Annotated in this window: 45 protein-coding genes, 2 tRNA genes and 1 pseudogene (1 of these 48 running past the window's edge); 29 read left to right on the top strand and 19 right to left on the bottom strand. The window is 53.0% G+C overall.

Annotation, left to right across the window (positions count from 1 at the left end; all coding sequences use genetic code 11):
- The 13 genes and pseudogenes from IOQ59_RS17445 to IOQ59_RS17390 all read left to right on the top strand — a co-directional run.
- Positions 1-2,328: the 3' portion of an efflux RND transporter permease subunit gene (locus IOQ59_RS17445; protein ID WP_193954741.1), read on the top strand. 9 nt of this gene lie to the left of the window's left edge; the window shows 2,328 of its 2,337 coding nt (coding positions 10-2,337); its start codon lies beyond the left edge, outside the window; its stop codon occupies positions 2,326-2,328.
- A gap of 22 nt (positions 2,329-2,350) precedes the next feature.
- Complete coding sequence (locus IOQ59_RS17440) at positions 2,351-3,904, top strand: DUF1302 family protein (RefSeq protein WP_193954740.1); 1,554 nt, start codon at positions 2,351-2,353, stop codon at positions 3,902-3,904.
- 25 nt (positions 3,905-3,929) lie between these two features.
- Complete coding sequence (locus tag IOQ59_RS17435; protein ID WP_193954739.1) at positions 3,930-5,201, top strand: DUF1329 domain-containing protein; 1,272 nt, start codon at positions 3,930-3,932, stop codon at positions 5,199-5,201.
- Positions 5,202-5,413: 212 nt separating this feature from the next.
- Entirely contained in the window at positions 5,414-6,244 is an 831-nt protein-coding gene (locus tag IOQ59_RS17430) for an alpha/beta fold hydrolase (protein WP_193954738.1), read from the top strand.
- 131 nt (positions 6,245-6,375) lie between these two features.
- Positions 6,376-6,927 (top strand): NifU family protein, encoded by a 552-nt coding sequence (locus IOQ59_RS17425; RefSeq protein WP_193954737.1) that lies wholly within the window; start codon positions 6,376-6,378, stop codon positions 6,925-6,927.
- A gap of 131 nt (positions 6,928-7,058) precedes the next feature.
- Positions 7,059-7,382: pseudogene (locus IOQ59_RS21665) on the top strand (Rieske 2Fe-2S domain-containing protein); the annotation flags it as partial.
- Between the two features lie 84 nt (positions 7,383-7,466).
- Positions 7,467-8,375 carry an SRPBCC family protein gene (locus tag IOQ59_RS17420; RefSeq protein WP_371871892.1) on the top strand — a complete coding sequence of 303 codons (909 nt, stop codon included), beginning with the start codon at positions 7,467-7,469 and terminating at the stop codon, positions 8,373-8,375.
- A 139-nt stretch (positions 8,376-8,514) separates the two neighbouring features.
- On the top strand, positions 8,515-9,570 hold the full coding sequence (locus IOQ59_RS17415; protein ID WP_193954735.1) for an FAD-binding oxidoreductase: 1,056 nt from the start codon (positions 8,515-8,517) through the stop codon (positions 9,568-9,570).
- A 109-nt stretch (positions 9,571-9,679) separates the two neighbouring features.
- A complete protein-coding gene (locus IOQ59_RS17410) occupies positions 9,680-10,558 on the top strand; it encodes a VOC family protein (RefSeq protein WP_193954734.1) in 879 nt (292 codons plus the stop codon).
- A gap of 149 nt (positions 10,559-10,707) precedes the next feature.
- Positions 10,708-11,493 carry a 2-oxopent-4-enoate hydratase gene (gene dmpE / locus IOQ59_RS17405; RefSeq protein WP_193954733.1) on the top strand — a complete coding sequence of 262 codons (786 nt, stop codon included), beginning with the start codon at positions 10,708-10,710 and terminating at the stop codon, positions 11,491-11,493.
- A gap of 10 nt (positions 11,494-11,503) precedes the next feature.
- Positions 11,504-12,415 (top strand): acetaldehyde dehydrogenase (acetylating), encoded by a 912-nt coding sequence (locus IOQ59_RS17400; RefSeq protein WP_193954732.1) that lies wholly within the window; start codon positions 11,504-11,506, stop codon positions 12,413-12,415.
- A 15-nt stretch (positions 12,416-12,430) separates the two neighbouring features.
- Complete coding sequence (gene dmpG, locus IOQ59_RS17395; RefSeq protein WP_193954731.1) at positions 12,431-13,459, top strand: 4-hydroxy-2-oxovalerate aldolase; 1,029 nt, start codon at positions 12,431-12,433, stop codon at positions 13,457-13,459.
- Positions 13,459-14,082: an FMN-dependent NADH-azoreductase gene (locus IOQ59_RS17390; protein WP_193954730.1), complete on the top strand. Its 624-nt coding sequence runs from the start codon at positions 13,459-13,461 to the stop codon at positions 14,080-14,082. The genes dmpG and IOQ59_RS17390 overlap by 1 nt, the downstream gene beginning before the upstream one ends.
- Here the strand turns inward: IOQ59_RS17390 and IOQ59_RS17385 are convergent.
- The 5 genes from IOQ59_RS17385 to IOQ59_RS17365 form a co-directional block, all read right to left on the bottom strand.
- On the bottom strand, positions 14,079-14,630 hold the full coding sequence (locus IOQ59_RS17385) for a winged helix DNA-binding protein (protein WP_371871889.1): 552 nt from the start codon (positions 14,628-14,630) through the stop codon (positions 14,079-14,081). The genes IOQ59_RS17390 and IOQ59_RS17385 overlap by 4 nt on opposite strands.
- A 256-nt stretch (positions 14,631-14,886) precedes the next feature.
- Positions 14,887-15,417: a winged helix DNA-binding protein gene (locus IOQ59_RS17380; RefSeq protein WP_193954729.1), complete on the bottom strand. Its 531-nt coding sequence runs from the start codon at positions 15,415-15,417 to the stop codon at positions 14,887-14,889.
- A gap of 196 nt (positions 15,418-15,613) precedes the next feature.
- Complete coding sequence (locus tag IOQ59_RS17375; RefSeq protein ID WP_193954728.1) at positions 15,614-16,774, bottom strand: Clp protease/crotonase-like domain-containing protein; 1,161 nt, start codon at positions 16,772-16,774, stop codon at positions 15,614-15,616.
- Between the two features lie 4 nt (positions 16,775-16,778).
- Positions 16,779-18,122, bottom strand: coding sequence for a malonyl-CoA decarboxylase domain-containing protein (locus tag IOQ59_RS17370; protein ID WP_193954727.1), 1,344 nt, complete (start codon positions 18,120-18,122; stop codon positions 16,779-16,781).
- Positions 18,109-18,780, bottom strand: coding sequence for a GntR family transcriptional regulator (locus tag IOQ59_RS17365; RefSeq protein ID WP_193954726.1), 672 nt, complete (start codon positions 18,778-18,780; stop codon positions 18,109-18,111). The genes IOQ59_RS17370 and IOQ59_RS17365 overlap by 14 nt, the downstream gene beginning before the upstream one ends.
- Positions 18,781-18,881: 101 nt before the next feature.
- Here IOQ59_RS17365 and IOQ59_RS17360 point away from each other — a divergent pair, with 101 nt between their 5' ends.
- Positions 18,882-20,399, top strand: a complete 1,518-nt coding sequence (locus tag IOQ59_RS17360; RefSeq protein WP_193954725.1) for a malonate--CoA ligase — start codon at positions 18,882-18,884, stop codon at positions 20,397-20,399.
- A gap of 91 nt (positions 20,400-20,490) precedes the next feature.
- On the opposite strand, the gene IOQ59_RS17355 is transcribed toward IOQ59_RS17360, so the two are convergent.
- Positions 20,491-23,760, bottom strand: coding sequence for an EAL domain-containing protein (locus IOQ59_RS17355; RefSeq protein WP_193954724.1), 3,270 nt, complete (start codon positions 23,758-23,760; stop codon positions 20,491-20,493).
- A gap of 414 nt (positions 23,761-24,174) precedes the next feature.
- On the opposite strand from IOQ59_RS17355, the gene IOQ59_RS17350 reads away from it, so the two are divergent.
- Positions 24,175-26,694 carry an EAL domain-containing protein gene (locus IOQ59_RS17350; RefSeq protein ID WP_193954723.1) on the top strand — a complete coding sequence of 840 codons (2,520 nt, stop codon included), beginning with the start codon at positions 24,175-24,177 and terminating at the stop codon, positions 26,692-26,694.
- Between the two features lie 69 nt (positions 26,695-26,763).
- Here IOQ59_RS17350 and nhaB read toward each other — a convergent pair whose 3' ends face one another.
- Positions 26,764-28,272, bottom strand: coding sequence for a sodium/proton antiporter NhaB (gene nhaB, locus IOQ59_RS17345; RefSeq protein ID WP_193954722.1), 1,509 nt, complete (start codon positions 28,270-28,272; stop codon positions 26,764-26,766).
- A gap of 306 nt (positions 28,273-28,578) precedes the next feature.
- Here nhaB and nadE point away from each other — a divergent pair, with 306 nt between their 5' ends.
- Both nadE and IOQ59_RS17335 read left to right on the top strand, forming a co-directional pair.
- Positions 28,579-29,364, top strand: a complete 786-nt coding sequence (gene nadE, locus IOQ59_RS17340; protein ID WP_193954721.1) for an NAD(+) synthase — start codon at positions 28,579-28,581, stop codon at positions 29,362-29,364.
- Between the two features lie 141 nt (positions 29,365-29,505).
- Entirely contained in the window at positions 29,506-30,330 is an 825-nt protein-coding gene (locus IOQ59_RS17335; RefSeq protein WP_193954720.1) for a methyl-accepting chemotaxis protein, read from the top strand.
- Between the two features lie 45 nt (positions 30,331-30,375).
- Here IOQ59_RS17335 and IOQ59_RS17330 read toward each other — a convergent pair whose 3' ends face one another.
- Complete coding sequence (locus tag IOQ59_RS17330) at positions 30,376-31,323, bottom strand: DMT family transporter (RefSeq protein ID WP_193954719.1); 948 nt, start codon at positions 31,321-31,323, stop codon at positions 30,376-30,378.
- Between the two features lie 89 nt (positions 31,324-31,412).
- On the bottom strand, positions 31,413-32,342 hold the full coding sequence (locus IOQ59_RS17325; RefSeq protein ID WP_193954718.1) for a LysR substrate-binding domain-containing protein: 930 nt from the start codon (positions 32,340-32,342) through the stop codon (positions 31,413-31,415).
- A 164-nt stretch (positions 32,343-32,506) separates the two neighbouring features.
- Here IOQ59_RS17325 and IOQ59_RS17320 point away from each other — a divergent pair, with 164 nt between their 5' ends.
- From IOQ59_RS17320 to IOQ59_RS17295, 6 genes are all read left to right on the top strand, one after another.
- On the top strand, positions 32,507-32,854 hold the full coding sequence (locus IOQ59_RS17320; protein WP_193954717.1) for a RidA family protein: 348 nt from the start codon (positions 32,507-32,509) through the stop codon (positions 32,852-32,854).
- Between the two features lie 75 nt (positions 32,855-32,929).
- Entirely contained in the window at positions 32,930-33,907 is a 978-nt protein-coding gene (locus tag IOQ59_RS17315) for a TRAP transporter substrate-binding protein (protein ID WP_193954716.1), read from the top strand.
- Between the two features lie 172 nt (positions 33,908-34,079).
- Positions 34,080-34,649: a TRAP transporter small permease gene (locus IOQ59_RS17310; protein WP_228050983.1), complete on the top strand. Its 570-nt coding sequence runs from the start codon at positions 34,080-34,082 to the stop codon at positions 34,647-34,649.
- Positions 34,649-35,959: a TRAP transporter large permease gene (locus IOQ59_RS17305; protein WP_193954715.1), complete on the top strand. Its 1,311-nt coding sequence runs from the start codon at positions 34,649-34,651 to the stop codon at positions 35,957-35,959. Before IOQ59_RS17310 ends, IOQ59_RS17305 begins: the two co-directional genes overlap by 1 nt.
- 144 nt (positions 35,960-36,103) lie before the next feature.
- Positions 36,104-37,396: an NAD(P)/FAD-dependent oxidoreductase gene (locus tag IOQ59_RS17300; RefSeq protein ID WP_193954714.1), complete on the top strand. Its 1,293-nt coding sequence runs from the start codon at positions 36,104-36,106 to the stop codon at positions 37,394-37,396.
- 332 nt (positions 37,397-37,728) lie between these two features.
- Positions 37,729-38,304, top strand: coding sequence for a hypothetical protein (locus tag IOQ59_RS17295; RefSeq protein WP_193954713.1), 576 nt, complete (start codon positions 37,729-37,731; stop codon positions 38,302-38,304).
- On the opposite strand, the gene IOQ59_RS17290 is transcribed toward IOQ59_RS17295, so the two are convergent.
- The 5 genes from IOQ59_RS17290 to IOQ59_RS17270 all read right to left on the bottom strand — a co-directional run bounded on the left by IOQ59_RS17290 (position 38,305) and on the right by IOQ59_RS17270 (position 43,399).
- Positions 38,305-38,922 carry a response regulator transcription factor gene (locus tag IOQ59_RS17290; RefSeq protein WP_193954712.1) on the bottom strand — a complete coding sequence of 206 codons (618 nt, stop codon included), beginning with the start codon at positions 38,920-38,922 and terminating at the stop codon, positions 38,305-38,307. It abuts the gene before it with no gap.
- A 71-nt stretch (positions 38,923-38,993) separates the two neighbouring features.
- Entirely contained in the window at positions 38,994-40,556 is a 1,563-nt protein-coding gene (locus IOQ59_RS17285) for a PAS domain-containing sensor histidine kinase (RefSeq protein WP_228050982.1), read from the bottom strand.
- Between the two features lie 73 nt (positions 40,557-40,629).
- Positions 40,630-42,267 (bottom strand): acyl-CoA synthetase, encoded by a 1,638-nt coding sequence (locus IOQ59_RS17280; protein ID WP_193954711.1) that lies wholly within the window; start codon positions 42,265-42,267, stop codon positions 40,630-40,632.
- Positions 42,268-42,398: 131 nt separating this feature from the next.
- Positions 42,399-42,944 carry a hydrolase gene (locus IOQ59_RS17275; RefSeq protein ID WP_193954710.1) on the bottom strand — a complete coding sequence of 182 codons (546 nt, stop codon included), beginning with the start codon at positions 42,942-42,944 and terminating at the stop codon, positions 42,399-42,401.
- Between the two features lie 20 nt (positions 42,945-42,964).
- Entirely contained in the window at positions 42,965-43,399 is a 435-nt protein-coding gene (locus tag IOQ59_RS17270; protein ID WP_193954709.1) for a MaoC family dehydratase, read from the bottom strand.
- A 256-nt stretch (positions 43,400-43,655) separates the two neighbouring features.
- Between IOQ59_RS17270 and IOQ59_RS17265 the strand changes: the two genes are divergently transcribed.
- From IOQ59_RS17265 to IOQ59_RS17250, 4 genes are all read left to right on the top strand, one after another.
- Positions 43,656-45,032: a malonyl-CoA decarboxylase gene (locus tag IOQ59_RS17265; protein WP_193954708.1), complete on the top strand. Its 1,377-nt coding sequence runs from the start codon at positions 43,656-43,658 to the stop codon at positions 45,030-45,032.
- A 28-nt stretch (positions 45,033-45,060) separates the two neighbouring features.
- The gene (gene phbB, locus IOQ59_RS17260; protein WP_193954707.1) at positions 45,061-45,804 is read left to right on the top strand and encodes an acetoacetyl-CoA reductase; all 744 of its coding nucleotides are present in this window, start codon (positions 45,061-45,063) and stop codon (positions 45,802-45,804) included.
- A 236-nt stretch (positions 45,805-46,040) separates the two neighbouring features.
- Positions 46,041-47,285: a sodium:proton antiporter NhaD gene (gene nhaD / locus IOQ59_RS17255; protein WP_193954706.1), complete on the top strand. Its 1,245-nt coding sequence runs from the start codon at positions 46,041-46,043 to the stop codon at positions 47,283-47,285.
- Between the two features lie 159 nt (positions 47,286-47,444).
- Positions 47,445-48,788 carry a DEAD/DEAH box helicase gene (locus IOQ59_RS17250; protein ID WP_193954705.1) on the top strand — a complete coding sequence of 448 codons (1,344 nt, stop codon included), beginning with the start codon at positions 47,445-47,447 and terminating at the stop codon, positions 48,786-48,788.
- 276 nt (positions 48,789-49,064) lie between these two features.
- Here the strand turns inward: IOQ59_RS17250 and IOQ59_RS17245 are convergent, their stop codons facing one another.
- Positions 49,065-51,845 carry a hypothetical protein gene (locus IOQ59_RS17245; RefSeq protein WP_193954704.1) on the bottom strand — a complete coding sequence of 927 codons (2,781 nt, stop codon included), beginning with the start codon at positions 51,843-51,845 and terminating at the stop codon, positions 49,065-49,067.
- 479 nt (positions 51,846-52,324) lie between these two features.
- Here IOQ59_RS17245 and IOQ59_RS17240 point away from each other — a divergent pair, with 479 nt between their 5' ends.
- Both IOQ59_RS17240 and IOQ59_RS17235 read left to right on the top strand, forming a co-directional pair.
- Entirely contained in the window at positions 52,325-54,616 is a 2,292-nt protein-coding gene (locus tag IOQ59_RS17240) for a diguanylate cyclase (RefSeq protein ID WP_193954703.1), read from the top strand.
- Positions 54,617-54,650: 34 nt separating this feature from the next.
- Positions 54,651-55,004, top strand: a complete 354-nt coding sequence (locus tag IOQ59_RS17235; protein WP_193954702.1) for a VanZ family protein — start codon at positions 54,651-54,653, stop codon at positions 55,002-55,004.
- Positions 55,005-55,560: 556 nt separating this feature from the next.
- On the opposite strand, the gene IOQ59_RS17230 is transcribed toward IOQ59_RS17235, so the two are convergent.
- The 4 genes from IOQ59_RS17230 to IOQ59_RS17215 form a co-directional block, all read right to left on the bottom strand.
- Positions 55,561-56,511 carry a DUF3179 domain-containing protein gene (locus IOQ59_RS17230; RefSeq protein ID WP_371871888.1) on the bottom strand — a complete coding sequence of 317 codons (951 nt, stop codon included), beginning with the start codon at positions 56,509-56,511 and terminating at the stop codon, positions 55,561-55,563.
- Positions 56,512-56,605: 94 nt separating this feature from the next.
- Positions 56,606-56,692: transfer RNA gene (locus IOQ59_RS17225), tRNA-Leu, on the bottom strand.
- 97 nt (positions 56,693-56,789) lie between these two features.
- A tRNA-Leu gene (locus tag IOQ59_RS17220) sits at positions 56,790-56,876 on the bottom strand.
- A gap of 166 nt (positions 56,877-57,042) precedes the next feature.
- The coding region (locus IOQ59_RS17215) for a metal ABC transporter solute-binding protein, Zn/Mn family (protein ID WP_193954701.1) at positions 57,043-57,671 on the bottom strand (629 nt) is incomplete at its 5' end.

The raw sequence follows: 57,671 nt of genomic DNA, 5'->3' as shown, positions 1-57,671 counted from the left end.
AATCTAGCCAGTTGGCTGATCCGTTTCCGTGTCTGGGTGGTAGGCGTTGTCTTCCTCGCCACCTTCGCGATGAGCTTTTCAGCCGTCAAGATTGACGTAAAAACTGTATTTCAGGATCTGCTGCCCAGCGATCACGAATATGTAAAAACCCATAATGAGTTTAAAGACACCTTTGGTGGCTCCAATCTGGTGACCATCATGGTGGAGGTGGAAGATGGCGACATCTTCCAGCCTGAAGTGCTGGGGGTGGTGAACAACCTGACCCGTGAGTTGCAGAAAGTCAGTGCGGTTAACCCGTTTCAGATCATCTCGCTGGCATCCAAAAAGCTGAAGGAAGTTAAAGCTTCCACCGAAGGCATCGAAACCAAGCCGTTGATGTGGCCGGAGATTCCGGAAACGGATGCCGAGCTACAGGAACTGCGCGAAAAAGTTCTGCGTAACTCATTGGTTTACGGGCCTTATGTCTCAGAAGACCTGACGTCTACGCTGATCACGGTCGACTTTATCGATCGCCTGCTGGATTACGAAACGGCCTTTGAAGAGATCAACGGGCTGGTTAATAACGTCAGCGTTCCGGGCGTAAAAGTCCGCGTTGTGGGTGACCCGATTCTCTACGGCTGGGTGAACCACTACCTGCCGGAAACGTTGAATCTGGTTTTGCTCGCAGGTCTGATACTCGTCCTGATGCTGTTTGTCCTCAACCGTACTTGGCGTGGCACGATTCTGCCGATCATCTCTGGTGCGGTGAGTGCTATCTGGGCGCTGGGCATCTCCAATCTGATGGGCATCCATTTTGACCCTCTGGTCATCGTCATCGCGATGTTGATCACGGCCCGTGCGGTCTCGCATTCGGTGCAGATCATCACCCGCTTTAACGAAGAAGTGGAGCAGATCGAAGACGGTTCTGAAGAAGCAGGGGCCGCTGCGCATTCGACCTTATCTGAGCTGCTACGCCCCGGCATGCTGGGTATCGCGACTGACGCCTGCTGTGTGGCGGTTGTTGCACTAAGCCCCATCCCCCTGCTTCAGAAACTGGCCCTGCTCGCTGTTGTGTGGGTCGGAACGGTCGCTATCAGCTCCGTCTTACTGACGCCGGTTCTGCTGTCATGGGTTAAGCACCCGCGCGGTTACGCGCATCCGATCAATGTCAGCTGGTTGATGCACCGCGTACTGGACCTGTGCCATTGGGTTGTGGTCAGCCGCATGCGTTATGTCATGTTGATCTGGACCGCCATTGTCTTCCTGGGCTGCGGTTACTACGCGCTTAACCTGAAAGTCGGCGATGCCAATCCAGGCTCACCGATCCTCTGGCAAGACTCCGCCTACAACCTGGATTCCGCTGCTATCAATGAGAAATTCCAGGGTGCAGACCGCATGTTCATTGTGGTCGGCGGTGATGAGGAAAACCTCGCGAAGAAACCGGAAGTGCTGAAGAGCCTGCAGGAATTCCAGCGCTTTATCGAAGTTCAGCCTGAAGTAGGCGGCACGCTATCGGTGAGCGATATCTTACCGGCGGTCAACCGCACCTTGCGTGAAGGCAACCCACGTTTTGAAGAGCTGGGATCGACGCAGGATATCAACGGTGAGCTGCTCTACATGTTTGAAGCCGGCGCAGAGCCGGGGGATATGGACCGTTACGTGGATACGGCACGCGCAAACGCCTCTGTCACATTGTTCTTCCGTGACCGTCAGGGCGAAACCATCCGCACCACTATTGCCCGCATCAAGGAGTTTGTCGCTGAGCAGAATCTGGACGGCGCTGAGTACAAGTTGGCTGGCGGCCTGATCGGCGTTATTGCAGCCGTGAACGAAGTGATTCTCTCCGGTCAGCTGCAATCCATCGCACTGGCACTGTTGGTACTGGTGGTCCTCTGCACGCTGGTCTACCGCTCCTCCATGGCCGGAATGTTCTTCATGGTACCGGTGGTGCTCTCTAACACCGTGACCTTCAGCTTTATGGCGTACATGGGTATCGGCATGAACATCAACACCGTTCCGGTCGCCGCATTGGGCATCGGTTTGGGAGTGGATTACGCGCTGTATATCTGTGACCGCATCAAACAGGAACTGCGGACAGGGGCCGACGACCTGACTGCAATTGAACGTGCTCTGCACAGCTCAGGTAAGGGTGTGATGATTACGGCCTTCGTGCTCATCGTATCTGTGCTGCTGGTGTATCAAAGCTCGCTCAAGTTCCAGGCAGAGATGGGTCTACTGGTAGCCCTGTGGCTGACAGTTTCCGCCTTCACTGCACTCTTTGTAATGCCAGCAATGGCTTACATCTTTAAACCCGCCTTTATCTACGGTGATCGACAGGATGCCGTGTAAAAGAAAACGTGATGAGGTGATCATGAATAATAAGAATAAATGCAAGTCTCTCGGCCTGGCAGTCGCAGTCGCAATGGGGATCTCCTCCATGCCTGCGCAGGCTTCATACGAACTGGGCCCGGTCCAGCTGGACGGGTTTATCCGCCAGCACATGTCCTGGAATCTGGACGAACCGATTGGTCCCGGTGGTCCGATGGACGCCAAAGGCGACATGTCGATGAACCGTACCACTCTGCAGTTGGAGTGGAATGCGGAGCTGACCGATGACGTGGCGTTCATTGGTGTCGCACGAGCAGTCCGTGAGCAGACCACCTCCTACGGTGGCGATCTCAACAGCGGTGGTGCGTTTGGTAATCAGGGTCCACGTGATTACTACGACGAAGAGGAACTGCGCGAAGCCTATCTGGACATTTTCCTGACCGACCGTGTTCAGCTGAAACTGGGTAAGCAGCAAGTCGCATGGGGGGAGAGTGACTTCTTTCAGGCACTGGATATGATCCACGGTTTTGATTACCGCTGGCGTTCCTTTCTGGAACCGGCCAACGAAGATCTGCGTAAACCGTTGATCATGGCCAATGCGATCATCGACATCCCTGAAGCCGATGGTCAGCTACAGCTGCTTTACCGTCCGGGTTGGGATAACGATGACCAGATCGGCAACAGCTACGATATCGAAGGCGGTCGCTGGTCCAACGCACCGTATAAAACCGTTAATTTCCCAGGGGCGACGCCGTACTCCTATGATCACCCGGATGCTGATACCGACGATGCCACGTACGGCATTCGCTGGAACGGTACCTATAACGATCTGGGCTACTCCCTCGCCTACCTGCGTACCTTCAACCCGGACCCGGTGATGAATGCCAACCCGGCCTTCGCCAACGCTTCGGCATTTAACGGAGCCTACACCAGCAATCAGGCCTCCACATTCGGCGAAGTTATCTTCCCAACGATTGATGTGTTGGGTTTCACCCTGAACGGTTATTCCGAAGCGGGTGATTTCGTCTGGAGTACGGAGTTTGCGTACATCAAAGACGCGCCATTTAACGTGGGCGACTCTAACGGAAAATTCACCCCGGGTAACTGTAAAACCGTACTCGACGGTTTCTGTGGTATCGAACAGAGCGACGTGCTGCGCACCATGTTCCGTATCGATAAAAACCTGGCCTTTACCCAAGACCTGCTAGGCACCGAGAAACCTGCTTTCTTCTCGACTCAGCTGTTTAACACCTGGGTACTGGATCATCAGGACGGCATGAAACTGCTGGTTGGTCAGCCTGAAAATCGCAAAGAGCACAGCTCCCTGCTGACGTTCATTTTGGGTACGAGCTATATGAACGGTCGTGTCACACCTGAGCTGGTGACCGGTTTTGACCTGACATACGGTGGCGGCTTCGTGGTGCCAAGCGTGACTTACACCATGGGTGATCACTGGCGCGTGAAGGGTGAGCTGGATCTGTTCTTCGACGATGGTTCACAGCGCAACTTCGGCGATATGCAGGCGCAGGACAGCAGCTTGTTCGGTTGGTTTAAAGGCAACGATCAGGCTGCCGTGACCGTAACCTATCAGTTCTAAACACCAAGGTTTGAGGGTGAAGATTATGAAATTTAAAAAGACACTGCTCAGCAGCATCGCCGCTTCCCTGCTGGCAATGAGTGCTTCTGCGGCTATGGCGGCAGAAGTAAAAGAAGGTACGGTGATCAACGCAGCTAATATCGACCAGCTGTCAGAGGACACCTTTGAAGGTCACAAGATCAAAGATCTGCTGACTGAAAAAATCGAGTGGCGTATCCGTACCAGTGGCTTAGAACTGCCGCTGGTACACTCCCAGAAAGTGGAGATGGACGCCAAATGGATTGCCCGTTCACAGGCCAATGTAGGCAAAGCCAAAATCAACCCGGATACCCGTCAGGTAGAAGGTTGGACTGGCGGAGCGCCGTTCCCGAATGTCGATGATAAAGATCCGGCCGCTGCCGAAAAGATCATCTGGAACTGGTACTACGGTAACCCACGCGGCGACGTGATGAATGTACCTAACGTGGCTTACGTGATGATCGATGGCGACTCCGGCATCGAACGTATCCAGAACTGGAAGTTTATCCGTTACACCATGAACGGCCGCCTGACCGGCGATAGCGCATCTGACGGTGATGGTACGGAACTGAGCCGCACTCTGTTCTTCGCGACCGCACCGCGCGATATCAAAGGTCTAGGTACGTTCTCTATCCGTCACGACTCCGACAAAATGGAAGATATCTGGGCCTATATCCGCGCGGTACGCCGGACCCGTCGTTTGTCCGGTGGTGCCTGGATGGACCCAATCGGTGGTACGGATCAGTTGTCCGATGACATCGAGATCTTCAACGCTAACCCATCCTGGTACAAAGGCTACAAGCTGATCGGCAAACGTCACATTCTGGCGTCAGCCCACGGCAAGCACAGTGCCTGGAAAAAGGGTGCGGATGATCAGAAAGCCGAGTTCCCAACGCTTGATCTGGATAACGCGCCTTACTGGAACTTCTCCAAAGATAACTACGAGCCGCGTGAAGTTTACGTGATCGAAGCAACCACACCGGATGAGCACCCGTACTCGAAGAAGATTTTGTACGTTGATACCCAGTATCCACGTATTCATATCGGCGAAGCGTACGACAAAAAAGGTGAATTCTGGAAGATGTTCCAGTTCCACTCCTACCCGGGCACGGGTGAAGACGGCTTCCGTGATGTACGTACTACATCCGGTGTGACCATCGACTTCAAGCGTAACCACGCCACTGTGTTCTTCCCGGATACAGATACGTGGAGCACCAACACTGCAGGCATGGATGCAGACGACGTCAGTCTGTCTTCCCTGCGTAAAGGTGCACGCTAAGACGACGGCTAACGTCACTTAGTACGAGGCAAAAGAAACCTCCCCCGATCCCCCTTCACTGCGGCTTGCGAGAGCCGTAGCGGGGGCGGTTTTGCCTGAAATCGGGCTTGAAGCGGCTATGACACGCCTCCGGCTCTATTTCAGACAGAACCCCTACCCTGAATTTAACCCGCGCAGCCCTCTGAATCGGCTGCCAGACAGGAGCGAACACCATGAGCGATTCACCAGAGATTGCCAACACGCTCGACCTCGGCGATATGCAGGTCAACTATCACGATCAGGGCGAAGGCCGTCCGGTGATTTTGCTGCACGGTTCCGGCGCAGGTGTCACCGCGTGGGCCAACTGGCGTAATGCAATTCCAATGCTGTCCGAGTTCCGCCGTGTGCTGGCACCGGATCTGGTGGGCTTTGGTTACACCGAATGTGCTGATGATTATGAATACGAGCACATGGAATCCTGGATCAGCCAGATCATCCGCTTCATGGATGCGCTGGATATCGAGCAGGCCGACTTTATCGGTAACTCCTTTGGCGGCTCCCTGTCGCTGGCACTGGCAGTCAAATACCCGGAACGGGTCGGCCGTATGGTGCTGATGGGCAGTGGTGGACAGCCATTCACGGTCAGCGAAAACCTGATGAAACTGTGGGGCTACAAACCCTCCATGGCGGCAATGAAAGAGATCCTCGGCATCATGGCCTTTGATCAGTCTATCGCCACCGATGAGCTGGCAGAGCTGCGTTACAACGCCACCATGCGTCCTGGTTTTCAGGAACGCTTCGAGCGCGTATTCCCGCAGCCTTACCAGCGCTGGGCCGACAAGCAGGTGGTATCCGATGCCGATCTGGCAGGCATCGAGCAGCAGGTACTGATTGTGCATGGCCGTGATGATCGCGTCGTACCGGTATCTGTATCCGAAAGCCTGTTCAAAAAGATCCCGAACGCCCAGATGCACCTGTTCGGTAATTGCGGCCATTGGACTCAGATCGAGCAAGGCCCACGTTTTAACCATTTAGTCCTGCAGTTCCTGCAGGAAGAAGCGTGACAGCATTTGATTAAGCAGACTTAACACCTGCCGGAACTGTATCGAACGACAGCGTTACATTCAGCTCCGGCAGCCTGCTTAATCTGCGCTTGTCATGCTTCCCCGTGCCATTTCAGACCGGAGACATTCGTATGCGTGCAGATATTCAGCTGACCGATACTGCTCAGGATTACCTGAGCCAAGTAGCCACCAACGAGGGCAATCCCGATCTTCGCATCGGTGTCAGCCATCCCGGCACCTCGCTGTCACAGGCATTTATCACCTTCAACAAAGAAACCACCGACGATGACGAAGTTCATCAATACGGCGATTTTAATCTCAGATACAGCCGCAGCCTCGCCCTTTTTATCGACGGATTGGCGATCAATTACCGCACCAATCGCATGGGCGGCAACCTGCATCTGAAAGCCCCCAATATCAAAACCATGCCTGATTTACCGGCCGATGCGGACCTGTCTTTAAAAGTCTCCGCCATCCTTGAAGGCCACGTAAACCCTGCGCTGGCGGAACATCAGGGCGGCGTCGCTGTGGATCGTATTGAAGGAGAATCCGTCTACCTGAAGTTTGGCGGGAACTGTCTGGGTTGTGGCAACGCTGAACGCACACTGGTCGATTTTGTTGAGAAGACGCTGAAAGAGCATCTGCCCGAAATCGAAACCGTCTCTGACGTCACCCGGCACTAAATTTTCCATAATTATTAATTTTTATTTCTTTTTTCGATTGAATTTCTATCGACTTTCAATCTAATATTTAGACAAACGCATCTGGCGTTGCCGAAAATCTCAAAATAAAAACAATTTGTGAGGAAACTTCGATGGCTTTTGATAAGAAAAAAGCACGCGTGGCCAACGATAAGGGCACCAAGAAGCAGTACCAGCCATACATGGAAGCCGAGTGGGGCTTCATCAACCATTGGTATCCAGCCGCGTTCAGTGATGAACTGCCTGAAGGCGAAGTGAAAGGCATTCAGATTGCGGGCGTTCCTATCGTTCTGCGTCGTGCCAAAGGCACCGTGCATGCCCTGCTGGATCAGTGTCTGCACCGCGGGGTACGTTTCTCTGCCAAGCCGATGTGCCTGAACGACGAAACCATCACCTGCTGGTACCACGGTTTCACCTTTAATCTGGACGACGGCGAACTGAGCACCATCGTCGCCGCACCGGACGACAAACTGATCGGTACCACCGGTATTCAGAAATTTGCCGTGGAAGAAGTGAACGGCATGATCTTCGTATTTGTTTGCGAAGAGGACTGGGACGAAGAGATCCCACCGCTGAAAAACGATCTGCCGATCCGTTTCCCGGAAAACAACGACAAATTCCCGCATCCGCTGTGGCCTGACACCCCATCCATTCTGGACGACGGTGTCATCATCCGCGGTATGCACCGCACGGGTAACGCTAACTGGCGTCTGGCCTGTGAAAACGGTTTTGATGCCGGTCACCTGCTGATCCACCGCGATAACGCGATTGTGCAGGCCAAAGAGTGGGCAGTACCGCTGGGTATCAAACCGCTGGATGATCAGGCAATTGCGATCATCGAAGACGAAGACGGTCCTCAGGGTTTCCTCAACCGTTACTTCACTGACTCCTATGAGCCGATTCTGGAAAACCCGATTCTGGATATCAAAGCCTACGGTCAAAATCCGAAATACTTCCGTACTTCCATGTTTATGCCAGGCGTATTGATGGTAGAGAACTGGCCGGAAGAGCACGTCGTACAGTACGAGTGGTACATCCCAATCACGGATGACACCTACGAATACTGGGAAGTTCTGGTGAAGAAGTGCAACACCGAAGAGGAGAAGAAGGAGTTCGATTACCGCTTCGAAAACCTCTACAAGCCAATGTGTCTGGAAGGTTTCAACGACTGTGACCTGATGGCGCGTGATGCGATGCAGAATTTCTACGCAGATGGCACCGGTTGGGATGATGAGCAGCTGGCCGACATGGATGCCTCCGTGATCGTATGGCGTAAATGTGCCTCCAACTTCAACCGCGGTATCGCTCAGCCACCACGTGGCGTGAACGGCGCGAAGAAAGGTCAGAGTAAAGATCTGGCAGCGGCCGCACTGGGTGACTGGCCGGGCATGGATGCCTACGCCACAGGCCGCAAGTACGACAAGAGCTGATCCAAGCTCTACCTGAGGCGCTGCTAGTCGGCGCTTCCCGGAGGGCTTTCCCTAAAAAGCCTGACGACAGAGGTTGTGTGATCACGCATGTGCATCACACAACCTCGCTTCCAATAATAAGAAAATCGGAGGACATATTATGTCTTCAGCCGAAGCAGTTGCTGTGCAGGAAGTGACGTCTAAAGTCACCTATCGTTTTAACGACGGCGTTGAATTCGAAGCGATCTCTGGCGAGGGGGATACCCTGCTGGATGTGGCACGAAACAACGAAGTCCCGATCGTCCACCAGTGTCTCACAGGCAGCTGTGCCAGCTGCATCTGTCGTGTAGATACCGGTGATGTATCCATGGACAGTGACCGAGTTATGTCACTGTTACCGAGTGAAGCACGGGAAGGTTTCCGCCTGACCTGCACCGCATATGCCGATACCGATTGTGTCGTCGATCTCGATTACCCAAGCACGTTTTCCGAAGACCATGCGGCCAGCCAGAGTGTCATCACCATTGAAGAGCTGGAATGGGTCAACCACAACACCGTACGCATCACCGCCGAGCTGGACGAAGATGCCGAGATGGAAAACTTCGAAGCCGGTCAGTATGTACAGTTGAAAGTACCGGGCACCGAAGAGTGGCGCTCCTATTCCATGTCCAGCACCGTGCGAGATCTACCGGAACTGACCTTCTATATCCGTGTGCTAGATGACGGGGTGATGTCCAACTACCTGCGCGACCGCGCCGCAGTGGGCGACACGCTTGAGATCGACGGACCGTACGGCGTGTTCTATCTGCGTGAAGAGAAAGTCCCGCAGATTATGATTGCAGGCGGTACCGGCCTTGCACCGATGATGTCGATGATCGACACCCTGCGCCTGTCCAACTTCCGTCGCAAACCGGTCATTCTGGCTTTTGGCTGCTCCTTTGAAAAAGACCTGTTTGCACAGGACGAGCTGGAGCTGCGCGGCAACTGGATGCGCAACCTTGACGTGCGCACCTGTGTCTCCCGTCCAGAAGGTGACTGGGACGGCCTAACCATGCGTGCCCAATATTCGATCACCAAAGACGATATCACCGAAGACACCATCGCTTACCTGTGTGGACCGCCGGCTATGAACGAAGCCGCGCGTGAACATCTGGAAGAGCTGGGTGTGAAAGGTGAAAACATTCACGTCGAGCTGTTTGATACCGCTCACGCGTAAGTTATCCACAGCGCAATCGGAGGGCTGATCTCTGCCGGTGTTCCAGATTTCGCTGTACCTAAACCGATCTCTCGAAAAACAACAATAAGAGCAATAAGAGGGCTTTATCATGGCCGGAGTAACCAAACTCGCCTATCTGGGCTTTAACGTGGCCGATGTATCCCAGTGGCGTACCATCCTTTTTGACATTCTGGGTCTGGAACAGCGCAGCGATAGCGCTGACGGACAGATCAACCTGCGAATGGACGGTCATCATCACCGTCTGAGTTTTGTCGACAGTGATCAGGACTCTCTGGCCTACATCGGCTGGGAAGTGGATACCATTGACCAGTTTCAGGCGCTCTACAACCACCTGCAAGGCATGGGTATTGGCGTGGAGATGGCCTCCGAAGCCGATAAACAGGACCGCATGGTACTGGAGTTGATGAAGTTCCGCGGCCCGGACAATGTACCGTTCGAAGTTTGCCTCTCCCCGTTCCATGACAACCAGCCATATACCCCGAGCTGCCCGCGTTTTGGCGCATTCAACACCGGCGATCTGGGCATGGGACACATTCTGATGTGTCACGAAGATACGCAGGCCGCCGTGAAGTTCTACCGCGAAGCGCTGGGCATGAAGATCTCCGACTACATCCATTGGGACGTGGCAAAAGCGACCTTCCTGCACTGCAACCCCCGCCATCACTCTGTAGCCGTCTGTAACCCGTGCTTCGGAACCGAAGCCGGAGAGCTGAACCACTTTATGCTGCAGGCTGAAGATATTGATGATGTGGGTCGCGCTTACGACCGTGTATCCGAGCTGGACGTACCGCTGGTACTCACACTGGGCAAACACACCAACGACAAGATGACCTCTTTCTATATGGTGACTCCGGCCGGATTTGCGATCGAGTATGGCTACGGCGGTGCTGAGATTCACGACAGCGATGCCTGGGATGTGGAGCTGTATAACGCACCCAAAATCTGGGGCCATAATCTGGTCGAATAAGACGGCTATCCCTCTCCCCCAGATAACCTGAGAACACACTAAGAATCGATCCTGAACCAAGATACTGCACTTGTTATCTTGCACTTTTGGGCACCGCTACGGTGCCCCTTTTTTCCCATTTGGGAGACCTTTGAGCGTTAGGGTGAACTATGAATACAGAACAGATTCAGGGATACGCCGAGCGTATTCTGGGGGCTTTGCGTGAGCGCGCACCCATTGCGCCGCTGACCAGCGAAGCGCCCGATATGACCGTCGAAGACGCCTACCATATTTCCACCGCCCTGCTGGAGATGCGCAAAAAACAGGGCGAAGTGGTGATCGGCAAAAAGATCGGCATCACTTCCAAAGCGGTGCAGAACATGCTGAATGTGCACCAACCCGATTTCGGATATCTCACAGACAAAATGGCGTTTAGCCAGGGTCAGGAGATGCCGATTAGCGAACAGCTGATCCAACCCAAAGCCGAAGGTGAGATCGCCTTCATCCTAAAGAAAGACCTGATGGGCCCCGGCGTAACCAACGCTCAGGTACTGGCAGCGACCGACTTCGTTGTGCCGTGCTTTGAGGTGGTCGATTCCCGTGTTGAAAACTGGCAGATCAAAATTCAGGACACCGTGGCAGATAACGCTTCGTGCGGTCTGTTTATCCTCGGTGATCAAGCTGCCGATCCACGCAAAATTGATCTGCGCACCTGCGGCATGGTGGTGGAGAAAAACGGCGAAGTGATCTCCACCGGTGCAGGTGCGGCCGCACTGGGCAGCCCTCTCAATTGTGTGGCATGGCTGGCGAATACGCTGGGCCAGTTTGGTATCCCGCTGAAAGCCGGTGAAGTGATTCTGTCCGGTTCACTGGTACCACTGGAGCCGGTTCAGGCCGGTGACTACATGTCTGTCTCTATCGGCGGTATTGGTTCCGCGTCTGTGAAGTTTGTTTGAGGGAAATACGATGAGTAAAAAACTCAAAGCCGCAATCATCGGGCCGGGTAACATCGGTACCGATCTGCTGATCAAAATGTTCCGCTCCGAGTGGATTGAACCGGTTTGGATGGTGGGTATCGACCCGGAATCCGATGGCCTGAAACGCGCTCAGGAGATGGGTATTAAAACCACTGCTGAAGGTGTGGATGGGCTGCTGCCCCACGTGATCGAAGACGATATCCGTGTCGCCTTTGATGCGACTTCAGCGTACGTGCATGCAGAGAACAGCCGCAAGCTGAACGAGTTGGGTGTGATCATGATCGATCTGACCCCCGCTGCGATTGGTCCGTTCTGTGTACCACCGGTGAATCTGGCTGAACACGCACAAAACCTGGAGATGAACGTCAATATGGTGACCTGTGGTGGTCAGGCGACCATCCCAATGGTGGCCGCCGTATCTCAGGTTCAGGACGTGGAATACGGCGAGATTATCGCCACCGTATCCTCCCGTTCCGCCGGTCCCGGTACGCGTAAAAACATCGACGAATTCACCCGCACCACGGCCGGTGCGGTAGAGAAAGTCGGCGGTGCCGACAAAGGCAAAGCGATCATCATTATCAACCCCGCTGAGCCACCGCTGATCATGCGTGACACCGTGCACTGCCTGACCAAAGAGACGCCAAACGAAGCGGCGATCACGGAATCGGTGCATGCGATGGTGAAAGAGGTGCAGAAATACGTACCGGGTTACCGTCTGGTGAACGGGCCGGTGTTCGATGGCAACCGTGTCTCCATGTTTATGGAAGTGGAAGGTCTGGGTGACTACCTGCCGAAATATGCGGGCAATCTGGACATCATGACAGCGGCCGGTTTGCGCACCGCTGAGATGTTTGCCGAAGAAGCGGCGAACGGTTCCATCACCCTGCCCAATCGCGGTTAAGCGGAGGATAACGTTATGAATTTGAAAGATAAAAAAGTCATCCTTCACGACATGAGCCTGCGTGACGGCATGCATGCGAAACGTCACCAGATCTCTCTGGATCAGATGGTAGACGTAGCCACTGGCTTGGATGAAGCCGGTATGCCACTGATCGAAGTCACCCACGGTGACGGTCTCGGTGGCACCTCCGTGAACTACGGTTTTCCGGCGCACAGCGACGAAGAGTATCTGGGTGCGGTTATTCCGAAAATGAAAAACGCCAAGGTCTCCGCGCTGCTGTTGCCGGGGATCGGAACCGTTGATCATCTGCGCATGGCAAAAGATCTGGGCGTCAACACCATCCGTGTCGCCACCCATTGCACTGAAGCCGATGTCTCCGAGCAGCACATTGGCTTAGCCGCCAAGCTGGAAATGGATACCGTCGGTTTCCTGATGATGGCGCACATGGCCACCCCGGAGAAGATTCTGGAGCAGGCCCGCCTGATGGAATCCTACGGTGCAAACTGCATCTACTGCACCGATTCCGCCGGTTACATGCTGCCGGATGAAGTGACCGAAAAGATCGGTCTGCTGCGTGCTGAGCTGAATCCTAATACCCAGATCGGTTTCCACGGTCACCACAACATGGGCATGGCGATTGCGAACTCACTGGCTGCGGTGGATGCCGGTGCGATTCGTATCGACGGTTCCGTCGCAGGCTTGGGTGCTGGTGCCGGCAACACGCCGCTGGAAGTCTTTGTAGCGGTGCTGGAGCGCATGCAGGCGGATCACGGCATTGATCTGTACAAGATCATGGATGTGGCCGAAGACCGGGTGGTGCCATTTATGGATCAGCCGATCCGGGTGGACCGCGATGCGCTGACACTGGGTTACGCCGGGGTGTACTCCTCCTTCCTGCTCTTCACACAACGTGCTGAAGCTAAATACGGCGTTACCGCACGTGATCTGCTGGTTGAACTGGGCCGTCGCGGCACAGTCGGTGGACAGGAAGACATGATCGAAGACCTCGCGCTGACGATGGCAAAAGAGAAAGGGCTCATCTGATGCGCGCTCTGGTGATCGATGCCAGCAGCCGACAGAACAGTTCGGTCACCCGCAATATGACCCGGCAGTTCCGTCAGGAGTTTGCCCGTGCTTATCCCAAGGGTCAGCTACAGGAACGGGACCTGATTAAAACCCAGGTTCCACACCTCTCGGCGGATACCATTGAGGGATTTTTTGCGCCCAGCCCATCGCTGCAGGCCAAACGGGCCACCGTACTCAGCGACCAGTTGATCGCGGAGTTTATGGCCGCAGATCTGCTCTGCTTTGGTGTGCCGATGTACAACTTCAATGTGCCTTCGGCACTGAAGGCGTATATAGATCAGATTGTACGGGTGGGCCGCACCTTCACCAAAGTGGCAGACGGCGAGTTGCAGGGACTGTGCGCCGGGAAACGGGCCTTGGTCTGTGTATCAATGGGCGGCATGTTTGCAGGTTCAGAGATGGATTTGGTACAGCCATGGTTTAAGGCCATCGCTGATTTTCTGAATCTGGATGAGATCGAATTTATCTGTGTGGAAGGGACGTCACGCGGTAACTTCTCGCGCCAGCAGGCAATGGACCTGACTTCAGATCAGATCCATCACTTTCTGACCGCGGCAACGGCTGAACGCTTAAGCGTTTAGTCGTCCGCCAGATCGCTGGAGTAGGTCGCAGAGATGCGGCCTGCTTCATCATAGATGCCGGTTAGCATGCTGATCAGACGGGCCGTCTGTTGCAGTTTCTCGTCCACTTTATCGATACTGCTGGTCTGATCGGTCAGCAAACGTCCGCGCAACTCCGCATAGAGATTTAACTTCTGGCGACCCACATCTGTCATCGCGTAGTTGAAGTTTTTACCCTGCGGCTCTTTCTCTTTGATGATCAGTTCCAGACCGGCCAGCTTACGCAGGCTGTATTGGATATTTGGGATATCATCACGGTTCAGCAAGCGGGCGATAATCGTGACGGGTTTAGGACGATCCTGCATGCGGATCACATTCAGGATAATCAGTTCCTGGTAGGACAAGCTGCCTAAACCAACGGTGCTCCCCAGCTGCAAACAGAAGCGCTCAAAGGCTTCATTAAAGCGCAGCATCACCCACTCAAATTCGGTTGTAATCGCGTCGTGTTCTGTGCGCGCCAAGTGCCATGAGCGGTATAAGCTCATGTCATCAATCAGTTTCTTTGCCACGTTGCATACCAGTATTTTGTTCTTATTATGGGTGCGTTCCCGCGACGACAAACCGGGATACGCTGTCTCTGTGCTATCAACTCACTGTCTCTCTACAGCGATCAACAGACTCTTATACAAGCAGTTAGATTACTTGAATAATTCGTTATTGAACAGAAGGTCTTTTTACGGCGGGAGGGTCGGTGACAAAGAGCTGAACAGCCCTATCAGCCGGGCCTGAAAGACAAACCCGGCAGCATTCATGCAGCGCGTGGGATCAGTCTTCCGGGCAAGAATACGTAGCCGAGATACGGCCCGCTTCATCATAAATTCCGGTCAGCAAACTGATCAGCTTGGCAGACTCCAGCAGCTTTTGATCCACACGATCAATACTGTTGGTCTGCGTCGTCAGCAACGTTTCGCGCAGTTCTGCGTAACGATCAACCTTCTTCTTCCCTTCCGCTGTCATGGCATAGGTGTGCGTTTTGCCATGAGGTTCCTTCATTTTCTCAATCAGTTCCAGGTTCACCAGCTTACGCAGGCTGTACTGAATGTTCGGGATATCGTCCCGGTTCAGCAGTCGCGCAATAATAGTCACCGGTTTCGGCCGGTCCTGCATGCGGATAACATGCAGAATAATCAGCTCGTGATAGGTCAGGTTACTTAATCCCGAAGTGCTGCCAACCTGCAGGCAAAAACGCTGAAATGCTTCGTGAAAACGCAGTAGCGCCCATTCAAACTCGGTTGTGTATGCATCATGCTCGGTACGCGCAAGATGCCAGCTTTTATAGAGATTAATATCTGCCATTCGTAAGTTCTTTATATATCAGAGCCGCACTGGAACACATGGAGCGCAGGATGAAGATAGGATTTAAATTGGGGGTATAAGTATACGGGCGCCATTATAAGCCGCCCTTGCTTTAGATCAATATGAAGAATTCAATTGATAAGCAATCGCAATTATATACAACAACATCCTTCTTAGGCAGCCCCTAAACCCTATCCTACACTCTCATTTCCGTCTTCCAATCCACGCCCTGACGCGTCTCCAGTTCGGGCCTGCCAGTAAACTGCTCAATCACCGCCGGGGGCAGGGAGTAAATTCTGGCGTGCTTTTCGAGCACTAATTCATCGGCCATCAGGGACAGCGCGATAAAAGTTGCACCACTACCAACCTGCTCAACCTTCACGGTTAACGGGGGCTGACGCTCCGCCGCATAACGTAAAATCGCTGAGGTCAGACTCAAATAAGTAGAAAATCCCTGCTGCTCGTTGCTCAGACTAAACTGTTGAACCGCATCACCTGACAGCACCGGCAACGACTCACTGGCTTCCAGCCGGGACAATAACTGATCACAAAACGCCAGCAGCTCATCACAGCCCAGCGCTTGGGTTCCCGAGAAACCCAATGCATCAGTTTGCTCCGCATCCGCCTGTGGTACCCCCGCAGAAAAATGTCCCGAATTGATTAGAGCAGCATGATCTTCTGCACTTTTTTGCAGTAGACCATCCAAACGCTGACGCAGACCTAACAGAGTCATTGGATTCACAGGCAGTGCCAGCAGCAAGTTCATAACCTGCACCGGATTATCCGGCAGCAATGCCGACAGTTCCGTATTCAACAAACGGTATATGGCGCTGTAATAAAACGGTTCCTGATGGAGTGTTTCTCCGGTTAACTGTGTAATAACCCGTGTGCCGGAAACGCCATACTGACCATTGACTGAACCTAGCTGATACTGACAGGCCCCGGCAATGAGCAAAGCACCGCCAAAACACCCCACCTCTTCACCCAGTACAGCGACGGTCACGATCTGGCTGCGGATATTCAGCCGGTGCAGGGCTTTGATCACCGCGGCGCAGCGTTGCATTCCCTGCCAGTCATCCGTCAACGACACACCGGCAGAGTCGAGGCACAGGATAATGCGATCAACCTTCGCGGCTTCCGCATCAGCCAGAAAGGCCAGCAACTCGTCTCCCAACGTCCCGTCGATACTGCCCGCTTTATGTTCTGGTCGGTTGGCCCAAATAGCAACACGCTGGGGCTGATCACCACTTACCCCCTGCCAACTCGCCGAACGCGGTTTCAGTTGCTTCGCCTCCAGGCTTAACAACCGATCCGCCAGCTGAGTGGCGCGTGTCAGGTTCGACGCTGCCAGTTTCATCCCGTTAGCCCAGTTTTTTACGCATAGCACGGTGGACATCAATCGTACCGTTACGCTTAAACTGCTCGTGATTTTGCTCCACCCGGCTCAGATCGTAGAGGTAATTCACCATCAGTCCGTAGCTGCTTTTCAACCCATACGGGCGGCAGTTGGCAAACGCATTGATGCGGAAAATCGATGCCCCGTTACTCAGATGGAAACGTGCGACCGGATCGTAGGGTTCACTCTCCCGCTTAACTTCCGTCAGATAGGCCAGCCCCAACTTTTCAATGAACAATACGGTGGGTGCATGATCAACACTCAGCTTGTCCGCCTTATGCTGTAGCAGATCCCGTAAACTGGAGACCTGATAGCGCTCTTTCAGCTCGCCCAACTGGTTGCCCGCCAACTGCTCCAGCCGGGTTTCATCCAGCTTTTCGCTATTCAGCGCTCTGCTCAGCCCCGGAATCGGCGACAGGGTAGAGAACTGGGTGATATGCGGATGGTTCTGCTGAATATGCTGCACGACCTGCTTAATCAGGAAGTTGCCAAAGGAGATTCCCCGCAAGCCTTTCTGACAGTTGGAGATCGAGTAGAAGATCGCCGTGTTAGCCTGATCGGCATCTACTTCCGGCTGATCCTGATCGAGAAACGGATCGATGGCCGTACTTACTGCATCGGTGTAGCCCACCTGAACAAAAATCAGGGGTTCATCCGGCAGTGCCGGGTGGAAGAAAGCAAAACAGGCACGATCAGACGCCAGACGCCGTTTCAGGTCCTGCCAGTTCTGGATTTCGTGCACCGCTTCATAGCGAATCAGTTTTTCCAGTACATCGGCCGGGGTGTGCCAGTTGATCTCGCGAAACTCCAGAAACCCCCGGTTAAACCAGGCTTCCAGAATGGTCTGAAGATCCAGATCGACCGCTTTCAGCTCAGGATTCTCCTGCAGATGATCGAGCAGATCTTCCCGCATCCGAACCAGTGCCTGCGTGCCAACGCCAGGAATATTCAGCAGCTCGAACAATGTCCAGCGCCCCTGACGCAGCGACGCCAACAAACGACGATAGGTGCGTGCATCGGGTTCCGCATCCATCGCCTGCGCGTGTTTGCCTAACGCTTCATAATCCGGTGACAGATCACGTGCCAGATACTGAAAGAAGCTCAGCTTTTCTTCGGTGCTCAGGCGCACATAGCGGTCCAGGATCTGCTGCGCAATCGCCAGCGCAACGGCATCTCCTCGCTGATTCAGCAACGCGGTGCAATCTTCCTGCAGCGAGTAGGCCATATCAAAGCGGGACGGGTCTTCAGCGTGCAACAGTTCGCGGCCTCGGGTGGCCACAGAATCGATCAGACGGTTAATCCACTTCATCTTCACTGTCCTCCAGTATTGCGGCTTTCAGCGCTTCATACTGATTTATCAAATGAACCTGCATCGCCTGATTAGCACCCGCTGCATCACCCGCTTCAATCGCTGTGATGATGTTACGGTGCTCTTCCAGGGAGTGGAGTAAGCGCCCCTGCAGCTTGAGTTGCTGCTGGCGTGCCAGACGGATAACACGGGATAGATCGAGCGTAATCCGCTGCAACCATTCGTTCCCGGAGACCGCTTTCAACTCATCATGGAAAACGATGTTTTCCTCGTAATAGCTGGCCAGATCACCGTTGGCGGCGCTCTCTTCCAGACAATCGTGCAGGTGGCGCAAGCGGCGTAACTCACTGCCGGTGGCGCGTTCCGCCACCAGTTGTGTGCAGTAGCCTTCGAGCAACGCCATGATCGGGAACAGTTCGTCCAGCTCTTCCGGACTGATGCTTTTAACGTAACTGCCCTTGCGTGGCACTAACTCCACCAAACCGTCGGATGCCAGCACCTTCAATGCTTCGCGCAACGGCGTACGACTGATTCCCAGTTCATCGCAGAGTTTCATCTCATCGATCCACTGACCGGGTTCTAACCGGCTCTCGTAGATCATCCTCGCAAGGATCTCTGCCACTTCCTCATACAACACTCTTCTTTTTATTATGCTCATGATTGATTGGCTTTATATTTAGTTTCAATTGAAATTGCATTGTAGTGTAATTAGTAATTACAATCAAAATGCATTGAAAACAAATACAAGAGGAAAGATGCATGAATTTATACCAGGCATTTTATGAGCGCTTTGCGCCTTATCCGGATCGCACGGCCTTGCGTATGCCCGAAACCGACAGCTCTATGACTTACGGTGAGTTACATGCACGTTCGGGACAGTACGCTACATTATTAGCTTCGTCTGGCCTTCAGGCGGGTGACCGCGTTGCGGTTCAGGTCGACAAATCCGGTGAAGCTCTGGCGTTATATCTGGGTGTTTTACGCGCCGGTGGTACGTACCTGCCGATGAACACGGCGTATACGCCGGACGAGCTGGCCTACTTCGTCGAGAATGCCGAACCCGCCGTGGTGGTCTGTGCCGACAAGCAAAAAGCAGTGTTTGAAGCGATCCGTGAACGCACCGGTATTCGCCAGCGTATCTTTACGCTCAATACCGACGGTCAAGGCACGCTCAACACCCAGGCCAACGATCACAGCAGTGATTTTGTCACCGTTGAACGGGACGACGATGATCTGGCCGCTATCCTCTACACCTCGGGTACAACCGGGCGTCCAAAAGGCGCGATGATCAGCCACAACAACTTGCTGAACAACGGCCTGACACTGCTTGATTACTGGGGCTGGAAAGAGGGGGATGTGCTCCTGCACATGCTGCCTATTTTCCACGTTCACGGGCTGTTTGTAGCGTGTAGTTGTGCCCTGCTGAATGCCAGCGAGATGATCTTCTATAGCAAATTTGATGCGACAGAAGCGCTGAAATCACTGCCCGAAGCCACCGTGATGATGGGTGTTCCAACCTTTTATACGCGGTTGCTGGCTGAACCTGAATTCACGCAGGAAAAAGCTGAAAACGTACGCCTGTTTATCTCCGGTTCTGCCCCCCTGCTGGAAGAGACATTCGCCGAATTTGAACAACGCACGGGCAAAGCCATTCTCGAACGTTACGGCATGACCGAAACCGGCATGAACACCTCTAACCCATTGAACGGTCAGCGTATCGCGGGCACCGTGGGCTTCCCGCTGCCGGGCACTGAGGTGCGAATCATGGATGAAAACGATCAGCCTTGTGACACAGATGGCGTCGGCAGTTTGCAGGTCAAAGGTCCGAATGTCTTTCAGGGTTATTGGCGTATGCCAGAGAAAACTGCGGAAGAGTTCACCGACGATGGTTTCTTTGTCACTGGAGATCTGGGCACCATCAATGCCGCCGGTTACGTCAGTATTGTCGGGCGCTCCAAAGATCTGATTATCAGCGGTGGATACAACATTTATCCGAAAGAGATTGAGATGGTGCTCAATGAGCTGCCGGGGGTATTGGAGTCCGCGGTCTTTGCCTTTGTGCATCCCGACTTTGGTGAAGGTGTGGCTGCCGCCATAGTTGCGGATGGCAGCGCCAACACGATCACTGCTGAATCACTGGCATCAGTGTGTCGCGAACATTTGGCGGGCTTTAAAGTGCCGCGCCGCATTCTGTTCCTCGACGAACTGCCACGCAATACGATGGGGAAAGTGCAGAAAAATGTCCTGCGAGACCAGTACGGTCAGAAAGAACTCTGACCACACGGTCCCCTGAACGCCGACCTCCGGAACTGTCCCCCTTCGTTGTCTCCACAATGATTGTTCCGGAGGGAATCCCTTTTCACGATCTTTAGTGTGTAACCGGAATCGGTTTAACCACCTTTTCCGCGACAAGAATGCGCTGCAAGTTCTGTATTTGCTGTTGCAACGAGTGGCTCAGCTCAATCAGCTGCTGTCGCCCCCGCAGGCGCTCACCTTCATTTAAGTGATCCAGCCCCCGCACCAGATGATCCGCCAGCTGATGCAGCTGTTTATGCACGGGTTCTATCTCACGAAACTCTGCCCGATGCCCCAGTTGCACACCGCCCAGCCCATAATACCAGCGTCCAAAACGGCAGCTATGGTAGTCATCTGGCCGTGACGCGCTCTCTGGCGGCGTGCCATTCAGCCGCAACAGCAGTTCATCAAGCCAGTATTGATGCTCCCGGGACGCCAACAACAGCGCCCGCTGTTCTGGCGAGTGGTAGCCTGTCTCCATCACCCAATCCTGTGACGGCCTCCAGCTATCTGCCCAATCCAGAGCCTGCTCAACCGGCATCGGCCGGGCGATGCCATAACCCTGCACAACGGTACAGCCCATTTGAACCAACAGCTGACCATGTTCAGCCGACTCGACCCCCTCGGCCACCAGCTGGCGGTTAAAGGCCTGCGCCAGACCAATCACACTTTCCACAATCGCCAGATCTTCTTTATCGGTCAACATATCGAAGATAAACGACTGATCAATCTTCAGGGTCTCAGCGGGCAAGCGGCGAAAATAGGTCAGCGAGGAGTAGCCCGTCCCAAAGTCATCCAGTGCAATACGGAATCCCAGATCCTGACAGGCTTCAAAGATCTCACCTGCATGCGTGATATCTTCCAGTGCAGAGGTTTCCAGCACTTCGATCTCCAGCAATCCAGGCGACATCCGCGGATACGCATGAATATAGGACTGCAGACGTGGCATAAAGTCGTCTGCCAACAAGGTGGCCCCGGAAAGATTCACGCTCAAACGTAAAGCGTACCCTTGCTGCTGCCACGCCTGCAGCCGGGCAAACGCCTGTTGCAGCACCCAGTGGTCCAGCTCGATTTCGACCGGGTGACCATTGATCAAAGGCAGGAAGTGCGCGGGCACCAACAATCCTTTTTGTGGATGTTGCCAGCGGATCAGCATCTCAAAACCCTGTACCTTCTGCTGAATCAGATCCACCTGCGGCTGGAAATAGAGAACGAACTCCTCCTGATGCAATGCGCGGCGAATATCCGCGATCGCTTCACGACGATAAACGGCTCGCTGATCGTGGTCCAGATCATATAATTGATAGCGGTTTCGGCCGGTCATTTTGGCCTGATACATCGCTTGATCGGCATGACGAAGCAACAGGTCCGCATCAGCACCATCGTCCGGGTAGAGCGTAATCCCCATGCTCGCAGAGACCTGCAGCTCCACCCCGCCCACATGGATCGGTCGGGTAATCAGCGACAGTACTCGCTCAGCCGTCAGCTCGCAGGTATGAACACTTTCCAGTTCGCTCAACAACAGCACAAACTCATCGCCGCCCAGACGCGCAACAGTGTCATGGCCTCGCAGACTGCTTTGCAGCCTCTGCGCAACCTCCACCAGCAGCTGATCACCCACATCGTGACCATATTGATCATTGATCTGTTTAAACCCGTCCAGATCGATATAACACACCGCGATATACCCCTGCATACCCTGCGCAGAGCTCAGCATTTGCTTCATACGATCCGCCAGCAATACCCGGTTGGGCAAACGCGTCAGGGAATCGTAATGCGCCAGCATCTCCAAACGTTCCTGATGGGTTTTCATCTGAGTAATATCGGAAAACACACTGACATAGTGCGTCAGTACGCCCTGGGTATCGTGAATCGCCGAGATTGTCGTCAGAGCCGTGAACAGGGTTCCATTTTTGCGCCGGTTGAAAAGCTCTCCCCGCCAGTACCCCTGGGTATCCAATACTCGCCACATAGCACTGTAGAAATCATCGGACTGACGTTCGGATTTCAAAACTGAAGGACGCTCACCCAGTACATCATCACGGCTATAGCCAGTGATCTCAGTAAAGGTAGGATTTACATCTAATATTCGCTGCGCGGCATCCGTCACCATGATGCCTTCATGGGCGTTATCAAACACTGTCGCAGACAATCGCAACCGCGCTTCAGATTCGACCCGATTCGTCTCATCCAGCACGTAGCCCCGCAGCACTTCTACTTTGCCCTTATCGTTCCACTCCGCCACGGTGTAGTCATACAACCAGGCCACCGAGCCGTTTTTTCGCACTATACGGTAACGCTGCTCCCAGCTGGTACGCCCTTCTTCAAAGAAACGGCTGACCTCTTCTCCCACCCTTTCAGCATCGTCCGGATGAACACAGTCACTGTAGCGAAAATCGCCAGCCATCATTTCCTCGGGACCGAAACCAAATACGGTACTGATGTTGGCCGACGCGTAACTCACCCGCCAGCCCTCTTCCGGGCGCCATATCAGTACTGCCACCGGACCGTCTGTAAACAGATCACGCTCGGCCTGCAGTTCTTTCTCAGCGAATCGGCGGTGACTGATATCCCGCGCGATACCTAAAATCCCGATCAGGTTCTGTGCATCATCCTTCATCGGCGTTTTGATCACTTCATAGTGACCTTCATAACTGCCATCGGCGTGACGCAGAACCTCTTCATTCTTACACGCAGCATCCTTCTGTACGGTGAGCGCATCGTTATGCCGAAAGTAATCTGCGTCTTCCCGGGGAAACAGGTCATAATCATTTTTGCCGATCAGCTCCTGCTCCGAACAACCTGCAATATGTTCAAACTGACGGTTGCAGCTGAGATAGCGGCCCTGGACATCTTTCAACCAGACCTGATCCGGCAAACTATCCAGTAAACTGCGGAACACATCCGGACGCGGCTCTCCCTGCGTATTTCCAAACGGGGTGAGCGGCACGATTGACGCTTGAGACTCGAGCAAGGTTTTCGGATCAATAAGATAGGTCTGCCGTTGCGCATTCATCACCACCACATGACTATCATCATGGGTTGAAAAGCGGGCTTCAGCCTCCGCAAGAAAACGCTCCTGAGTACTGGTCAGTACAGCAGGTATCGAAAGAGTGTCCAGCAGTGTGTGGGTGCTGACACCCGACGCCAGAAGCTGCATGACGCGCTTCATCGTCAGGTAACCTGCCGGAACGTCCGCAGCAGATGGATGACCGATCATGCACACAGCGTCATCACAACCGCCCAGTTGCTTAATAACCACAGATAGGGGCTGATCATTGCTGGCCCAAGGCAGCGTTTTCCGCCACGGGGGGAGAAAAGGGAATATCGGATCTGAGCTCATACTACATACCACTGGATCATGACCCCGATCAGTTGCAACAGGCATCATATCCTTCGATTTTTCAGACGACCGATACACCCGCAGATCCATCTGCCAGCCATGTCATCTGATCCTTTTTAATTACAGTTTGATATAAGGTTAATCATACCCCTTCTGTACCGGCATTATCACTTCCTTTCAAACAAGATTTATATCAAGAATGTTTACATAAAACCGGATAACACCATATAAACATGTCAATTACGCTCGATTTACAATGTTGATCTGAGCCAGCATTCAAACAAATAAAACAAGATTTATACTGTTTCAGCGATGTGGTATCCGTATAATCGATCAATCTTTCGACACATTGCACGGCGCGGAGACACAGCCCCCGGCATCAGGATATCCTGCAAATTGCAGAATGGAGCTTGCATGGACGACCCAAACGATCAGAGTCTGACCGGATCAATCAAACGTGACGTACGATCTATCGTGCAGCACAACGTGGTCACCTGTCCTCCGGACTTCAGTTTGCAGCAAGCCACCCGCGAAATGTTCGATAATCACTGCAGTTCAGTGGTTATTGTTGAGGACGGTCGCCCCATCGGAATCTGGACCGAAGCGGATGCCTTAAAGATCAATTATGATCATCTCAACCAAGCAACAACACTGATTCACGAGCTGATGAGCACCCCGGTCAGTACCATCGCACTGGACGCGTCATTGGATGAAGCGACCTGTCTGTTCCGTCGTAACGGCCTGCGTCATCTGGTTGTGATCGATGAAGCGGAAAAACTCTCCGGTATCATTACCCAGAGCGATGTAGTGATTCATCAGGATGTTGCCTACTTCCTGCGCATGAGCGAAGTCAGCACAATCCTGCCGCAACAACAGCCCACTCAAGTTGATCAGCTAAGCAGTCTGCCAGATGCGATCTCTGCGATGCGTGCCAGCCAGACCGACTGTATTCTGGTGACGGTTAATGAGCAGCCAGTGGGCATGTTAACCGAGCGGGACGTGGTACGACTGATCGCCCTTGATCAGCTACATCGACCACTCTATGAAGTGATGAGTACACCACTGATCAGTGTCTCGGAGAATATGAGCTTGCTTTCGGCCCGGGCCTTAATGGAACGACGCCATATTCGTCACCTCTGTGTGACCTGTGCCGACGACTGTGTTTGTGGCGTGGTCTCATTCGCCGATGTTCTGGCCAATATCGAGCAAGCGTATGTTAACCGTTTACGCGATGCGCTGAACAACCGCACGGCCGATCTCGCACAAAGCGAAAACAGTCTCAACATGGCGAAAGCACTCATTGATGCCTCCATGGATGGCATCATGGTGACCGACGAAAACGGTATCATTCTGTCGGTCAATCCCGCGTTTACGATTCTGACTGGCTATTCCGAGAGAGAGGCACTGGGCCAACGCCCCAGTCTTCTGAGTTCAGGTAAACAAGGTCCGGACTTCTATCAAAATCTATGGGCCGCACTGAAGAAAAATGGCAGTTGGCAGGGCGAGATCTGGAACCGACGTAAAAACGGCGAGGTATATCCGGAATGGCTCACGATTACCGTGGTGCACGATGCGCGGAACAAACGCCGCCTGTATGCGGCCATTTTCAGCGATATTACCGAGCGTAAGAAGTCAGAAGCGATCATCGAAAATCTGGCGTACTACGATCCACTGACCAAACTGCCCAACCGCCAGTTGTTATTTGATCGTCTGGATGTCGCGATGGCTACCGCCCACCGCATGAAACAGGGTCTGGCCTTGTTATTTATCGATCTGGACCTGTTTAAACGGATCAACGATACCCTTGGGCATTCGGTGGGGGATGAGGTGCTGTGCGAAGTGGCGGATCGACTGCGCCGCTGCATTCGCGAAGGTGATACGGTCTCCCGTATCGGGGGCGACGAAATGATCATCCTGATGACGGAGATGGAGCATACCGACAGCATCCATCGTGTGGTACAGCGGATCTTTCGTGCGCTGGAAGAAAGCATCAATGTCGCCGGGCACGAGCTACACCTGACCGCCAGTCTGGGGTGTAGTATCTATCCGGAAGATGGTACTGACCGCGATACACTGCTCAAACATGCCGATACCGCCATGTACCGTGCGAAAAGTAATGGCCGCAACAGCTTCCAGCTCTATTCCGCCGATATGAATCGCACCTCGATGCAACGCCTGAGTCTGGAAAGCCGGCTGCACACCGCCCTGAGCAACAACGAACTCTTCCTGCAATACCAGCCGAAGCTGGAGCTGGGCAGCAACCGGATTGTCGGGATGGAAGCGCTGTTGCGCTGGAATGACCGGGAACAAGGCGTCATTCCCCCTGACCAGTTTATCCCCGTGGCAGAAGAGCTAGGTCTGATCGGTAAAATCGGAGCCTGGGCGCTGGAAGAAGCCTGTCGTCAATGTAAGGAATGGCATGATGCCGGTTATGCAGACCTGCATATGTCGGTCAACGTCTCGCCTCAGCAATTCACCCGTCGCGACCTGGCCGACGATGTCGAGCAAGCACTGGGCAACTCGGGCTTACCTCCGGCGAAACTGGATCTTGAAATCACCGAAAGTTGTGCCATCCAAAATATCGATGATGTGTTGGAACCTCTGAACCGCTTGCGCCAGCAAGGGATTACCGTCTCTATGGATGATTTCGGCACCGGTTACTCCAGTCTGAGTATGCTCAGTCAATTGCCGCTGGATCAGCTCAAAGTAGACCGCAGCTTTATATCCGGCATCCCAGAGCGTAGCCAGGATCAGGAACTGGTCTCCACCATGGTGCTGATGGCTCACAATCTGGGCCTTAATGTGGTGGCTGAGGGTATCGAGACCGACAAACAACACCAATACCTGCAACAGATCGGTTGCGATCAGGGACAAGGCTTCCTGTTTAACCGACCGCTACCGCCGGAAGACATCTCCAAGCTGCTGATACATTGAGTTCAGCGTTTCTCGTACCAGAAAGACCGGGCGGAAGAATTCGCCGTCACATTTGGTTATTACTTCTGATCAGATTAAAAACGTCACTGCCAGCAGACCACTGACGCTCAACGATAAGGTATACGGCAGCGCCATATACACCATGCGCATGTAAGACAAGCGCACCAGCGGCGCGATCACAGAGGTCAGTAGGAAAAGGAATGCTGCCTGTCCGTTTGGCGTGGCAACGCTGGGTAAATTGGTGCCGGTATTGATCGCAACGGCCAGCGTATCAAAGTGTTCGCGGCTGATTCTCCCGGCCTGAAACGCCTCGTGTACCTCGGTGATATACACCGTAGCGACGAAGACATTGTCGCTGATAGCCGATAGCAGGCCGTTAGCGATAAAAAACATCGCGGGCTGATCATTAAAATCTTTGCTGAGCACCCACTCGATGATCGGGGTAAACAAGTGCTGGTCATGGATCACCGATACAATCGTGAAGAACACCACCAGCAAAGCGGTAAAGGGCAGACCTTCCTGAAACGCATTACCGATCCGCTTTTCTTCAATCACACCGTTGAAACTGGTCAATAGGATAATCACTGCCAACCCGATAATACCGACTTCGGCCAAATGACACGCCAAGGCGACAATCAGGAAAACAGCTCCAAAAAACTGCACGGCCAGACGGAATATATCGTTTTTGCTGCGACTGGCCCGCTCCTTTTGATCAAAGCGGTACAGAATATCAAACACCTGATCGGGGATCGTTGCACCGTATCCAAACCAGCGAAACCGTTCCACGACAATCACCGTTAGCATACCGACCAGCAGTGTCGTCATCGATACAGGGGCAACCATCATAAAAAACTCAGCGAAGTCCCATCCCAACTTCTGACCGATCAACAGATTCTGTGGCTCTCCGACCAAGGTACTGACACCTCCCATCGCGGTGCCTACGGCCCCGTGCATCAGCAAACTGCGCAGGAATGCACGAAATTGATGTAACTGATGACGATGCTCTGCCTGTAGGAACTCGTCATTGTTATGATCATGCTCCTCCGCCGCACGCTTCCCGGACGCAACGCGGTGATAGACCGAATAAAAACCTACCCCGGCACTGATCAGTACCGCCGTCACTGTCAACGCATCCAAAAATGCCGATAACAATGCGCCCAAGAAACTAAACAGCAACGATAACAGCAACTTATTGCGTACTTTGATCAGTAATTTGGTAAACACATACAGCAGCATATCTTTCATAAAGAAGATGGCAGCCACCATGAACATCAGCAATAAAATTACCGACAGGTTGTCACTGACCTCGACATAAATCTGTTCGGGACGGGTGAGTCCCGCAGCAACAGCCTCAATGGCCAACAAACCACCCGGCTGCAGCGGATAGCATTTTAGCGCCATCGCCAACGTGAAAATGAATTCGAAAATTAGCGCCCATCCGGTCACAACGGGGCCAAACTGGAGCAATAGCAAAGGGTTAAGTATTAAGAAAAGAACAATTGTGAGCTTGTACCAACCGGGAGAGTTGCCCAGAAAGCTGGTCAACGCCGCGTTGGCGTAGGTGTTCGCACGTCCCATACGTTATTCCTTGAAAACAGCATATCCACTCAAGTCTGTACCAGCACTCTAATCTGTAGCCTAGTCTGGTATGGGAATCCTTGCCCGATGATTGACTCAGTTGGTTTTCACATTCCTTGAAAACAGCATATCCACTCAAGTCTGTGCCAGCACTCTAATCTGTAGCCTAGTCCGGTATGGGAATCCTTGCCCGATGATTGACTCAGTTGGTTTTCACGTTAGTCTGTAGGGCACATCGTATTATATCGGCCACGCACTGCCCTGCTCCAACCTCTTGTGCGTTTGCCGGAGCAAAAGGAATCTGAAATGAAAACCGACGCCGTCATCGAACATATCACCCAATGGTTAAAATCCTACATCGAGAACTCCCCCTGCAAAGGTTTTGTTATTGGCGTGTCTGGCGGTATTGATTCAGCGGTCTCTTCCACTCTGGCCGCCCGCACAGGTTTTCCACTGCTGTGTGTTGAGATGCCGATCCACCAGCACGAATCGCAAGTCTCCCGCGCCCGTGAACACATCGACTTTCTGGAAGCCAACTACCCGAACGTCAGCAGTGTGGAAGTCGAACTGACACAGACCTATGAAACCATGCGCTCCGCCTTGCCTGATCTGCAGGAAGGTCAGGATGAGCAGATGGCTCTGGTGAATACCCGAGCCCGTATCCGTATGAGCACACTGTATTACTTCGCTGCACTGAACAGTGCGCTCGTTGTAGGAACTGGCAACAAAGTCGAAGATTTCGGAATAGGCTTTTTTACTAAATACGGTGATGGCGGTGTCGACCTGAGCCCAATTGCTGATCTGGTCAAAACCGAAGTCTATGCGCTGGGTGCTGGACTGGGCGTTAATGATGCAATTTTGCAGGCCGCACCTACCGATGGTCTTTGGGGTGATGATCGCACCGACGAAGATCAGATCGGCGCATCCTATCCCGAGCTGGAATGGGCGATGGATTTTTCTGGCGATGAAAGCGCACTGAGCGAACGCCAGTGCGAAGTGCTGGCGATCTACCGTCGCCTTAACCGGGCGAACCAGCACAAAGTGGAACCTATTCCAGTGTGTTTGATCCCCGCTGAGGTCCGTCTCGCCTAATATTGACACCCACTTGGTTTACTCAGGTGGGGTAAGATCTCTTACTCCACCTCATATTGCCGCGCCACCTGACGCAGCTCAGCCAACGCTTTGCGAGCCTCTATCTGTCGGTGTTCCACTGACTTGATCCAAGCTTCATCCATGCCTTCCACAATCAATGCAAACAACCTGACAACCGCCGTCGACGAATCGTATCGAGACATTCAACATCAATTTGCAGAAACCGATCAGGTCGCAGCCGCTGTTAATGAAATGACTGCCAGCATTCAAGAGGTTGCAGGTAATGCACTGAGTGCCTCAGACGCGGCCTCCAAAGGCTTACAGGAAACCGAAAGTGGTCAGCAGATTATGGACCACAGCCTGCATGCCATTCAGGAACTGAAGATCGATATCGAACGCGCCTGTACTGTTATCCGAAATGTAGAGGACAGCAGCAATAATATTTCCTCAGTGCTGGATGTGATCAGAGGCGTTTCTGAGCAGACCAATCTCCTGGCGCTCAATGCCGCGATTGAAGCTGCACGCGCCGGTGATGCCGGGCGAGGGTTTTCAGTCGTCGCCGATGAGGTTCGTACTCTGGCAACACGTACACAAGCATCAACGGAAGAAATTCAACAGATGATCAACCGCTTGCAAGCCTCCTCTCACGAAGCGGTTGCGGTAATGAAACGCAGCGTAGATCAAGCTGACGGATGCGTACAGCAAAGCAATCATTCGATGGAATCACTCAATGTCATTCATGGTGCGATCAATGTTATCAACGATATGAGTACCCAGATCGCAACGGCCGTAGAGCAGCAGAGTGCTGTCGCAGATGAGATCAACCGCAGTGTCGTATCGATCCGGGATCTGTCCGAACAAAGTCTGGAAAGCGCCCAGAGTAACTCCCGCACCAGTGACAGTATGAATACCGCATCACTGGACTTGGAAGAGCTGGCCATTCAGTTCTGGGATAAACGGGGTTAACTCTATGATTCGCGGCGATACATCACATCGCGCAGATGCCTAACGTCAGGCATCCGTGAACTTTTTACTCACATGTGACTCCTGATCGCTCGTCGATGGTACCGGCTTACTCAACATAGCCAGTACCATCCCCACCGTCACAACAGTGATACCTAACCACTGCATCGCACTGACCGGCTGACTCAAAACCCACCCGCCCACCAGCGAGGCACCACACGGCGCTAACGCACTGAATAACGCCGACTTTTGTGCACCCAGCGCTGCACCCGCGCGACTGATCGCATAAATCGCCACACCCGCGACCAGTACCCCCTGATAAAACGCCTGAAATACCCAGTCAGATAAAGCAATCGCAGAGAAATTAGGCGGCCAGAACCCCAGCCAGAAACCCACAAACGGCATCGAACCCACACTGGTGATCGCCACTGCGAGCAAAGACGGCACCTGCCAACGGGCAGCACAGATACCAAACAACGCCCACAAGCAGGCACAGATCAAAAACAGCAGGTCGCCGAACCAGCTGTTAACCGTGCCTGTAGCTATACCGGAAATACCTGTAGCAAAGATCGTCAGACCACCCAGCATCACCGCCATACTCAACAACGCCCGCAGTGTCAGCGCTTGTCCAAACAACCAGCGTGCCAATACCATCGAAGCCAGTGGCACCAGCCCCAGACAGATCACACCTGCATGAGACACCGGCGCAAACTGCAATCCTGCACTGTTGAGAAAACCATAGGGAACACCTACACAGCAGATCATCAGTAAACAGCGCCAGAAGCCTAAGCGTCGCACCAGCTTACGGCGTTTTAACAGATAGGGCCAAAGCAAACCACCGGCAACCAGCACCCGTAACCCGGTGATGTCCGTAGGGGACAGACCCGCCTCAAGCCCTAAGGTGGTGGCCGTACTGTGACCGCTCCAGATCAGGGCTGCCAACAGGCCATAGAACAACCCTCGCAACAGATCGTGCGAATGAAAAAAGGTATGCAACGTGCGTCTCCCAATATCAATTCAGGAGAAGCCACAGAAATAGAACAGTGTCGGAAGGAGAGTCTGCGATACTAACTGAGCGCGCAGATTCAGACTACCCCCACTTCATCCGGCTCAATGGGGGTGAGCGGCACATGATAAGCTGCATAAGATTCAAAACTGTCGATAAACTCCTGCGCCAGACCGGAAATTGGGCGGTTAACCGGCGTGATAAACCCGAAGTACATCGGCACGCTCGGATCAAACGGACGCGCAATCACCCCTTGCTCAGCAAACTGCAACGCTGTAAACGGGTCCACGATTGACACCCCCAACCCTTCCTTTACAAACGAGGCCGCGGTCGAGAGTAACGGTGTTTCGATACGTTCATCCGGCCGTGCCAGACTGTCACGGATCGCCACATCGATACGGAAGCGGGTCACGGTATTTTGCGCACCAATCGCCACAAACGGCTCGCGATCCAGATCCGCTGCGCTGACACGCTTCTGATCAGCAAAGCGATGCCCAGCCGGGGCAATACACTGGCAATCCACCTTGTAGCAGGGTCCAAAGGCAATCTCGTTGCTCTCCACGGGCAACATCGCCACGCCCAGGTCAAACTGCTGCGCACCGACGCGGTTTACCAGCTCCACCGACAAGTGAGGCGCGAACGTAGCCGAGACATCACCGTGGCTGCGTAGAAATCGACTCACGACATACGGCATCGCACTGAACGCCAGCGCAGGCATCACCGCAATACGTAACCGCCCGCTACGCATCATACGGATCTGATCGGCGGCCTGTGACAGGTTATCCAAACCGATAAAGTGCCTTTCCACCTCGCGATAGAAGGCGTGCGCGGCCTGTGTGGGGTACAAACGGCTGTTACGCCGATCAAACAGCGTAAAGCCTAGCGACTCTTCCAAATCTTTGATCAAACGCGACACAGCGGGTTGAGAAACATAGAGCATGCGTGACGCATCGCTCATTGATCCGGCTAACATCACCGCCCTGAAGGCCGCTAACTGTTTGGAATTCATAGTTTTTTACCCAACCCATAACATTTACACATAGACTATTGAAATAATTGTATTGGAACTTATACCCCAGCACCAATAATAATAAATCCCGTCGAGAAGCACAGAAATTGATACGCAGGAACGTGCTTTCAGGTTCCTGGCAAACAGTTTGGAGAGAACGCTTAATGTCTATTGAACGTCATGACAGTGGCCAGCGTATGAGCCGCGCCGTGATCCATAATAATGTGGCTTACCTGTGTGGTCAGGTTCCCGCTGACGAAACCGTAGGAATTCGTGAACAAACAGCGTCTACGCTGAAGAAGATCGAAAACCTGCTGGCTGAAGTTGGCAGCGACAAGAGCAAACTGCTCTCCGTCACTATCTATGTCCGCGACATGAAAGACTTCGCAGCGATGAACGATATCTGGGATGCCTGGGTTGAAGAGGGTCAGGCCCCTGCCCGTGCGTGTGTTGAAGCGCGTATGGCACGTCCATCACTGTTGGTAGAGATGTCCTGCATCGCTGCCATCTGAAGTGCTTGCTGAAGAGCACTTGAATAACCCTACACCCGATAGAACAATAAGTAGATCAAACAGGTGAAGATAAACATGAAATTAAAGAAACTGATTAAGCACGTAGTCGTAGCCACACTGGCCGTTTCCAGCACATTCGCAATGGCGGGTGAGAAGTGGGATATGCCGATGGCGTATACCGACAGCAACTTCCACACCCAAAACGCTAAAGCCTTTGCTGAAGCGGTGAAGGTCGCGACCGGCGGTGAGCTGGAGATCAAGGTCCACGGTGGTGGTTCTCTGTTCAAGGGTAACGAGATCAAGCGTGCGGTTCAGACCGGACAGGCTCAGATCGGTGAACGAATCCTTTCTGCACACGCCAACGAAGATCCGCTGTTTGCGATCGACTCCGTTCCGTTTCTGGCCACCTCTTTCGAAGAGTCCGATGCACTGATGGCTGCGGCCCGTCCGGCATTCGAAAAACTGCTGGATAAACACAACCTGGTCCTGCTGTACTCCGTGCCTTGGCCTCCAGGCGGTTTCTACGCGAAGAAAGAACTGAACGGTACGGCTGACCTCGAAGGCGTGAAGTTCCGCTCTTACAACAACGCTACCGCACGTATGGCCGAACTGGCCGGTGCTGTGCCGGTACAGGTTGAGGCCTCTGAACTGAGTCAGGCGCTGGCAACCGGTGTTGCAGAGTCGTTTATCTCCTCCGGTGCGACCGGTTACGACCGTAAAGTATGGGAAACCCTGACCCACTGGTACGACGTGAAAGTGTGGCTGCCACGCAACTACGTGTTTGTGAACAAACAGGCGTGGAACGACCTGGATGAGAGCACTCAGAACATCGTCAAAGGTCTGGCACTGATGGCTGAGAAAGCCGGCGCTGCCCGCTCCGAACAGCTGGCTGGCTGGTATATCGAACAGCTGCAGAAAAACGGCATGACCGTTCAGCCTGCAGGCGAGAAACTGGCAGCAGACTTTAAGAAGATCGGCGACACCATGACAGCGGAGTGGCTGGAACAGGCCGGTGACCGTGGTCAGGCTGTACTGGACGCCTACCGTAAGTAAGTAGCATCTCCCCCCTCACATATTAGCCCGATACCGGCGGTAGATGGCGGATACAGAGGGGGACCTCCCTTGCACGGTGTATTGCTCCTCACCTGAGCCACCGTGCCTTTTCTGGTGCTGACACGGATGCAGCGCACAAAGCACGACTAATATAAAAAGAACGATATCAATCATGACTACCGAAACTATGACCCGGGAAAAACCCCGTACAGCATCGAAATCGCTGCTACGCAAAGGTCTGGATACGCTGTATCTGGCCTCCGGTGCGGTAGCTGCGCTGTTCCTGCTGGCAATCCTTGGCATTATTGTCGCGCAGATGGCCAGTCGTTGGATGGGACTTCAGTTCCCTGGTTCCGCCGACTATGCCGGATACTGCATGGCAGCCTCCTCATTCTTCGCACTGGCGTACACCCTCAACCGAAATGCGCACATCCGCGTCAGCCTGATTCTCAACATCGTCAAAGGCAAAGCCCGACGGGCAATGGATATCTGGTGTCTGAGTGTCGCAACGCTGCTGGCCGGTTATCTGGCATGGTTCGCCATCCGCAACGTCCAGCTCTCTCACATGATCCACGACATCTCACAGGGGCAGGATGCCACGCCACTGTGGATTCCACAGTCAGCTATTGCCATCGGCTCGGTGATTTTTACCATCGCCTTGCTGGATCACCTGATTCGTACCCTCATGGGTCACGACGATACTTTTGCTGAAGAGCACCACGTTGAAGGGGAGGAGTTCTGATGGATGAACTGACACTCACCGGGATATTCCTGTTTACTCTGTTTTTCCTGCTCGGCAGTGGCGTCTGGATCGGACTCGCACTGCTGGGTGTAGCATTCGTAGGTATGGAGCTGTTTACCAGCCGCCCAACCGGCGATGCAATGTTTACCGCAATCTGGTCGGGTTCCTCCAGCTGGTCGCTGACCGCCCTGCCGTTGTTTATCTGGATGGGCGAGATCCTGTTCCGTACCCGTCTCTCGGAAGATATGTTTAAGGGGCTCGCGCCCTGGATGTCCGGCCTGCCGGGGCAGTTGCTGCACACCAATGTGGTGGGCTGTACTGTGTTTGCAGCGGTTTCCGGCTCTTCTGCCGCCACGCTAACCACTGTCGGTAAGATGTCGATTCCGGAGCTGCGCCGTCGTGGTTACCCGGACTACATGATTCTCGGTACCTTAGTCGGTGCATCAACACTGGGCCTGATGATTCCTCCGTCGCTCACACTGATCGTGTATGGCGTCACCATCAACGAGTCGATCTCCAAACTGTTTATGGCGGGTGTCCTGCCGGGTCTGGTATTGGCGAGTTTGTTCATGGGTTACATTGCGGTGTGGTCGTTTATCCGCCGTCACGAAGTACCGCCTAAAGACGCGGTGATGAGCTTTGGCGAGAAGCTCTATAATTCGCGTTTCCTGATCCCGGTGATTTTGTTGATTGGTCTGGTCATTGGCACCATCTACACCGGTGTGGCTACTGCAACTGAATCCGCAGCCTTCGGCGTGATCGGTGCGCTCACTCTGGCCACCCTGCAAGGCTCACTCAGCAAAGATACCTTTGTGGAAAGCCTGATGGGCGCGACCCGCACCTCCTGCATGATCGCCTTGATTCTGGCAGGGGCTGCGTTCCTTGCTCTCGCGATGGGCTTTACCGGCCTGCCATTTACGGTGGCTGAATACATTGGCTCTCTGGAGTTGTCGCCGCTGACGCTGATCTTTGCTCTGATGTGTTTTTATATCATCATCGGCATGTTCCTCGACGGCATCTCCTCTGTCGTACTCACTATGGCGGTGGTTGAGCCGATGGTTCGACAGGCCGGTATTGATCTGCTGTGGTTCGGTATCTTCATTGTGGTGGTGGTTGAGATGGCACAGATTACGCCACCGATCGGCTTCAACCTCTTTGTGATGCAAGGCATGACCAAGAAACCGATCGGATATATCGCCAAAACAGCCTTCCCGATGTTCCTCCTGATGGTGGTCATGGTCGGCATTCTGGTGATATTCCCGGAAGTGGCCACTTACCTGCCAGAAAATATGAAGCAAACACCCAGTTAGCTCATGACCTAAACCCGCTCGGGGCTTTGCCCCGAGCGGTTCCCGTTTTTCCAGAACACCTCTGTATTAATCAATATGTCGTCTGCGGATGGCAGGGCCTAACGCTGCCTAAATTCACCGCAAACGACCGGAGAACGCGCCAAAATGGCTACACAAGACCCATCTGAGACAGCATCAGTGAACGGCTCAAATACACGCCAAGCGCCCGATGTGACCGTGATCGGCGCCGGTATTATTGGTATCTCCTGTGCGGTTCAGTTGCAGGCCAAAGGCTTAAGCGTTGCCGTGATCGACAAACTGCCGCCAGCAGACGCGACATCCCATGGTAATGCGGGTATCTTCGCTGAATGTGGTTGTATTCCGGTCGCCACCCCCGGCTTTATCTGGCAACTGCCGCAGATGCTGTTCGACCCACAAGGCCCACTGTCATTGCCTCTGGGTTATCTGCCCAAACTCACCTGCTGGGGCACATCGTTTGCACTCAACACCCGGATGCAGCGCTTCCGTCATATCAGTCAGTCACTGGCTGCCCTGTTGAAAGACGCCACCCGATTGCATCTGGAACAGGCAGCGATGACCGAGGCAGATGCTTACGCTAAAGCCGCACCGTATTACTACCTCTACAAAGATAAAGCCGCCTTTGAAGACGATAAACTGGCGTGGGATACCCGCAGCCAGCATGGCAACACTTACGACCTGCTGAGCAGCGAAGAGATTCACCAACGCGAAAGTGCGGTCTCATCGGAGTTCAACTTCGCGGTCTCCCTGCACAACCACGGGTTCTCACCAAATCCAGGCATGCTGGTGAAAACCATGGCCAGGCATTTTGTCGAGCACGGTGGAGAGCTGATCACCGGTGAAGTTTCACAGATCAGACAAAAAGAGGGTCAAGCTGAAGCGGTTGTCACGGATCGTGGAATCTATCCGGTCAATAAACTGGTCATCGCAGGTGGCGCCTGGTCAGCCAAACTGGCGGAACAGCTGGGTCACAAAGTCCCACTGGAATCCGAGCGCGGATATCACGTTCAGATTCAGAATCCGGGCATTGAGCTGCATGCACCGATCATGTTCTCCGCCGGGAAGTTGGTGGCAACGCCAATGGAAGGCGGTATTCGCTTTGCCGGTCTGGTGGAGTTTGGCGGTTTGAAGGCCGATCCGAATTACGACTTCTGCGACCGTCTGCTGCATCACGCCAAAACCCTGTTCCCAGAGATCGATACCACCGATCACGTGAAGTGGATGGGCCACCGACCGTCTATCAGCGACAGTTTGCCGGTGATTGGTCGCAGCCCCGACCACGACAATGTGTTGTATGCGTTTGGCCACCAGCACATGGGCTTAGTGCTGGGACCACGCACCGGCCGCATCATTACGGAACTGGTGACAACGGGACAGAGTGAGATCGATCTGAAGCCGTACCGGATTGACCGTTTCTAGCTATAGTCTCAAGATTATAGAGATCAAAAAGAAGGGCCGCCAAATTCAGATCTAGCTGCCCTTCTCGCGTAGTTCCTGCGCCTAAAATATCGCTCCGACTAGCCCAAGCATGCGCCGAAGCCTCTCATAACTCTCATAAAAATGTCGGGATTTTTGGCGAGTGACTGGGCTTTTCAGACCCTCAACAGTCATAAACATGTGCCGCCTACAACAAAACTCTCCGGGTAGGGTTGCTTAAAGGGTTAGGTGTTTTGTTTCCTCTTTTACACAAAAAAGACAGCATCACTGTATGCTGATTGACAAGCAATTTATAGAAACAAGGATGTATGAAGATGAATAAGAAAGAACAGCTATCAGCAGCCTTTTCTGGATTTGGCGATATCACATTGCAACAGATCGCCCATTGCCACAATGACATTTTGGGGATGATTGGACATTTTTATCATCGGGAAACAGACGAGCTCAAACGCCTAGAGTTAGAGCAGTATGAAAAGTGGATGCTCACTAGCTCATTTCTTCAAACATATGCTTATCTAGAAGAACAACTAATTGATCTGCATAGAATTATTATGAAGACTCCACTGCCGCAAGGCAGCGGACTAAAGCGTTACACAGGTCTACTACAAACGATTAACCTGGATACGGGACGTTGCGGCGCATGGAGTAAATTGCATGACGCATCTGAAGTTAGACATTGCCTACTTCACGCTAACGGCAGAGTGGATCTGATGAATTCCCCAGACAAACTAAATAAAATAATCAGTAGATACAAAGAACTAGAACTACATAATTCAAGAGTGAATATAACCGCTGAATATCTAAAAAAATTTATTGGCCAAATTCACGCATTCAGATCCCAGATCTTAGAGCACTATAAACGCGGAGATACACTCGAAATAGAGCACTAATTAGTATTCTCCCAACACCACGGCCATCTGAATCAGTTCAGCCAGTGATCCGGCATCCATCTTGGCCATCATATTGGCACGATGACCTTCAATGGTTTTGCGGTTAATGTTCAGATCGTCGGCCATCTCCTGATTGGACATGCCCTGCACCACCCGCTCAAAGACCTGTTTCTCGCGTTTGGTCAGACTGTCATAGCACGCTTGCAACTGCTGTTTTCGGCTGAGGCTTTCACGCAATGCATGATCCTCCAACAGCGCCCGCTGAACATGATCCAGTAGGGTCTGGTCATTGAAGGGTTTTTCGATGAAGGTCTGTGCACCCTGCGTCATCGCGGTCACCGCCATATCCACGTTGCCATGTGCGGAGATCATAATCAGAGGGATATCGATCTGGTATTCGGGCAGTTTTTTCTGCGCGCTAATGCCACTCAAACCGGGCATACGCACATCCATGACGATACACCCGCCCTGCCCGGCCGGATAACCGTCCAGAAACGCCTGTGCGGTAGCAAAACTGACGACCTGCAATCCCACGGATTCCAGCAGCCATTGCAGGGAATCACGTACATCCTCATCGTCATCCACGACATACACGATCTGATCCGGGAAGCTGTCCATCAAGGTTCTCTATCTGACTGAGTTATTAAGCTGTCTTGATCAGGACAAACAGGCTATTGGACGTAGCGCTATCACGCGCGCGTCAGGCTGAAGCTGAATACTGCACCGCCCATGCGGGCGTTTTCTGCCCACAACTGACCACCGTGCGCTTCCACCAGCGAGCGACTGATCGCCAGCCCCATACCCAAGCCACTGTCTTTAGTGGTAAAGAACTGTTCAAACAGCTGCTCGGTATCGGTCTGAGGTAATCCCCTGCCCTGATCATGCACCTGGATTATAACCTGATCGGCCGCACTCTCTGAAGCGTCGACCCACACCCGCAGAGGCTCGGCCTCTTCGTCACTGGCACAGGCTTCGATGGCATTGAGCAGCAGGTTCAGCAGAATCTGTTCGAGCTGAATACGATCAGCCGTCACCGCACTCAGATTATCCGGTATCCGGTTCTCCAACTGCACGTTGCTGCGACCGGCACTGCTAGCGCAAAAATCCATCACCTCAGACACGAGTGCTTTAACCTGTACGGTTTCCCGTTGCGTTTGCCCCTTGCGGGCAAAGTCCATCATCCGGCGGATGATCTCACCGGCACGCAATGCGGTGGCACTGATCCGTTTAAGTGGTTTTTCCAGCGTTGAAACGGCAATCTCATTCTGCTGTCCAACACGACGCTCAATACCGCTGACATAGTTCACAATCGCGGTCAGCGGCTGGTTCAATTCATGCGCCAACCCCGACGCCATTTCACCCATGGTCACCAGACGGCTGGTATGGCTAACCTCCGCCTGATACTGCTGACGCTCGGCTTCCATCGCTTTTTGTGCACTCATATCCCGTGCCACAACAGAGAAGTACTCGATCTGATCAGTAAAGGTACGATGCGCCAACACTTCCAGCATCACCGGAATCGCTTTGCCATCCCGGTCACACATCTCAGCATCGCCACGCCATTGTCCCTCGGTCTCCGCAGTGGGTAACGCCTCATCAAGCAGCTGTTGATAACTTTGCGAATGAAACAGGTCACGCAGGATAAGTGCTCGATCACTGTTATCCACAACCGGAGCAACCACGCCTAAACGCTCCCGTGCTGCCTCATTCAGGTTGCTCACCCGGTTATCCAGATCAATAAACGCAACCAGATCACTGCTACTCTCAAGCACCCGTGCCAGTCGGCGGTTGGTCTGTTCGGCTTCGATACGGCGACTCGCATCACGCGACACCACTAAGATCTCTTTCAGTTCACCGGTCGCAGGATCACGTAACGAGCGGCTGGTGCTTTCTAACCAGGTATAATGGCCATCTTTACAGCGGAAACGGTAGGTGTGGGTGTACAGACCCCGTTCGTAACTGACACTGGGCGAGCGACGTTTAAAGTCTTCCACGTCGTCAGGGTGATAAAGCTCATAGGCCGACATGCCGATAATCTCATCCACACTGTAGCCCAGCAGGTTTTCCACAGCCGGAGACGCATAGATAAAATGCCAGTCGCCGGGGGTGTGACGGGAGATCATATCGGTCGATTGTTCCGCCATCTCCGCCAACAGCCGGTTGCGTTCGGCATCATCGGTGAGCGCAGAAAGCCCTTCATGTGGGCCGGGTGTGTCCATCGGTTGGATCTCGGTCTGGTAGCTTAATAACATCTGATCGGACCTCCGATGGTACCAGAAAAGGAAACAGCGGACCGGATCTCTCCGGCCCGCTGATGGATCGTGCCTAGGCCAGGTCTTTCAGCATGGCGCGCAGCGCAAACTTCTGCACCTTGCCGGTCGAGGTCTTCGGCAACGGCGCAAATACCACCTGCTTCGGACATTTGAAGTGCGCCATGTTGTCACGGGTGAAGTTGATGATCTCCTCCTCCGTGGCACTGCTACCCTCTTTCAGCGTCACAAACGCACAAGGTACTTCGCCCCAATGCTCGTGATGTTTCGCCACCACCGCCGCTTCCATAATGGCCGGATGACGATACAGCGTGTCTTCCACCTCAATGGTCGAGATGTTCTCGCCGCCAGAGATGATCACGTCTTTGGAACGGTCTTTCACCTCGACATAACCATCGGCGTGCCATACCGCCAGATCGCCGGTATGGAACCAGCCACCGGCAAACGCCGCATCGGACGCGCTTGGGTTCTTCAGATAGCCCTGCATGATGTTGTTGCCACGCATAAAGACTTCACCCAGCGTCTGGCCATCACGCGGCACGGGCTCCAGCGTCTCAGTATCCGCCACCATCAGTTGCTCCAAGGCAGGAGCACGCACACCCTGTCGCGCCATCTTGGCCGCTTTCTGCTCCAGCTCGAGCGCATCCCACTCGTCCTGATGTGCACAGAACACACTGGGACCGTATGATTCGGTCAGACCATAGGCATGCACCACCTGAATACCGATCTTTTCCATTCCTTCAATAATGGCAGCGGGTGGCGCTGCACCGCCGGTTGTGACCGTCACCGGATGATCCACTTGCGCTTTGGCTTGATCCGGCGCGTTAAGTAGCATATTCAAAACCACCGGCGCACCACAGAAATGCGTCACGCCGCAGGCCTGAATCAGCTCAAACACTTTCTCCGGCTGCAGATGACGCAGACAAACGTGAGTCCCCGCCACTGCGGTGACTGACCAGGGATAGCACCAGCCGTTGCAATGGAACATCGGCAGCGTCCAGAGATAGACCGCATGGGGCGGCAGGTTCTGACCAATGATGTTACTGATAGCATTCAGATGGGCGCCACGGTGGTGATACACCACCCCTTTCGGGTTGCCTGTGGTACCCGAGGTGTAGTTCAACGTAATCGCCTGCCATTCATCTTCAGGCGGCTGCCAGTGATCGCTGAGATCCCCCTCTGCCAGCAACTGTTCGTAGTTCATCGAACCAATCAGATCGCCACCGGTAAACTGCGGGTCGTCCACATCGATGACCAACGGGTCCACACTCGCCATACGCACAGCTTTGTGCACCACATCGGAGAACTCTCGGTCGGTGATCATGACCTTGGCTTCACCATGATCCAGCATGAAGGCCACGGTTTCAGAATCGAGGCGGGTATTTTGGGTATTCAGCACGGCACCGGTCATCGGTACGGCAAAGTGCAGTTCCAGCATCTCAGGGATGTTGGGCAACATCACCGCAACGGTATCGCCCTGCCCGATACCACGTTTGCGCAACGCGGATGCCAGACGGATACAGCGTTGATAGGTTTCAGACCAGCTACGGCGGACATCGCCATAGATCACGGCGGTGCGATCGGGATAAACGGACGCAGCCCGTTCGATAAATGACAGTGGGGTCAGTGCCGCATAGTTCGCAGCATTTTTTTCCAAGCCCAGGCTGTACGGATTGTTATTGTTATTCTCCATACTACTACCTAATTGTTGTTTGGTTTCGCGATGTTCCCAGGTACCGGGAGCGATAGAATGATCCCGGCCAAAGTCACCAAACAGCAATACAACAGGCGACCCAGGCCCGGACAGATCAGACTCTGCGGGGTTTAACGCAGGAACTTCTTACTGAAGTCTTTGAACTGTGGTGCATCTGAACGACCGATCCACTCGAAACCGACCATTTCACGTGTCACCATCTTCACGCCTTCTTCACGCATACGTTCAATCGCGGCTGCAGTGTCATTCGGGTTACGTGCAGAGATCGCATCGCTGACCACATAGACCTGTTTACCTTGGGCCTGCAGGCGCAATGCGGTCTGCATCACACACACATGGGCTTCCATACCACAGATCACGATCTGCTCACGGTCCAGCGCTTCAATGCGGGCGTTCACTTCCGGTGCATCAGCACAGGAAAAGTGGGTTTTACCAACAAAATCTTCCGCCGGTAGCATGTCACGCAACGTACCGATGGTTGGCCCCACACCCTGGGGGTACTGCTCAGAGCCCAGTACAGGTACATCCATCAACTGCGCCACGCCCATCAGCCATTCACAGCTGTTGACCAGCATTTCATTGTCGAACACGCCCGGCAGTAGCTTTTCCTGTACGTCGATGACCAGCAGTGCAGATTTATTTGCTTCGATTAACATCTTGATTCTCCAGCAATAACTTACTCAGTTGGGCGACGATCAACCATGTTGGTTGCTACACCTTCAGCGACCACTTTATCGCCCACCTTACAGATTGTTTCCAGCTTCACACGACGACGCTTTTCGTCGATTTCCAGTACCTTCGCGCTGGCCGTCACGGTGTCACCGATATGCACCGGCGCTTTAAATTTGAGCTGCTGGTCGATGTAGATCGCACCCGGTCCCGGCATGCGTGTACCCAGAACGGCAGAGATCAGACCGGCACTGAACATACCGTGCACAATACGCTGCTCAAACATCGTCTGCTCTGCGTATTCCGCATTGATATGCACCGGGTTGTCGTCACCGGTAATACCCGCAAACAGCACTACGTCTGCTTCGGTGATGGTTTTCGCGTAGCTCGCAGTCTGACCTACTTCCAGATCTTCCAGATAAAAACCGTGCAAATCCTGCATCTATCGTTCCTCTCAATATGTCCAGATATCTCAATGATTTCATCTACCCCTGTGATCGGGGCTTTTTGTCTCGTTCTCGTCCACACCAAACAACTCAATTGGTGCCGAATTAACCAAACAATAATCTTTCCAAATACAAAAACCAAGTATTAACCCTTGGTTTTTTAAAATTTCTTTGATAGCTTTCCCTCAACCCGACGCTGTTCAATCCATAATCAAAGACAGGGTTATGAACAGCACACACAGGAGAAGCACCATGCCCAGCCAGATCAGTACGAGTATTCTTGATCGCACTCTGAATCACCTGAAAAAAGCCTGGCATGACCTTTCAGTGGATCGTTTGAAAGACACGCTGGAGTTATCACCGGAGCTCACCGAGAAGGATCACGCATTGCTGCGCCAGTGGATGGACAGCTGCCTGACCAACACCGGCGGTGAAGTGGCCGCACGTCGACGCGCGGCCCAACTGGGTGAAAACTATCTGGCACTGAACGCCGAGGGACGAAAGAAGTTCCTGCTGTTGCTGAACCAGCATTACGACGTGGACAACAATGCGGTTGAGCAAGCGATCGAGGCCTGGCGTCATGCCGATGACGACACCCGCGCCGCAGCCCGCGTCCAGTTGCGTGACACGCTCGATCCTCCCCGTGTGAAACTGCTGGCTCAGTTCACGGAGTTGCCTGAAGGGGTTAAATTTCTGGTCGATATGCGCGCTGAACTGCTGGCACTGAAACGGGACGAACCCGAGCTGGCACCGCTGGAAGCAGATATGAAACGCCTGCTGGCAAACTGGTTTGATATCGGCCTGTTGCAGCTGGAACGGATCAGTTGGCAATCCAGCGCTCAATTGCTGGAAAAACTCATTGCCTACGAGGCCGTACATGCGATTCAGAGTTGGGATGACCTGAAGAACCGTCTTGATTCAGATCGCCGTTGTTTTGCGTTTTTTCACCCCAATATGCCGCAAGAACCTCTTATTTTCGTCGAAGTTGCGCTGGTCAAAGGGCTGGCAGATAACGTACAGAAACTGCTGGACGAAGACGCCCCCATTCTGGATTTGAACGAGACCGACACCGCCATCTTCTATTCCATCTCCAATGCTCAGAAAGGCTTGGCGGGGATCAGTTTCGGTAACTTCCTGATCAAACGGGTTGTTGCAGAACTTCAGCATGATTTCCCGGCGCTGAAACGGTTCTCCACCCTCTCCCCAATCCCCGGTTTCCGGCGCTGGCTCAACAAACAGACCGACGCAGACCTGGAAACACTGCCGGGTGGAAAAAACTGGCTACAGATCGCCGAACCGCGTTTGCCCGAAGGCTGGCATCTGGACGAAGAGGCGGCCGAAAAACGCCGCGAACCTCTGTTGCAGCTGGCCGCACACTATCTCACCGTTGAGAAACGCCGCGGCATAACCGCACTGGACCCGGTCGCGCATTTCCATCTCAGCAATGGCGCTGAAGTGGCCCAGCTCAACTGGCTGGCCGATAACTCCGAAAACGGACTGAAACAAGCCGCAGGTCTGATGGTGAATTACCTCTACGACCTGCCTCATATCGAATCTCGCAGTCAGGATTACAGCGCACAGGCCTCCATAGCCCAGTCCGCCAAAATCAAAGCACTGTGTAAAACCTAACAAAAATAAAAACTTGAAGGAGAAAACTATGACTCAACGTGTTGCCGTTGTAACCGGTGCTCAGGGTGGTCTGGGTGAAAGTATGTGTAAAGCGATGTGTGATCAAGACCGTCGCGTGGTTGGCAGTTTCCTGCCAGGCGCTGAAGCCGAAGCGCAAAGCTGGCAGGCGGATATGAAAGCCGCCGGTTATGACGTTGCGATCTACCCACTGGATGTCACCGATTATGATCACTGCAGCAGCTTCATCGCAAAAGTTGAAGAGGAAGTGGGGCCGATCGAGATTCTGGTCAACAACGCCGGTATTACCCGTGATGGTCCGCTGAAACGCCTGAAACCAGAACAGTGGCAGGCGGTACTGCGCACCAACCTCGATTCCATGTACAACATGTGTCAGCCATTGTTTGATGCCATGTGTGGTCGAGGTTTTGGCCGTATCGTCAATATCTCCTCGCTGAACGGTGAAAAAGGTCAGTTCGGACAGGCGAACTATTCCGCCGCTAAGGCCGGTATTTATGGCTTCACCAAAGCGATCGCTCAGGAAGGCGCGCGTAAAGGCGTCACCGTCAACGCGGTGTCTCCAGGTTACATCGATACGCCGATGGTGCGTCAGGTACCGGAAAATGTGCTGAACGCGATTGTGGATGGCATCCCGGTCGGCCGTCTGGGCCAGCCAGAAGAGATCGCCCGTGCCGTGGCGTTTCTGACGGCTGAAGATGCGGGATTCATCACCGGCACCAATCTGTCCGTAAATGGCGGCCAGTACATGAGCTAATGGCTCATGAATTAGTCGCTTATCTTTACACCTTTGGCGCTAAACCCTAGGTATAAAGATATTCACAAACACCCGGAACGCCCCACTTTGAGGCCATCTGGGTGTTTTATTTACCCGACGTATGATCAAGTACAATTTGCAAACCATACACTATACTCGCCCCCAAACTCACCGGGCGACCGTCTCTTATCAAGCCTCGTGTTTAGTCTGTTTCATGACTTCGGAGCACAGTACACATGCACACCCTGCTGTTATCCCTGATCGCCCTAGCCTTCGTAATGATCGTGATCGAAGACCTCGTTCATATCAATAAGGCCAAATCCACCCTGTTTATTGGCACGCTTGTCTGGATATTGGCATTTGTCTTTCCAGAAGACGGTGTACATGCACAGGAGATACAACACCGATTGAATGAGAACCTTCTGGAGATTGCCACGCTGTGGCTGTTCCTGATGGCCGCAATGACCTATGTGGCCTATCTCAACCAGAAAGGACTGATCACCCAACTGGTCTATCGGATGTTGCCCGAGCAACTGACACAACGGCAGCTGATGGGCATGATGGCGTTGCTGGCCCTGCTGTTCTCCTCTCTGGCCGATAACATCACTGCCTCGCTGATTATGCTGTCGTTACTGGCATCCCTCGATCTGGAGAAAAAAGATATTCTGAAGTTTGCCACACTGCTGGTGTTTGCAGTGAACTCCGGCGGTGTCGCGTTGATTACGGGTGATGTCACCACCCTGATGATCTTCCTCGCTGGTAAGGTCTCAATTACCGACCTCTTTCTGTTGGTCCCGCCAGCGCTGGTTGGTATTGCGGTACTGGTCCTCTGCCTTATCCCCGGTGGTAATCAAACCCTGACGTTGCCGCGTTTTCGTCGTCCGATCGATGGCAGTGACAAAATTATCGGCCTGCTGTTTCTGGTCACCATCCTCTCAACACTGAGTCTGAGTGTACTGTTTCAGGTGCCACCGCTGCTGACGTTCCTGTTTGGCCTGTCAGTAATGTTTCTGGTGCACCAGTTCCTCAACCGAAAAACTGAAGAGCAACACAATATCCTCGAATATATCCGCGAAATTGAGTTTGATACTCTGCTGTTCTTCCTCGGTGTGCTGCTATTGGTCGGTATGCTCAAAGAGCTGTCAGTACTGGACCAGTTGCCCTATTTGTACGAAGTCTTGCCGACGGTCTTTGCCAATTACCTGGTCGGACTGCTGTCTGCTCTGGTTGATAATGTGCCGCTCACCGCTGCAATCCTGAAATCCGGTGTCGTGATGGACAAATCTGAATGGCTCGGACTGACATACGCAACCGGTGTCGGCGGTTCTATTCTGGTGATTGGCTCAGCCGCAGGCGTGATCGCCATGAGTAAACTGAGTGAGCTGACGTTCATCAGCTATCTGCGCTTCTTTCACTGGTTACTGGTGGCGTATACCGCCGGTTATCTCGCGGTGCTCTTCATCGGCAATATGCTGAATTAGCTCTGTGCGGGTTTAGAGACTGTCAGCCGGCCTCTAAACCCGCATATCCCCACGCTATCGTCCCTCTCCATGCGCGTTTCAGCGCTGAAAAGTCGCACCTCCTGACGCATTCCGGTAAGCTTCCCTCTGTTTTTTCCTCTCTTTGTAAATCAGGTTTTTATGTCTACTTTTACCTCCCTTGGCTTATCAGACGCGCTGGTACAAGCGCTGGATACGTTGAACTACCGTAAGGCGACACCCATTCAGTCGCAGGCGATCCCGGAAGTACTGGCCGGTAAGGACCTGATGGCAGAAGCACAGACCGGCACCGGTAAAACCGCGGCCTTTGCACTGCCGATTCTGCAGATGTTAGATGCACAAGAGATGGATGCAGACGTACGTCCGCCCCGCGCGTTGATACTGGTGCCCACACGCGAACTGGCGGTACAAGTCACCGACAGTTTCTACAACTACGGCGAACATCTGGGGCAGCGTATTATTCCGGTGTATGGTGGCGTACGGGTCGACAACCAGATCAAACGTCTGAAACGCGGCGCAGACATCATCGTCGCAACCCCCGGGCGTTTGCTGGATCTGCTGGAACGTGAGATTTTCAGTCTCGATCATGTACAGACGCTGGTATTAGATGAAGCCGACCGCATGCTGGATCTGGGTTTTAGCCGAGAGATCGACAAACTGATGCGGCAGATGCCGAAGCAACGCCAGACACTGCTTTTTTCAGCCACCATTGCCGACAATATCGACGAGCTATCCCATAAAATCCTCACCAAGCCGGTGCAGATCAGCGTAACTAAACGCAATTCGACGGCGGCCACGGTTCAGCAGATGGCGTATCGGGTCGATGGTCATGATAAAGCCGATACCCTGAGCTACATGATTCAGGGTGGGCAGTGGAAACAGGTGCTGGTGTTTACCCGCACCAAACGCCGTGCAGATATCCTCACCGCACATTTGCTGGAGGAGGGGATCAGTGCCGCAGCCATTCACGGTGATAAGGGCCAGCGAGCCCGCACACAGGCACTGGCCGACTTCAAACAAAATAAAGTCCGTATTCTGGTGGCGACGGATGTCGCGGCACGCGGATTGGATATCGATGCCTTACCGCGCGTGGTTAACTTTGATCTGCCCAACGTACCGGAAGCTTATGTGCACCGTATCGGGCGCACCGGACGGGCGGGCAGCAGCGGCCAGGCCATTTCACTGGTTGCACCGGATGAGAAGGGGTATTTGGCAGCCATTGAAGCACTGATCAAACGGCCGTTGAAGCTCAAGCCCGTGCCGTTTTATGAAGACGGCAGCACCGACCCGATTGAGACTGAAGACACGCCAACCCGCTCGCGCCGTCAGAAACCGCAAAAAGCCACAGCTAAACCGGCGAAAAAATTAACCGCCGCCCAACTTGCACGTAAAAAAGCAGAAGAAGAGGCGGACCGGGAAAGCGATGCAAGACCCAGCCTGCGACCGTCATTCATGTCGTCGCCGCCGAAGAAAAAGCGCAAATAATTCACCATAGGCACAGGCCACCCATCAGCGCATTGGGCTACAGGCAGATAGAGAAAGCGAGGAAAGGGTAGGGCAGGGATTGCACGCTGTAGATCTATTTTTCTGGGTATAAAACTGTCGCCGTATCGCCTGTGCATAACATCTGCAACACAGACATCAACAGCATACCGCGTGGGATAATATGTTATGCACAAGCGCTCATAAAAAAGGCTATCCCAGTGGATAGCCTTAGTGAAAACCCGGTATGTGGATAACTTAATCCAGAGTCAAACCGGGTTAGAAGTTATCCGGTAAGATATTGGAATAGTTAGATAAAACATCCAGCTCCTCTTCAACGATCACAATCCCCGCACCGTTGCTGAAGCTCACGGCATCAACACCGTTCACCGCTGTATCCGCACCTTGCACCCAGCCATCCCCCAGCAACAACACTTTGTCAGTGTCATCCCCGGTCACCACCAACGTATTGTCGCCATCCGTTAGATCCAGCAGTGCATCAAGAGTCACCGCAACCTGCGTGGCATAAGATCCATCCAGTGCCAGCATGTCGAGATCGCTGACTTCGCCATCAAGGCTGGAAAGATGGAAAGACTGATCCGTCGCCACCGTGGTATTGCCCAAACCATCGACCGTGATCGTTGCGGGCTGCGGAGCCGCCGTTGCCACACTGGATGTTTCTGCGTTAAGGCCCGTGACAGAGGAGAACATCTGCATATGATGACCGGTACTGTTTACCTGAAACTCATCCCCCACCGTATTGCCGTCAGCATCGTAACGCTGACCAAAAATACCTTCCTCAGAGCCGTCTTGACGATCAGACGTCCAGGTCACCACAAAACCGCCATCAGACAAAGCACTGATGTCAGCCTGCTCCTGATCCCGGGCGGTATGCGTGTTCACCAGAAACTGTCCACCCTGAGCATCACCATTCTCGTCAAACATCTGGGCATACACCCCTGAACGGTCGCCATCTTCACCGTAGAAAGAGTTCCAGACGATGACAAAACCACCGCCTTCCAAGCCGGTCACAACAGGCTCCGACTGGTACCCCCGGGTGGTTGTGTTGACGATAAACTCAGCATCCACCTTGTCGCCATTGGCATCAAAGCGTTGCGCGTACACACCGGTCTGAGAGCCATCCTGACGATCAGACGACCAGGAAATGACAAAACCACCGTCACTCAACGCCGCAATATCGGAGTGGTTCTGGTTGTTCCAGATGTGGGTATTCGCCTGAAACTCGTCACCCACCTGATTGCCATCCGCATCAAATCGCTGACCGTAGATGCCATCACCGCGACCGTCCTGACCGTAGGAGGTCCAAGTCACCACATAACCGCCATCAGTCAACGCGGTCACGGTCGATTCATCCTGTTGCAGGAACGTATGGGTATTGATCTGGTACTCGTTCCCCACCTGATTACCCGCTGCATCAAAATTCTGTCCGAAGACACCGTATCCACGGCCATCCTGCGCATAAGAGGACCAGGTCACAACAAAGCCGCCGTTCTCCAGTCCGGTGACCGCAGGCTCGTACTGAATACCCTTAGTAAAGCTGTTGATCTGGAACTCGCCGCCCATCGCTTCGCCCTGAGCGTTATAGCGCTGACCAAAAATTCCTTCGTCGCCACCATCTTGCTCATTCGACACCCAGGTAATGACAAAACCGCCGTCATTCAGGGCACTGATCTGCGGTGCACTCTGGTTCCCATAGTCAAAGGTACTCACCTGGAATTCACCGCCTTGCGCATTACCGTCTTTATCAAAGCGTTGCGCGTAAACCGCCCAGTCTTCATTGCCATCCTGACGGAACGACAACCAGGTCACTACAAAACCCGCATCAACGGTACCACTACCGCCGCTGCCCGGCCGTATCAAGTTAAAAGCACCGACACTAGAGTCTTCCTGCACGTGGGTGAACGTCGCATTCACCTGGAACTCATTGCCAATTGGCTGAGCATTCTGATCCAGTAACTGCCCGAAGATACCGTTGGCATGACCGTCCTGTTCATCGGACGTCCAAGTCACAACCACACCACCATTTTCAGTGGCGCTGATGGCAGGTTCATATTGCTCTGCGTGAGTTTCAGTGTTGACCCTAAACTCACCGCCTACCGGATCGTTGTTGTCATCAAACTTCTGCGCGTAGATGCCCCAGCGGTCTCCGTCCTGATCTGCCGATGCCCACGCCACGATATAACCGCCATCACCCGTTGCAGCCACAACAGGCGAGCGCTGGATATCGGCATCGTGACTGTTGATCTTGAACTCAGCGCCGACAGGATCGGAATTGGCGTCATAGCGCTGACCGTAAATATCATCACGCAGAATCGCATCCAGACCGCCCTGACCATAAGAGGACCAAACGACTACGTAGCCACCATCATCCAGACGGGTAACGGAAGACTTAGCCTGATTGTTGGTTTCATAGGTATTCACGCGAACTTCTGCACCGTCGGGCAGATTGTTTTCGTCGTAACGCTGCGAGAATACGCCCCAGCCTTTGCCATCCTGACCGTAGGAGGTCCACGTCACCAGATAGCCACCATCGTTCATGGCGGTGACTTGAGAGTCGAACTGCTGGTTGTAGTTCTCGGAGTTTACTTTGTATTCAGTGGCTTCAGCCGCAACACCATCTTTATCATAGCGCTGAGCATAGAGGTTATAGTTGGAGGTACTGCCGTCATACGCCGTCCAACTGACCACATAGCCGCCGTCATCAAGTCCTGTGACATGGGGTTTGTACTGGATACCGGTATTCTGATCGTTAACCTGAAACTCGCCACCAACGGTATTACCGTCCGCATCGTAGCGCTGAGCAAACACGCCTTCGTCCGAGCCATCAGCATCGCTGTCCACCCAGGTGACGATGAAACCGCCATCCAGCAACATGGCAACGGTAGGATCTGACTGGTTATTCGCCGTGGTGCTATTGACCTGAAATTCAGCGCCCAGAGCCTGTCCGCTTTCATTAAAACGCTGGGCAAATACGCCCCAGTTATCTCCATCCTGCTTGTAGGATACCCAAGTGCTTACAAATGCGGTCTCGGTACTCATGAACCCTTCCCTGGAAATTGGCGGAAAATGCGAGTGGTAACGCTGACTGACGCTTTACGAATCGTTCGGAGAGGAACTCATCACCGCGGCCAACAGCAATACAATGGATTGGATGATAATCCACCAACTGACAGGCGGATACTACGAGTAGTAGGGGACAATTATTGAACAACCAGTTTTTCTTTGATCCGAGACAAACAAGCGTTTTAACTGGCTAACAGGGCGACTACAGCTTTCAGTAGGGCGTTATTAGTGTCCTCAGATCATCAAACATCCCAAAAATTGAGCTTTCATTAAATAACTTACCTCATCCAGCCTATAACCCGGTTCAGAGCCTGTAATTTCGGTCTACGCTAAATACGAACAACATAACTCACACGGTTTCAGATGAGAGTGAAGTATTTGCATAACATGCTAATTCCCGTGATCTGCTTGTCCATAAAAACGGACGTTCTCTGCGCAAAAGAAGATTTCGTTACATGAGATGGATACTGCTTATACTCTGCACATTGTGCAGTTTTGGCCTGTATGCTGATCAGAGTCGCGGAGGTCAAAAGTCGACGCCGATCTCTCTACAACTATTGTGGAAAAACCAGTTCCAGTTCGCCGGCTATTACATGGCAAAGGAGAAGGGATTCTACAAAGAGGTGGGGTTGGATGTAGATATTCGCGAATTTGATCATTCAACCGATCTGGTCGGCGATGTTCTGTCAGGCAAATCAGACTTTGCCGTAGGCCGTTCCTCACTGATGATCGAGAAAGCCGCAGGCCACGACATTGTGGCGCTGTTTGCTGCGTTTCAGCAATCCCCCCTGATGTTGCTCAGCAAAGCTGACCGTAATATCAACACCCCCAAAGACCTGAAAGGTCACCGCATTATGCTGACGCAGGATGCCGAGCAAGTTGCGGAAGTTCTAGCAATGTTATTGCAAGCAGGCTTACGTGACAGTGACTACGAACATCAGTCACACAGCTTCAATCTGCAAGATCTGATCGATGACAAAACCGATGCCATGGGGTCCTATGTTTCGAACGAACCCTATCAGCTACAACAGCTGGGGATTCCCTATACCACCATCCACCCGGCCGATTATGGCTTTGATATGTATGCGGATATCCTGTTTACCTCACGTCGGATGGTCAATGAACGTCCGGGCATCACCCACCGGTTTTATGAGGCATCCATCAGGGGCTGGCGCTATGCATTTGATCATATTCAGGAAACTGCGGCGCTTATTCACGCCCGATACAACAGTCAGCAACGTAGCGTAGAAGCGCTGGAATTTGAGGGTAGGGCGTTAAAAGCCCTCGCGTTTGATGATCAAGGCCAGTTCGGTACGCTATCGCAAAAGAAGTTTGATGGGATGGCAAAGCTGTACCTAATCACTGGCGCACTGGAACCCAACTACGATATTCGCGATTTCATTTATCAGCCTGAGGGGCTGAAGCTATCACTACGGGAACGTCAATATCTTTCCCGGCTCAACAATATTACGCTCTGTGCATATAGTAATTGGATGCCGTATGAAGGCATTACAGACAATCTCTATCAGGGGTTGGTCGCCGATTACATGACGCTGCTGGCACAAAAGCTCAATGTCACGCTCACGGTCATGCCAACCGATTCCGCTGCGCAAACACTGAATATGATGCGCTCCGGTTTGTGTGATCTCGTACCTGCGGCCATGGCAACACCAAAAGGCGGTCGGTATCTGGCATTTTCAACACCCTACCTGAGTATGCCCGCCGTCGTTGCGGTACACGACCGCTCCACGTACGGAGAAACCTCGGAAGAGCTGGGAGATAAGCGCTTGGCGGTGCGAGTCGACTCGGTATTTCTGGAGATTCTGCGTAACCGTTACCCCAATGCAACGATCCTGCCCGTCAACACCGTCAGCGAAGGGCTGAAGCGGGTAGAAACGCAAGATGTCTTCGGCTTTATCGATGCACCTGCCAGTATTAGTCACACCCTGCAAAAAGAGCATATGCTGGGCATCACCCTGTACGATACGCTGAACGATCAGTGGGATATCAGTGTAGCGGTACGACGAGATAATCAAGTCCTGCTGGACGTATTCAATAACGCCATCGCAAACCTGTCGCCGCGGGAGCACAACAGCATCGCCAATCAGTGGTTGAACATCAACTACGCCTATAAAGTGGACTACACCCATATCTGGTTGATTGGCGCCGCATTCTGTTTGCTGATACTACTGATCGCTTATCGCTACAAGGTCATCTCTGACTACAACACCCGGTTGAAGTTCATGGCGCAACACGACCCGCTCACGGGGATCTATAACCGCAATAAACTCTACGAATATCTGAACAACGAACAGCGGCTGTATCAACGTTATCAACGTCACTTTGCGGTTATCTTTTTTGACGTTGACGACTTTAAACAGGTCAACGATTCCTATGGTCACAACGAGGGCGACCGTGCACTGAGTCAGCTGGCCAGCATTGTGAATCAGGAGCTCCGCGAAACCGACCACTTTGGTCGCTGGGGTGGAGAAGAGTTTCTGATCGTGCTGCCTGAAGCCCGATTATCAACGGCGTTGCTGATTGCTGAAAAGCTACGTCAGGCAATAGCGTCATACGATTTTCACTTTGATAATCATCCAATCACCTGTAGCTTTGGTATCGCCGAGGTACAGGAGGACGATACAATCGAAGCCTTGATACATCGCGCAGACGAGGCATTGTATTTGGCGAAAAGTGAAGGGAAAAACTGCACCCGATGTGCACAGCCATCCGCCGAGTCAGCATAAACCGACAGACCCGTTTTCAAATAAGGACATATCCATGCCGTTCCAGCTCAGGCTGCGTCAGCTTCCCTTTTATTGCCTGCTTTTTATCGTAACCTATCTCAGCACCATGCCCTCCGTAGAAACGCCCGGCGTGGATCTATCTGACAAAGTCCTGCACTTTCTAGCCTATTTTGGCGTCACAGGGGCTGCCTACTTTGGCTTTCCCAAAGCCAGCTGGCGACTGGCTGTGTTTGTTATTCTCTGGGGTATAGGGATCGAACTGGTGCAATGGCAACTGCCCACCCGGATGTTTGAGCTTCTGGATATTCTGGCCAACAGTTTAGGTTGTCTGGCAGGCTGGCAGCTTATGAAGGGATTACGTCACCTGTACCAACGCATCATCGCTTAAATCTTCCTTTCTCCTGCATTAATGTCGATGTGTGCCGGGGTGCGGATTTTGTCCACATCCCTGATCTCCCTACTGTCGCCATGATAAAACCGCCAAATACGACACAGCCAACAATCCATTTATGACATATATGTCATACCACCGAAATAAAACGCTCTTCTGCCCACCCTAAAAAACAATAATTCCCTTTATTTTCAGATAGTTAAAAAATATAACCATAAGTTGGCACCTGCATTGCTATATACCTGACAAAGCGAAAGATTTTCAGATTATGCGAGGAACCAAGCTATGTCACATGATGCACAAGGTGTAGAAGTAATCGGTGTTGTCCCTACAGTTCTGATGGTTCTGGGCGGACTGGCTGTCGCCATTTTCCCATTGTTGGTTCAAATCGGTCTTCTGCTCTAAAAATCTGCGAACAAGTCCGAAACGATCTCTGAAAACCAGAGCAGTACCGGACTTGTGCGTAAATACCCCGAAGGTTCCAACCCTCGATTCCTTCCCGTTCTATCACCCTGCCCAATCAGGGTTTTCGCCGGAGCATTGCTCCGGCTTTTTATTGCACGCGATAAATCTCAGTGTCTGGATGAAACGCATACCAGGCAAACCAGAAAACATTCACTGCAGGCAATTCAGCCCCAGCTTCATTAAAAACCCGCCCGGTACGCTTTCGCGTATCAAAACGAATTTCTAACGTACGACCGGCAAAGTTATCCCACACCAGTTGCACCTTCTGCTTCGCCAGTTCAGTAAACGGGTATGCTTTGAACTGACCGTTGATCTCTACACCCAGTACCCGCTCTTTGGGATGGTATTTCTGGCTACTAAATGCCACCGGGAAAAAGACACCTTCATCGCGGGCGTACTGTTGATAAGGGTTATAGCGGTAATCGCGCCGATACCCTGTTTCCCGGCTCAACACCGAGCCTTGGGGATAACGCGTACGCCAGTCAGACCAGACCTCAAGATTTAGCGGCAACATCTCAAGATGCTCACCTTTCAGCGGTCCGGAAATCGCTTGTGATTTCAGCTGTGACCAGAGAGATTGGGTTTCATGATCATAGAGCAAGACATCGCTGTTATAGAGCAATCCGGAAACACCAAACGTCAGGTTTCTGCCTGCAACGTTAGGGGAGAAGGCCATGCCACTACCACACAATGGACAGTAGGTAATCAGTACCGGTTTTCCGGCAATCGTATCATTGACCACTTCATGCCAGTTAAGAATGGCGAGCGGGTAGGCACGTTGCTGCCCTTGCCAGTCGAGTGTCAGCACCAACGCATCAGGCTTGAGCCAGTTGGATTGTGCAACTGATTGAAAACGGGGATCAGAAATTGCGGGGATGCCATCCTTTTCAGGACCACCTGCATGAATTTCATCTACAGGAATGAGGGAATCAGATATATCAAAGCCGTTGTACGCCTGCACATGGGATCGAATAACCCAGACAACAAGCAATGCAAACGTGACGATCAGCCAGAATCGGGAAGTTCGGAATATTGCCACAGCAAACACCCAGAGCTGTAATGTCTGATGTTTTTGATCAATTACTATGGAAAAAATTCAATTTCGGCTGAATGCCTAAGAGAGGATTACCGATTGGTGCAGATGGGGAGACTCGAACTCCCACGCCCTTGCGAGCACTAGCACCTGAAGCTAGCGTGTCTACCAATTCCACCACATCTGCGTCGGTTTCGTATTTTTTATCCGGTTACGGTCCGGCTGATCGGTCACTTTCGGAGTAGTTCACCTACTTCATTTTAGCCTCGTGAGCTTTGTGAAGTTGGTGCAGATGGGGAGACTCGAACTCCCACGCCCTTGCGAGCACTAGCACCTGAAGCTAGCGTGTCTACCAATTCCACCACATCTGCTTCGAAAGTGGGGCGTATTGTATAGAGCTGTTTTCCGTTTGTGAACACCTTTTTTGATTTTTTTTATTTTTCATCAACCTGTTAGACCAGGAACAGAAATACAGGCTGCTCACCCGCTTCTCATCCTTGGACATGAGAAGCGGGGAAATCGTTCACGCCCGAAATTCTACCGTACTGATAAGCAGGCCATCATGGTCTCAGCAACACTGCTCAAATAAGACGCGTAACCGTTTTCACGCACGTCTGTCGTCGTCGCCAAAGGATCGATAGCCCCTTGATTGACCGGCAAACCAGACGTAACCGCTTGTACAATGGATGATTTAAATTGAGGTTCACTGAACACACATACGGCCTTCTGTTCTTCAAGTTGCTGGCGGATCTCTGTCAGATGACGCGCGCCGGGTTTACGGTTCGTGTCCACCGTGAAATACCCCAGCTGCTTCAGACCATAGTGCTCCACAAAATGCCCCCAGGCATCGTGAAATACATAAAATCCCTGAGACTTCACAGGTATAAACTGCTGGCGCAACTCTGCATCCAGTCCGCGCAGGTTTTGCTCAAAGCGAGCATAGTTTGCAGCAAATGTCTCTGCATGTTGCGGATACACCAGGCTCAATCGGTCTTTCAGTGCGTCCGCAAACGCCAGACCTTCAATCGGGTCCAGCCAGAGGTGCAGATCTTCGCCATGATGATCGTGAGCGTGCTCATCTACGGTTTCGTCTGCATGGTCTGCATGGTCTGCATGGTCTGCATGGTCTGCATGGTCTGCATGGTCTGCATGGTCTGCATGGTCTG

It is taken from the genome of Pontibacterium sinense (assembly GCF_015209595.1).
GTDB classification, from domain to species: domain Bacteria; phylum Pseudomonadota; class Gammaproteobacteria; order Pseudomonadales; family Balneatricaceae; genus Pontibacterium; species Pontibacterium sinense.
Note: the sequence above shows the minus strand (reverse complement) of the source record. Positions and strands in the feature narration are given on the sequence as shown.

Excerpts from the sequence above, each read along its gene's own strand:
- IOQ59_RS17325 (WP_193954718.1), bottom strand. The coding sequence starts at position 32,342 with ATGAATTCCAAACAGTTAGCGGCCTTCAGGGCGGTGATGTTAGCCGGA.
- IOQ59_RS17430 (WP_193954738.1), top strand. The coding sequence starts at position 5,414 with ATGAGCGATTCACCAGAGATTGCCAACACGCTCGACCTCGGCGATATG.
- IOQ59_RS17315 (WP_193954716.1), top strand. The coding sequence starts at position 32,930 with ATGAAATTAAAGAAACTGATTAAGCACGTAGTCGTAGCCACACTGGCC.
- IOQ59_RS17240 (WP_193954703.1), top strand. The coding sequence starts at position 52,325 with ATGAGATGGATACTGCTTATACTCTGCACATTGTGCAGTTTTGGCCTG.
- IOQ59_RS17320 (WP_193954717.1), top strand. The coding sequence starts at position 32,507 with ATGTCTATTGAACGTCATGACAGTGGCCAGCGTATGAGCCGCGCCGTG.
- IOQ59_RS17410 (WP_193954734.1), top strand. The coding sequence starts at position 9,680 with ATGGCCGGAGTAACCAAACTCGCCTATCTGGGCTTTAACGTGGCCGAT.
- nhaD (WP_193954706.1), top strand. The coding sequence starts at position 46,041 with ATGCACACCCTGCTGTTATCCCTGATCGCCCTAGCCTTCGTAATGATC.
- IOQ59_RS17390 (WP_193954730.1), top strand. The coding sequence starts at position 13,459 with ATGCGCGCTCTGGTGATCGATGCCAGCAGCCGACAGAACAGTTCGGTC.
- IOQ59_RS17235 (WP_193954702.1), top strand. The coding sequence starts at position 54,651 with ATGCCGTTCCAGCTCAGGCTGCGTCAGCTTCCCTTTTATTGCCTGCTT.
- IOQ59_RS17400 (WP_193954732.1), top strand. The coding sequence starts at position 11,504 with ATGAGTAAAAAACTCAAAGCCGCAATCATCGGGCCGGGTAACATCGGT.
- IOQ59_RS17310 (WP_228050983.1), top strand. The coding sequence starts at position 34,080 with ATGACTACCGAAACTATGACCCGGGAAAAACCCCGTACAGCATCGAAA.
- IOQ59_RS17285 (WP_228050982.1), bottom strand. The coding sequence starts at position 40,556 with ATGTTATTAAGCTACCAGACCGAGATCCAACCGATGGACACACCCGGC.
- IOQ59_RS17435 (WP_193954739.1), top strand. The coding sequence starts at position 3,930 with ATGAAATTTAAAAAGACACTGCTCAGCAGCATCGCCGCTTCCCTGCTG.
- IOQ59_RS17335 (WP_193954720.1), top strand. The coding sequence starts at position 29,506 with ATGCCTTCCACAATCAATGCAAACAACCTGACAACCGCCGTCGACGAA.
- nhaB (WP_193954722.1), bottom strand. The coding sequence starts at position 28,272 with ATGGGACGTGCGAACACCTACGCCAACGCGGCGTTGACCAGCTTTCTG.
- IOQ59_RS17295 (WP_193954713.1), top strand. The coding sequence starts at position 37,729 with ATGAATAAGAAAGAACAGCTATCAGCAGCCTTTTCTGGATTTGGCGAT.
- nadE (WP_193954721.1), top strand. The coding sequence starts at position 28,579 with ATGAAAACCGACGCCGTCATCGAACATATCACCCAATGGTTAAAATCC.
- IOQ59_RS17275 (WP_193954710.1), bottom strand. The coding sequence starts at position 42,944 with ATGTTAATCGAAGCAAATAAATCTGCACTGCTGGTCATCGACGTACAG.
- IOQ59_RS17425 (WP_193954737.1), top strand. The coding sequence starts at position 6,376 with ATGCGTGCAGATATTCAGCTGACCGATACTGCTCAGGATTACCTGAGC.
- IOQ59_RS17370 (WP_193954727.1), bottom strand. The coding sequence starts at position 18,122 with ATGAAGTGGATTAACCGTCTGATCGATTCTGTGGCCACCCGAGGCCGC.
- IOQ59_RS17245 (WP_193954704.1), bottom strand. The coding sequence starts at position 51,845 with ATGAGTACCGAGACCGCATTTGTAAGCACTTGGGTATCCTACAAGCAG.
- IOQ59_RS17375 (WP_193954728.1), bottom strand. The coding sequence starts at position 16,774 with ATGAAACTGGCAGCGTCGAACCTGACACGCGCCACTCAGCTGGCGGAT.
- IOQ59_RS17305 (WP_193954715.1), top strand. The coding sequence starts at position 34,649 with ATGGATGAACTGACACTCACCGGGATATTCCTGTTTACTCTGTTTTTC.
- IOQ59_RS17440 (WP_193954740.1), top strand. The coding sequence starts at position 2,351 with ATGAATAATAAGAATAAATGCAAGTCTCTCGGCCTGGCAGTCGCAGTC.
- IOQ59_RS17290 (WP_193954712.1), bottom strand. The coding sequence starts at position 38,922 with ATGGACAGCTTCCCGGATCAGATCGTGTATGTCGTGGATGACGATGAG.
- IOQ59_RS17250 (WP_193954705.1), top strand. The coding sequence starts at position 47,445 with ATGTCTACTTTTACCTCCCTTGGCTTATCAGACGCGCTGGTACAAGCG.
- IOQ59_RS17415 (WP_193954735.1), top strand. The coding sequence starts at position 8,515 with ATGTCTTCAGCCGAAGCAGTTGCTGTGCAGGAAGTGACGTCTAAAGTC.
- IOQ59_RS17300 (WP_193954714.1), top strand. The coding sequence starts at position 36,104 with ATGGCTACACAAGACCCATCTGAGACAGCATCAGTGAACGGCTCAAAT.
- IOQ59_RS17365 (WP_193954726.1), bottom strand. The coding sequence starts at position 18,780 with ATGAGCATAATAAAAAGAAGAGTGTTGTATGAGGAAGTGGCAGAGATC.
- dmpE (WP_193954733.1), top strand. The coding sequence starts at position 10,708 with ATGAATACAGAACAGATTCAGGGATACGCCGAGCGTATTCTGGGGGCT.
- IOQ59_RS17270 (WP_193954709.1), bottom strand. The coding sequence starts at position 43,399 with ATGCAGGATTTGCACGGTTTTTATCTGGAAGATCTGGAAGTAGGTCAG.
- phbB (WP_193954707.1), top strand. The coding sequence starts at position 45,061 with ATGACTCAACGTGTTGCCGTTGTAACCGGTGCTCAGGGTGGTCTGGGT.
- IOQ59_RS17380 (WP_193954729.1), bottom strand. The coding sequence starts at position 15,417 with ATGGCAGATATTAATCTCTATAAAAGCTGGCATCTTGCGCGTACCGAG.
- IOQ59_RS17280 (WP_193954711.1), bottom strand. The coding sequence starts at position 42,267 with ATGGAGAATAACAATAACAATCCGTACAGCCTGGGCTTGGAAAAAAAT.
- IOQ59_RS17360 (WP_193954725.1), top strand. The coding sequence starts at position 18,882 with ATGAATTTATACCAGGCATTTTATGAGCGCTTTGCGCCTTATCCGGAT.
- IOQ59_RS17355 (WP_193954724.1), bottom strand. The coding sequence starts at position 23,760 with ATGAGCTCAGATCCGATATTCCCTTTTCTCCCCCCGTGGCGGAAAACG.
- IOQ59_RS17265 (WP_193954708.1), top strand. The coding sequence starts at position 43,656 with ATGCCCAGCCAGATCAGTACGAGTATTCTTGATCGCACTCTGAATCAC.
- IOQ59_RS17420 (WP_371871892.1), top strand. The coding sequence starts at position 7,467 with ATGATCTTCGTATTTGTTTGCGAAGAGGACTGGGACGAAGAGATCCCA.
- dmpG (WP_193954731.1), top strand. The coding sequence starts at position 12,431 with ATGAATTTGAAAGATAAAAAAGTCATCCTTCACGACATGAGCCTGCGT.
- IOQ59_RS17350 (WP_193954723.1), top strand. The coding sequence starts at position 24,175 with ATGGACGACCCAAACGATCAGAGTCTGACCGGATCAATCAAACGTGAC.